We start from the raw sequence: 57,284 nt of genomic DNA, 5'->3' as shown, positions 1-57,284 counted from the left end.
GTAAGAGCGGAACCAATCTCAGCCATCACCCAAAAAACGGATATACACGCAAATCACCTTCCCCGAGAAAGCACAAAGGGGACCCGAAGGTCCCCTTTAATTTGTCGTTGCGTGCTCTTTTTTTATTATTGAGGGGCGGTCTATTGTTGTTTTTGGCAACCGTGGCCCTTTACCGCTGTTTTTGGCGACCCCCATCCGGGGTCAAGAGCAAACGTATTTTTTTGAGCGCTGATCTGCTTCTTCGCACGCGATCCAACCAGTGGGTAGCTACCTTGAGGTAGTTTTTTGTTCTTCTCTATCCGGTTGCGGGTTTCGGCAAGCCGTACCCTGCGAAGCACATCTTCTCCAAAAAAATCTGTTAGCTGCGTCTCTGCCGTGTTGTTTTTGTTATGTCAGAGTCGTTACGTCTTATTTTTATTAGGTTTGGTGCTTTTTATTCTTGTTATGCAATAGAGATAGCAGAAGCCGTGCCAACTTTATAAAGTCCTTTAAAATCAATGGCTTGATTTTTAGGCGAGAAATTTCCTTCAGGAAATGCGACAAAATATGTTCCCGTGTTACCCGATGTGTAGCCGCGAGGTAACACATCGTCACAAGCGCACTACTCAACCGGCGCTGCGAGCCTTCGCCACGCGCGAACCGGTGGGGCGGCCGAGTACCGTACAAATCTGCTGACCCGCCAGAATCAGCTTGTCCATGTCGATACCCGTCTCGATGCCCAAGCCATTGAGCAGGTACAACACATCTTCAGTGGCAACGTTACCGCTGGCCCCCTTGGCATAGGGGCACCCGCCGAGGCCCGCAATAGAGCTGTCGAACACCTGGATACCTTCCTCAAGGCTGGCGTAGATATTGGCGATGGCCTGGCCATAGGTGTCATGGAAGTGCCCGGCCAGCTTGTCCCGTGGCACCTGCGCGCCGACCACCTCGAACATCCGGCGTGTTGCGCCTGCAGTGCCGGTGCCAATCGTGTCGCCCAGGGACACCTCATAGCAGCCCATGGCGAACAGCTCGCGAGCGACTGCCGCGACCTGTTCCGGCGCGACCTGACCTTCATAAGGGCAACCCAACACACACGACACATAACCCCGCACACTCACACCATGCTGCCTGGCCGCGGCCATGATCGGCACGAAGCGTTCCAGGCTTTCGCTGACGGAGCAGTTGATATTGCGCTGGGAAAACGCCTCGGAAGCCGCCGCAAATACGGCCACTTCTTTCACGCCCGCCGCCAGTGCATCTTCAAAACCCCGCAGGTTTGGCGCCAGCGCGCCATAGGTCACGCCCGGCTTGCGCTGGATCTGCGCAAACACCTCGGCCGACCCGGCCATCTGCGGTACCCATTTGGGCGACACAAAACTGCCGACTTCGATGTAACCCAGGCCGGCGGCACTCAGGGCGTCCACCAATTGCACCTTGTCGGCGACGCTGATGGGTTGCGCTTCATTCTGCAGGCCGTCGCGGGGGCCCACTTCCACCAGGCGCACATGAGAGGGGAGGGACATGGCAGCTACCTTTTATGAATGGCCAACCTGGCCCTGAATGGTCTGTTCCAGCGCCTGGATGCAACGCTCTTCGGCGGTGTCCAGTTCGAGCTTCATCTGTTCGATGTCGAGCAACTGTTGTTCCAGCTGCTCGCGGCGCTCGGCGATTTTCGCCAGCATGCTGTGCAGCTGTTTCTGGTTGCCGCTGGTAGGGTCGTAGAGTTCGATCAGTTCCCGGCACTCGGCCAGGGAAAAACCGATGCGCTTGCCCCGCAGGATCAGCTTCAGGCTGACTTTGTCGCGGGGCGAATAAATGCGCTCCTGGCCCCGGCGTTCCGGGGACAGCAGGCCTTGTTCTTCATAGAAGCGAATGGCGCGGGTGGTGATGTCGAGCTCGCGGGCGAGGTCGGAGATGCTGTAGGTCGTGCTCATGAGGGCGCTCAAGGAGTGTCTTGAGCGTTAAGCTAATGGCTGGTTGACGTTAACGTCAAGCTCGCTCCTACAGTTTGTCCAGCTTCTTCTCATGGGCCGTCACCTGCTGGCACAACTCGATCATCTGCTCGCGCATCCAGCGGTTGGCCGGATCCTGGTCGGTGCTTTCATGCCAGTACAGATGGGTTTCCACCATCGGCACATCATTCACCGGCAGGTTGAACCAGTGCAGTTCATGGCGCCGTGCGAAGCGCTCCGGCACGGTCATTACCATGTCGGTTTGCTGCAGCACCTGCGAGGCCATCAGGTAGTGCTGGGAGCGCAGGGCGATCTTGCGTTGCAGGCCCATCTTGCCCAGCGCCAGGTCGACATGGCCCAGGCCGTTGCGCCGGCTGGAGATATGAATGTGGGTCAGCGACAGGTAGTCATCCAGCGTCAGTTTGTCCTTGCCCGCCATCGGATGGCCCTTGCGCATGGCGCACACGTAGCGGTCTTCCATGAGCTTGACGTGGCGCACTTGCGGGTCGGTGTTGAGCGGCGCATCCACGGCGAAGTCCAGGCGACCGGCCGCCAGTTCCTTGGTGGTTTCCCGGCGCTTTGACAGGAAGCTCTCGATTACCACCGTCGGTGCCAGGCGGCGCAGGCGCTGGAACAGCGGCGGCAGAATCACCGCTTCGGTGAGGTCGGTCATGCTGATGCGGTAGGTCTTGGCCGCCTGTTGCGGGTTGAAGATCCGGCTTTCCTGTACCGACACCCGCAGCAGCGACAGCGCGTTACGCACCGGGCCAATGATGTTCTGGGCCATGGGCGTGGGCACCATGCCTTGGGCTGTGCGCACGAACAGCGGATCGTTGAAGGTCTCCCGCAGGCGGGCCAGAGCGTTCGACACCGCAGGTTGAGTAATCCCGACAATCTGCCCGGCGCGGGTCAGGTTGGCTTCGGTGTAGATCGCGTCAAAGACGATGAAGAGGTTGAGGTCGACCTTGCTCAGATTCATTTCGCTGCGCTCTTATTGTTAGGTGTCCATACGCCGATCATATATCGGTGATGAATGTTAATACACGCCGAGAATAGGCTAGGTAAATTATCAACGCTGTTCTAGCATCGATTCATGACCTCAACAACCTCCATTGAGAAGGTGCTGCCCATGGATTTCGCCTATTCGCCCAAGGTTCAGGAACTGCGTGAACGCGTCACCGCGTTCATGGACGCCTACGTTTACCCGGCCGAGCCTGTATTCGAACGCCAGGTTGCCGAAGGTGACCGCTGGCAGCCCACCGCGATCATGGAAGAGTTGAAAGCCAAGGCTAAAGCCGAAGGCCTGTGGAACCTGTTCCTGCCGGAATCCGAATTGGGCGCCGGCCTCACCAACCTGGAATACGCACCCCTGGCCGAAATCATGGGCCGCTCCTTGCTGGGGCCAGAGCCGTTCAACTGCTCGGCACCGGATACCGGCAACATGGAGGTGCTGGTGCGCTACGCCAACGAAGAGCAAAAACAGCGCTGGCTCGAACCGCTGCTGCGCGGCGAAATCCGCTCGGCATTTGCCATGACCGAGCCGGACGTGGCTTCCTCCGATGCCACCAACATGGCCGCCCGTGCAGAGCGCGACGGCGACGAGTGGGTGATCAACGGTAAAAAATGGTGGACCTCCGGCGCCTGTGACCCGCGCTGCAAGATCCTGATCTTCATGGGCCTGAGCAACCCGGATGCGCCGCGTCACCAGCAGCACTCGATGATCCTGGTACCAGTGGATGCGCCCGGTGTGAAGATCGTGCGCCCGCTGCCGGTGTTCGGCTACGACGACGCACCCCATGGCCACGCCGAAGTGCTGTTTGAAAACGTCCGCGTGCCGTACGAAAACGTCCTGCTGGGCGAAGGCCGGGGCTTTGAAATTGCCCAGGGGCGCCTTGGTCCGGGCCGTATTCACCACTGCATGCGTTCCATCGGCATGGCCGAGCGCGCGCTGGAACTGATGTGCAAGCGTTCCGTCAGCCGTACCGCCTTCGGCAAGCCGCTGGCCCGCCTGGGTGGCAATATCGACAAGATCGCCGACTCGCGGATGGAAATCGACATGGCGCGCCTGCTGACCCTGAAAGCTGCCTACATGATGGACACCGTGGGCAACAAGGTCGCGAAAAGCGAAATCGCCCAGATCAAGGTGGTGGCGCCGAACGTGGCGTTGAGGGTGATCGATCGCGCCATCCAGATCCACGGTGGCGCCGGCGTATCCAATGACTTCCCGCTGGCCTACATGTACGCCATGCAGCGCACCCTGCGCCTGGCCGATGGCCCGGACGAAGTGCACCGCGCAGCAATCGGCAAGTTCGAGATCGGCAAGTATGTGCCGCGGGAAATGATGCGCAGCGGGCAGTAAAACCGAGGTGTCTTCATCGCAGGCAAGCCAGCTCCCACAGGGGAATGCAGCCAACTGTGGGAGCCGGGCTTGCCGCGATGAGGCCAGTTGATCGTTCCCACGCTCTGCGTGGGAATGCTGCCCCGGACGCTCCGCGTCCTCAATACACCCAGACCTCCACCCGCCGGTTCTTGATCCGTCCCTCATCTGCTGTATTTGCCGCCACCGGCATCTCGGCACCGAACCCCTGAATGTCCCTCAGCACCACGCCGCTTTTAACCAGTTCCCGGCGCACCGCCATCGCCCGCAACTTCGACAATAGCGCCGCCCGCTGCGCATCACTCTTGGCATCCCCAAACCCCACCAGCGTCACCTGCTTGTCCAGCTTGCCGTGGCTCTTTATATAAGCCACTACCCGCATCAGGTCCTGGCGCGCCTTGTTGTCGAGGCTGGCACTGCCTTCCTCAAACCGGAAATTCACCGTCAGGCGCTGCGCTTGTCGGGCAATCGCCTGGTAATCCCCGGGCATCGGCGCCCGTGGTTCCACCGCCATGGCCTGCACCTGCTGTGCGATAAAACCGTTGGCGGCGACGATCGCCTGGCCCTTGCTGCTTTGTGCAAAGTCCACCAGGGCCTTGGCCCAGGGGTTTTGTGCAACAGGTGGCAGGTAGAAGAACAACCGGCGTGACAGTGGGTAGTCCTCGGTGGCGATCAAACTGTTCAGCGGCAGCATCGGCTGCGAGTCGCCATCGACGATGGCCACCGCCTTGGCCTGGCGCACATAGGGCAATCCGATAAAACCGATGCCCTGGGGGTCATGGCTGACAGCATCCGACAACTGCTCGCTGGATTCGAAGCGCTTGGCGCTGCCATCCAACGACTTGCCGCGCCGGCTGAGCACCAGTTCCTTGAAGGTGTCATAGGTGCCGGATTGATCATCCCGCGCGTACAGGTGAATCTGGCCACCGATGCCGCCCAGTTGTTCCCAGGTCGAGACTTCGCCGCTGAAGATCTGCGCCAGTTGCGCGGTGTTCAGCGTCCCCAACGGGTTGCGTGGGTTGAGGATGATCGCCAGCCCGTCAATGGCGATGACCTGTTCGGCGTCGGGGCTTTTCAGGTCGCCGAGGGCTTCGAGGTCCACCAGTTCGCTGTCCTTGATCGGCCGGGAAGACGCCGCGAGGTCGGCGTTGGCGTTTTTCAGGGCTGCGAACCCGGTGCTGGAACCATGGGCCGCCACTTCCACCGTCACCTTCTGGCCCTGGCGAGTCTTGCCGACGATGTGCTGTTCGTTGGCCTGGTCAGATGGCTCGCTGTGCACCGCTTGCAACCCCTGTTGCTCCATCAGCCCCTTGACCAGCGCCGGGCCAAGTGCCGCGCCGATGGTATTGGAACCCTGGATGCGCAAGGCCGGGCCATGTTCGGGGAAGGGCAGTGGGGTGGAAAAAGCGGCGAGGGGAAATGCGCTGAGCAGGGCCAGCAGGGATAGAACGCGCAGCATCATGCCGGCACCTTCTCAAGCCAAAGGGAGTGCCGCGAGATTAAGTCAGAGAGGTTTCAGCAATATGACCGGCATCACGCCGTCAAAAAGTGTGGGAGGGGGCTTGCTCGCGAATACGGTGTGTCAGTCGACGTATCCGGTGACTGACACTCCGTATTCGCGAGCAAGCCCCCTCCCACATTTAACGGCGCTGCTGTTAAGAAATCAGCTCAATTCCAGCCATATCGGTGCATGATCGGAGGGTTTTTCCATGCCGCGCAGGTCGTAGTCCACACCGGCATCCTTCACCCGGGGCAACAAGCCTTGGGAAGCCAGGATCACGTCGATTCGCAGCCCGCGCTTTGGCTCGTCTTCAAAACCACGGCTGCGGTAATCGAACCAGCTGAAGCGGTCTGCCACATCCGGGTTGAGGTGGCGGAAGCTGTCCACCAGGCCCCAGTTCTTCAGGCGGGCCATCCACTCGCGTTCTTCCGGCAGGAAGCTGCACTTGCCGGTCTTCAGCCAGCGCTTGGCGTTGTCGGCACCGATGCCGATGTCGCAGTCTTCCGGGGAAATATTCACATCCCCCATCACCACCACGGCCTGGTCATTGCTGAACCGCGACTCCAGGAGGGTTTGCAGGTCCTCGTAGAAGCGCTGCTTGGCCGGGAACTTGGTGGGGTGGTCGCGGCTTTCGCCCTGTGGGAAATAACCGTTCATGATGGTAATCGGGTTGCCGTTGGCGTCGGCGAAGGTGCCCCAGATAAACCGGCGCTGGGCGTCTTCTTCGTCACTGGCAAAGCCTTTGTGCAGCGCCAGCGGTTCCTGGCGCGAGAGCAGGGCAACACCGTAGTGGCCTTTCTGCCCGTGGTAATACACGTGATAGCCGAGGGCCTTGATCTCATCCAGCGGGAACTGGTCGTCGTGGACCTTGGTTTCCTGCAGGCCGATCACGTCCGGCTGGTGTTTCTCGATCAGTGCCGCCAGCTGATGAGGGCGGGCGCGCAGCCCGTTGATATTGAAAGACACGATTTTCATGGTCGGCGGTCCAGTCTGGCAAAAGGGCGATGCTAGCCGACAATGTAGGACGGGAGCCAGCCTTGTAGCAGCTGCCGAGGCACAAGGCTGCGTTGGGCTACGAAGCGGCGTCCGGTGGCTACACTGAACGAAACAGTGCCGCAGACGTTCGTAATAACAAGAGCGCGACCTTTTGAGTCAGCGCCCAGGGGAGATTCACTGTTATGCCTGACACCTCGACTGCCATCGCCCAGATCCACATGCTCGACAGCGGCTATTCCCGCGAAGCCCGTTCGCTGTTGTACCAGGCCTATCGCCATGAGCCGACGTTCGCCTACATCTTCGAAGCCGAACGTCCCGGTTACGAACAGCGGGTGCGCGCCACGGTACGTGAACTGGTCAAGCAGCACTTCTTCCAGAAACTCCCGGCGATTGGCCTGTTGGTCAACGACCGGCTGATCGGCATCGCCCTGATCGCGCCACCGACCCGCCGCCTGGGCATCACCGAAAGCTGGGCCTGGCAGTTGCGCATGTGGCTGAGTACCGGTGTGCGCGGTACCCGGCGTTATCTGGAATACCATCAGGCAGTGCTGGCGTGCCTGCCCTCGGATTCGGTGCATGTGCTGCCGTTGCTGGGGATTCACCCGCAATTCCAGGGCAAGCACTACGGTGAGCAACTGCTGGAAGCGGTGCACAACTGGTGCGCCGAAGACCCGCATTCCTCGGGCGTGGTGCTGGACACGGGGAATTCTCGCTATCTGGAATTCTATAAGCGCCAGGGCTATGAAGAGATCGGCGAGGTCGCTGTAGGACCGGTACTGGAACACGTGTTCTTTCACGCAAATCCGCAGGTGTTACAGGCTGCAACGGTTTAAGACAGAATTATTCAGACAAATCCGGGTTCTAACTCGCTCCCAAGCTCGTGTAGCATCCCGGCCTATGAAGTTTCCAGGAAGATTTACCAGCGGCTTGATTCTGCTGTTCACGAGCTGCGGCGCCTTGGCGCAAAGCGAATTGGATGTGCGCATCAAGCCTTCAAACGACGCGTTGAAAGCCAACATCGAAGGCTATATCGGCGGGGTCGGCGATCGTGACGAAGAAGCCCTGCTGCGGTTCAGCCGTGGCGCCGAGGAGCAGGCCCGCAAGGCTGCCCAGGCGTTGGGCTACTATCAACCGCAGATTGCCAGCGATGTGAAGGGCGGCAAGAACCCGCGCCTGATCCTCACCATCGACCCCGGCGAACCGGTGCATTTGCGCAATGTGACGATTCGGGTCGATGGCCAGGCCGCCGACCTCAAAGCCTTTCGCGTGCCCGCCAGCGACCAACTCAAATCCGGCGCCGTGCTCAACCACGGCAACTACGAAGACGCCAAGCGCGTCATCCAGAACCAGGCGTCACGCTACGGCTTTTTCAGCGGGCGCTTTACCAGTCAGAAACTCTCGGTCGACCCCAAGGCGGGCGTGGCCGATATCGAACTCATTTATGACAGCGGCCCACGCTACGCCTTGGGCAAGGTCAGCTTTGCCGGCGACACGCCGTTTGATGAAGACTTGCTGCAACGCATGGTGCCGTTCAAGAGCGGCGCGCCTTACGACTCCGAACTGATCGCCGAACTCAACCAGAACCTGCAATCCAGCGGCTTTTTCGAGGGCGTGCGGGTGGACGCTGCCCCGGCCGCTTCGACCAATGACGTGATCCCGGTGGCCGTGCAACTTGAAACCCGCAAGCCGCGCACCATGGGTCTGGGCCTCGGTTACTCGACCGATGTCGGCCCGCGGGGCAAGGCCAACTGGACGCGCCACTGGGTCAACCCCCAGGGCCACAGTTATGGCTGGGAAGCCGAGCTTTCCGCGCCTCGGCAGAACGTCGGGTTGTGGTACGACATTCCCATGGACCCGCCACTGACCGACAAATTGCGCTTTGCCGGCGGCTACCAGAATGAAGAAATCGCCAACACCGACACCCTGAGTAAACTGCTCACCCTCGGCCCCGAGTGGCACAGCAAGTTGCCCAGCGGCTGGACGCGGGTGATCTCGCTTAAATGGCAGCGTGAAGAATATCGCCTGGGCAACGACTCGGGCCTGAGTACGCTGCTGATGCCCGGCATCAGTTATTCCTACCTGCGCAGCGACAACCGCATCGACCCGCACAACGGCTATCGCCTGCTGTTCGACGCCAAGGTCGCCAAGGAAGGCTTGGGTTCCGACACCAATCTGCTTTACGGCACGGCGACCATCAAGGGCCTGACCACCCTGTGGGATAACCATCGTTTCCTGGCCCGGGCGCAGTTTGGCGGCAGTGCCACCAACGGCTACAAATCCGTGCCACCGTCGTTACGCTTTTTTGCCGGTGGCGACCAGAGCGTGCGGGGTTACGAGTACCAGACCCTGTCCCCGGAAAATGATCGCGGCGACCGCATCGGCGGCCGCTACATGGTGGCCCTGAGCGCCGAGTATCAATATTCCATCGCCGAAAAATGGCGGATCGCGACCTTTATCGACCAAGGCAACTCGTTCAACACCCTGGAAATGCCGAACCTGAAAACCGGTGTGGGTGTTGGCGTGCGCTGGGTGTCGCCGGTCGGCCCGATCCGCCTCGACCTGGCCCATGCCCTCGAAGATCCGGGCGGCATTCGTTTGCACTTTTCCATGGGGCCTGAGCTGTGATGCGTGGTTTGAAAATAGCGGGGCTGGCCGTGCTGGCGGTCCTCGCAGCGATAGTGCTGGCACTGTGGACGGTGCTGGGTACCCAAGCCGGCAGCCGGTGGGTGCTGGGCCAGGTGCCGGGTTTGACCGTGGAGAATTTCCAGGGTCGCCTGGGCGGGCAGTGGAGTGCCGACCATCTGTTATGGCAGCAGGACAGCAGCCGCGTGGAGCTTCAGTCGCCAAAGTTCGACTGGTCGCCGGCCTGTTTGATGCGCATGACCTTGTGCATCAACCAACTGGATGTGGAGCAGGTGAGCCTGCAATTTCCACCCGGCACCGAAGAAAGCAGCGGCCCGATTACCCTGCCGGATCTGAAACTGCCGGTCGCCCTTCAGTTGGGTGACATCCGCGTTGGCAGCCTGCTGTTCAATGGCAGCGAAGAGCTCCAGGGCCTGCAGCTGGCGGCGCACTGGACTGCCGCCGGGATGCAGATCGATTCGGTGCACCTGCAACGGGACGGTTTGGTCCTTGACCTGTCCGGCCTGCTGCAACCCACCGGCAATTGGCCGCTGGCCGCCAGCGGCAACCTGAGCCTGCCTTACGCGCCGGGCGGTGCGCCCTGGACGCTGGCGCTCAAGGTCGATGGCGATTTGCTCAAGACCCTCAAGCTCGACGCCGACAGCAGCGGCTACCTGCCGGCCAAGCTCAGCGGCGAATTGCAACCGCTGGTGGAAAACCTGCCGGCGCAGTTGCACATCACCGCCGACGGCTTCAAACCCAGCGCCGATTTGCCCGATACCCTGCAACTCAATCAGCTGGACCTGACCGCCAAGGGCGACCTGAGCAACGGTTACCAGTTGCTGGGCAAAGCCGTACTGCCCGCGGAAAAAGGCCCGGTGGACCTGCTGCTGCAAGGCAAGGTCGACGCCAAGGGCGCGCAGATCGCCGGGCTGGATTTGAATGCCGGTGACAAACAAAGCCTCAAGCTCAGTGCCAATCTGGACTGGCAGCAAGGCTTCAGCGCCGACGCGAAAATCGACTGGCTGGATTTCCCGTGGCATCGCCTGTACCCCGTGATCGACGAACCCCAGGTGGCCTTGCGTACCTTCAATGGTGAAGTTTCCTACAAGGACGGCAACTATCTGGGCAACTTCAAGGCCGACCTCGACGGCCCTGCGGGCAAGTTCAGCCTGGCCAGCCCGTTCAGTGGCGACCTCAAGCAAGTGTTCCTCCCCGAGTTGAAACTCGCGGCTGGTCAGGGCAAGGCCGAAGGCCACCTGAACCTGCAATTTGCCGATGGTATCGCCTGGGACACGGCGCTGGACTTGTCGGCGATCAACCCGGCGTATTGGGTCGCGGAGTTGCCCGGCACCCTCGCGGGCCCGTTGCGCAGCAAGGGCGAAATGAAGAACGAGCAACTCAAGCTCAATGCCGACCTCGACCTCAAGGGCCGTCTGCGTGGCCAACCTGCCGTGCTCCAGGCCAAGGCCGAAGGCGCAGGCGAGCAATGGACCCTCGGCACCCTGGACATTCGCCTCGGCGACAACCGCATCTATGGCAGCGGCAGCCTGCAACAGCGCCTTGCCGGGCAGATCGACATCAAGCTGACGCGCCTCGCCCAGCTCTGGCCGCAACTGCGCGGGCAGATGAATGGTCGCCTCGACGTCGCCGGCACCCTGAAAGCGCCGCAAGGCAAGCTCAACCTGGTTGGCCAGCAACTGGCGTTTGAAGATAACCGCCTGCAAAACCTGACCCTGGACGCGAACCTGGATAATGCCCAGCGCGCCAAAGTCGACCTGAAAGGCAGTGGCATCCAGGCCGGTGAAACCCAGCTCGGCACCTTCAGTGCCAGCGCCCAGGGCGATATCAAAAGCCAGAAAGTCCAGCTCGACCTGGCCGGCCCGTTGCTCAAGCTGGCCCTGGCCCTGGACGGCAACCTCGACAAAGGCAACTGGCGCGGGCGCCTGGCCAGCGGCGATGTGCAAGCCGGTGGCCAGGACTGGAAGCTGCAAGCGCCGGCGAAGATCGAGCGCCTGGCCGATGGCAAGCTGACCTTTGCGGCGCACTGCTGGGTCTCCGGCCCGGCGAGCCTGTGCGGCGAAGACCAGCGCCTGATGCCCGAGCCGAAGCTGCGTTACCACCTCAAGCAGTTCCCGATCGATAGCCTGGCGCAGTGGTTGCCCAAGGATTTCGCCTGGCAGGGCAAGCTCAATGCCGACGTGCAGCTCGACCTGCCGGCCAGCGGCCCCAAAGGCGTGGTCTCGGTGGACGCCAGCGGCGGTACCCTGCGGGTCAAGGACAAGGACCAGTGGCTGGATTTCCCCTACGACACGCTGAAGCTGGAAACCACCCTCAACCCCACGCGCATCGACACCCAGCTCAATTTCCGTGGCGGCAAGCTCGGCGAGTTGCTGTTGCAGGCGCAGCTCAATCCGCTGGCGAAGAACAAGCCGATCACCGGCAACTTCACCCTGACCGGCCTCGACCTCGCGGTGGCCCGCCCCTTTGTACCCATGGTCGAGAAGCTCAACGGCAAGCTCAACGGTAACGGGCGAATCGGCGGCAGCCTGCTGGCGCCTCAGGTCAACGGCAGCATCAACCTGGTGGGGGGGGAAATCTCCGGCCCGGAACTGCCCACCAGCATTGAAGGCCTGAATATCCAGGCGTTGATTGCCGGCGAAAGCGTGCAGCTCAATGGCGGCTGGCGCAGCGGCAAGGCCGGGCAGGGCACTATCAAGGGGCAGATCGACTGGGGCCAGGCCCTGGCGGTGGATATCGCGCTGCAAGGCACGCAACTGCCGGTCACCGTGGAACCGTACGCGGCCCTGGAGGTGGCGCCCGACCTGAAGATCAGCATGAAGAACGACAAGCTGGCGATCTCCGGCAAGGTGCAGATTCCCAAGGGCGAGATCACCGTGCGGGAATTGCCGCCATCGACGGTCAAGGTCTCGGATGACACGGTGATCGTCGGCAGCCAGACCGAAGAGGGCAAGCCGCCGATGGCCATGGCGATGGACATCGATGTGGAGGTAGGCAAGGACAAGCTGAGCTTCGCCGGGTTTGGCCTCACCGCCAACCTGCAAGGCCATGTGCACATCGGCGACAACATGGACACCCGTGGCGAACTGTGGCTCAACGACGGCCGCTACCGGGCCTACGGCCAGCGCCTGACTGTGCGCCGCGCGCGATTGTTGTTTGCCGGGCCGATTGACCAGCCGTTCCTGGATATCGAAGCGGTGCGGATCACCACCGAGCCGTCCCGGACCGTCACCGCCGGTATTCGTCTGAGCGGCAGTGCCGAGCAGCCGACTACGCAAATTTTCTCGGAGCCGGCCATGGCCCAAGAGGATGCATTGTCGTACCTGGTGTTGGGGCGTTCGCGCACCACCAACGGTGAGGACAACAACATGCTGGCCGAAGCGGCGCTGGGTCTTGGGTTGATGGGCAGTGCCGGGGTCACGTCGGACATCGCCAAGAACCTGGGCATCCAGGACTTTGAACTGGACACCCAGGGCAGTGGCAACAACACCGCCGTGGTGGCCAGCGGCAAGATCTCCGAGAAGCTCAGCCTGCGTTATGGCGTGGGGGTGTTCGAGCCGGCCAACACCATCGCCTTGCGCTATTTGCTGAGCAAGAAGGTGTACCTGGAAGTGGCCAGCGGTGTGGCCAGCTCCCTGGATATTTTCTACAAGCGCGATTTCTGATCCGTCCACGGTAATGGTGGGAGCCTGGCTCCCACCATTTATCCGCTAATTAGCAAGCAACCTAACTATTCGTTTGACATTCGCTGCCTAGGCAGTAACATCGTGTCACACATTCACTGCTTAGGCAGTTAATAGGCTGGTCACGATGAAGCACTTCACCCCCGAAAACTTCCACAACTGCCACCTCGGCCTGCTGCTGGGCCGGGCTGCGCTGCTCAAAGACAAGATCATCGACACCCACATGGAACCCCACGGCATCACGGCCGCGCAGTTCAAGGTGTTGATCATCATGGCCCAGTACGGCGTCGACACCCCGGCCGAGCTGTGCCGCAACCTGTCGTTGGACAGCGGCTCCATGACCCGCATGCTCGACCGCCTGGAACAAAAGGACCTGCTGGCGCGCAAGCGTTCCGAGCAGGACCGGCGCCAGGTGCAGTTGGTGCTGACCGCCGAAGGCCAGCGCGTGGCCGACATGCTGCCGCACATCGGTGCCCAGGCCTTGAACCAGTTGGCGGGCGCGCTGGAGCCGGGTGAATTGCAAGCCCTGGAAAAAATCCTGAAGAAAATTCTGATAGCTGCGGGTGACCCCATCACCATCCAGCGGGTAGGTAGTGCATGAACAATCGCTCCTTGCGTGCCGGCCTCAGCCTTGTGCTGGTGGCCATGACTATGGCCGGTTGTGCCAATTTCAGCGGCTTGGACACAGAAGGCAAACGCCTCGAAGCCAATAACCTGCAAACCGGCAAATCCCTCAGCGGCGTGACCCTGTCCACCGCTGCCTGGCCCACCGCCGACTGGTGGAAAGGCCTTGGCGATCCACAGCTCGACGGCCTGATCCAGGAAGCCCTGCAGAACAGCCCCGACATGCAAGTGGCCAGCGCCCGCGCTCACCAGGCCGAAGCCGCTGCCTATGCCGCCGACGCCGAGCGCATGCCGACCCTGGATGCCAGCGCCGGTGTCAGCCGTTCGCGCCTGGCCAAGGACCAGGACCCGTTGGGCCAGGGCGATGCCTACGCCACCGTGCGCAACATCGGTGCCAGTTTCAATTACAACTTCGACCTGTGGGGCGGCCAGCGCGCCGCCTGGGAAGCCGCGCTGGGCCAGGCCCGCGCCGCCGAAGTCGACCAACAGGCCGCGCGCCTGACCCTGGCGGCCAACGTCGCCAAGGCCTACAGCGACCTGGGCCAGGCCCATATCGTACGTGACCTGGCCAATGATGACCTCAAGCGCACCCGGCAGATGCTCGACCTGGGCCAGCGTCGCCTGAACTCCGGGATCGACAGCCAGTACCAGTACCAGCAAACCGAAAGCCTGGAAGCCAGCTCCCAGTCGCAACTGATCGATGCGGAAAAACAACTGCAGAGCGCGAAGATCGCCCTCGCGGTGTTGCTCGGCAAAGGCCCGGACCGTGGCAGCGAACTGGTACGCCCCAACGTGCTCAAGCCGAGCGCGGTTGCGGTGCCTTCGGTGTTGCCTGCCGAGCTGGTGGGCCGTCGCCCGGACCTGATCGCCGCACGCTGGCGGGTGGAGGCGGCGAGCAAGAACATCGCGGCCAGCAAGACCCGTTTCTACCCCAACCTCAACCTGAGCGCGAGCGCCGGGGCAGAGTCGTTGCTGGGGGATGCGATGTTTGGTTCGGCCAGCCGCTTCTTCAGCATAGCGCCGACCATCTCGCTGCCGATCTTCGACGGCGGCCGCCTGCGCGCCGACCTCGACGCTCGCGACGCCGACTACGACCTGGCCGTGGCCCAGTACAACAAAACCCTGGTGCAAGCCTTGGGCGATATCGGCAACACACTCTCGCAATTGCGCGAGACCGGCCGCCAGATCCAGGCCCAGCAACACGCCGCTGACATTGCCCAGCAGTCCTACGACACCGGCGTCCAGCGTTACAGCTCAGGTATCGGCAATTACCTGGACGTGCTCAGCATCGAACAGCAACTGCTCCAGGCCCAGCGTCAGTTGGCCACCCTGAATGCCGAGCAAATCGATCTTTCGATTCAACTGATGCAGGCCCTGGGCGGCGGTTTCCACGCCGATAACGTGGCCTCGACCACCCCAGCCACGCGCACTGAATAATTCAAGGTACTTGTCATGGCCACTGCCGAAACCAGCAACAACGCTCCTGAAACAAACAAGGCTGAACAACCCAACACCAGCAATCCGCGCAAACGCAAAGTCATGCTGTTTGTGCTGGCGCTGATCGTCATCCTCGGCGCCTTGGGCGTGTGGGGTTGGTACGAATTGTATGGCCGCTTCAGCGAAAGCACCGACGACGCCTACGTCAATGGCAACGTGGTGGAAATTACCCCGCTGGTGACCGGCACCGTGGTGAGCATCGGCGCCGACGACGGCGACCTGGTGCATGAAGGCCAGGTGCTGATCAACTTCGACCCCAACGACGCGGCCGTCGGCCTGCAAAGTGCCCAGGCCAACCTGGCCCGCACCGTGCGCCAGGTGCGTGGCTTGTACAGCAACGTCGATGGCATGAAAGCCCAGGTGCTGGCGCAACAAGCCAACGTGCAAAAGGCCCAGGACAACTACAACCGACGCAAGAACCTCGCTGCCGGCGGGGCGATTTCCCAGGAAGAACTGTCCCACGCCCGTGACGACCTGACCTCGGCGCAAAACGCCTTGGCCAACGTGCAGCAACAGTTCAAGACCAGCAGCGCCCTGGTGGATGACACGGTGATTTCGTCCCACCCGGACGTGCAGGCTGCCGCCGCACAGTTGCGCCAGGCTTACCTGACCAACGCCCGCAGCACCCTGATCGCACCGGTGACCGGCTATGTGGCCAAGCGTACCGTGCAACTGGGCCAGCGGGTCCAGCCGGGTACTGCACTGATGGCCGTGATCCCGCTGGATCAACTGTGGATCGACGCCAACTTCAAGGAAACCCAGCTGCGCAATATGCGTATCGGCCAGCCGGTGGATATCGAATCCGATATCTACGGCAGCGACGTGAAATTCAGTGGCACCGTCGACAGCCTCGGCGCGGGCACGGGCAGCGCGTTTGCCTTGCTGCCGGCGCAGAACGCCACCGGTAACTGGATCAAGATCGTGCAACGGGTGCCAGTGCGTATCCATGTGAACGCCGATGAGTTGGCCAAGCACCCGCTGCGCGTGGGCCTGTCTACCGTGGTCGACGTCGACCTGCACGACCAGAGCGGCCCGGTACTGGCCCAGCAGGCGCCGCAGAAGGCGTCGTTCACCACCAACGTTTACGACCGCCAGTTGGCCGAAGCCGACGCGATGATCACCCAATTGATCCATGACAACAGCGTCGCCGCTCCCAAGGCTGCCCAGCGCTGATTCGCCAATCCATCAGCTGCGGCCCCGGCGGCCGTAGCGCCAATCATGTTGCACAGGATTCGCGATGAGTAACGCTAACGCCTCCTTCACGCCGCCCAGCTTGCTGATGGCCACCATCGGCCTGTCCCTGGCGACCTTCATGCAGGTGCTCGACACCACCATCGCCAACGTGGCGCTGCCGACGATTTCCGGCAACCTCGGCGTGAGTTCGGAGCAGGGCACCTGGGTCATCACCTCGTTTGCCGTGAGCAACGCCATCGCGCTACCGCTCACCGGTTGGCTGAGCCGTCGCTTCGGCGAGGTGAAGCTGTTTCTGTGGGCCACCATCCTGTTTGTGCTGGCCTCGTTTCTCTGCGGTATTTCCACCTCGATGCCCGAGCTGATCGGCTTTCGGGTATTGCAAGGCCTGGTTGCCGGCCCGTTGTACCCGATGACCCAGACGCTGCTGATCGCGGTCTATCCCCCCGCCAGGCGTGGCATGGCCCTGGCGTTGCTGGCGATGGTCACGGTGGTGGCGCCGATTGCCGGGCCGATCCTCGGCGGCTGGATTACCGACAGCTACAGCTGGCCGTGGATCTTCTTTATCAACGTACCCATCGGCATCTTTGCCGTGATGGTGGTGCGCTCGCAACTGAAGAAACGCCCGGTGGTCACCAGCTACCAGCCGATGGACTACGTCGGCTTGCTCAGCCTGATCGTCGGCGTCGGCGCCTTGCAGATCATCCTCGACAAGGGCAACGACCTGGACTGGTTCGAGTCGAATTTCATCATCATCGGCGCGGTGATCTCGGCTGTCGCCCTGGCGGTGTTCGTGATCTGGGAAATGACCGACGAGCACCCGGTGGTCAACCTGCGGCTGTTCGCCTATCGCAACTTTCGCATCGGCACGATTGTGTTGGTACTCGGGTACGCGGGTTTCTTCGGGATCAACCTGATCCTGCCGCAATGGCTGCAAACCCAGATGGGCTACACCGCCACCTGGGCGGGCCTGGCGGTGGCGCCGATCGGGATTCTGCCGGTGTTGATGTCGCCGTTCGTGGGCAAATATGCGCACAAGTTCGACCTGCGCCTGCTGGCCGGGCTGGCGTTCCTGGCGATTGGCTTGAGTTGCTTCATGCGCGCCGGGTTTACCAATGAAGTGGACTTCACGCACATCGCCCTGGTGCAGTTGTTCATGGGGATCGGCGTAGCGCTGTTCTTCATGCCGACCTTGAGCATCCTGATGTCCGACCTGCCGCCGGCGCAAATCGCCGACGGCGCTGGCCTGGCGACCTTCCTGCGGACCCTGGGCGGCAGCTTTGCGGCCTCGTTGACCACCTGGATCTGGATTCGCCGGGCGGACCAGCACCATGCCTACATGAGCGAAAACATGACCACCTACGACTCGGCCACCCGGGACGCCTTGCAGGCGCTCGGCGGGGCAGGGCACAAGGCGTATGCGCAGTTGGACCAGATACTGACGAGCCAGGCGTACATGATGTCCACCGTGGATTACTTCACGTTGCTGGGGTGGATGTTCATGGCGTTGATCGTGATTGTATGGCTGGCGAAACCGCCGTTTGCAGCGAAGGCGGGGCCGGAGGCTTCTGGCCACTAAGCCTCAATCCATGATCATTCCCACGCTCCGCGTGGGAATGCCGCTTTGATGATCGTTCCCACGCTCTGCGTGGGAACGCCGCTTTGGACGCTCTGCGTCCGCTTTTGAAGGTCGTGACGCAGAGCGTCACAGGATGCATTCCCGCGCAGAGCGTGGGAACGATCTGGGTCAAGCGCCGGGCAGTGCCAACTGCGGGTTGACGAAGTCAAACGCCGCCAGTTGAAACCCTTGCTCATCCACCTGCAATGCCCACCCTTGCTTGTCCCAATCCCCCAGCACAATGCGCTTGGCCGCTTGCTCGCCAATCTGCAACTTGTGAATCGCCGGGCGGTGGGTGTGGCCATGCACCAACGTACGCACGCCGAACTGCTGCATCACCCTCGGCACTTCCTCAGGCGTTACATCGACAATGTCGTTGGTCTTCATCCGCGTCTGCGCGCGGCTTTCACTGCGCAGCTTGCGCGCCAGCTTGTGCCGCGTGCCCAAGGGCAGGTGGCGCAGGATGAACAGCGTGATGGGGTTACGCAGGATGCGCCGCAGCTTCATATAGCCAAGGTCGCGGGTACACAGGCTGTCGCCGTGCATCAACAGCACGGGCTCGCCTGCGAGTTGCACCACACTCGGGTCCTTGAGCAAGGTTGCGCCTGCGGCTTTGCAGAACGCCTTGCCGATCAGGAAATCCCGGTTGCCATGCATGATGAAAATCTGGGTGCCGCTGTCGCTCAGCTCGCGCAGGGCCAGGCAAATCGAACGCTGGAAGGGCGTCATCCCATCGTCGCCAATCCAGGCTTCAAAGAAGTCCCCCAGAATGTACAACGCCTGGGCGGAACGGGCGCGGCCGTTCAGTAAATCCAGAAACGCCCGGGTTATGTCCGGGCGCTCCTCTTCCAGATGCAAATCTGAAATCAGCAATATCACTCAACGATCTCGGCTTTCTCGACGATAACGTCTTCTACCGGTACGTCCTGGTGACCTGCCTTGCCGGTGGTTTGCACACCCTTGATCTTGTCGACAACGTCCTGGCCTTCGGTGACTTTACCGAATACCGCGTAGCCCCAGCCCTGCACGTTCTTGCCGCTGTGGTTCAGGAAGGTGTTGTCGGCGACGTTGATGAAGAACTGCGCGGAGGCCGAATGCGGCTCCATGGTACGGGCCATGGCGACGGTGTACTTGTCGTTGGAAAGGCCGTTGTCCGCTTCGTTCTGGATGCTTGGACGCTTGTCTTTCTTTTCTTTCATGCCAGGCTCGAAACCGCCGCCCTGGACCATGAAGTTGCCGATGACACGGTGGAAAACAGTGTTTTCGTAGTGGCCGGCTTTAACGTACTCGATGAAGTTGGCGACGGTGATCGGCGCTTTCTCGGCGTTCAGCTCGATGACGATGTCACCGTGGTTGGTGGTCAGTTTGACTTGAGTCATGTTCACTACTCTTTCAAGGAATTCGTGGGTTTGGGCGTTTTGCGCCTTACCTGCTTGGCAAAAACGGCAGCCAAGGCGCGCAGTTTAGCGTGACCTGCGGGAATTTCGAGGTGGTTTTTTACCGCCCGTGCAATAAATGCAGCAGTTTTTGGCCACGCTCTGTCAGGGCCTTGACAGCATCGGCTATGATAAGCCCTTTGTTTGTCGGCCTCACCCGGCCAAGTACTTCGTCTGTTCAAGGATCCTATGAGCAAGCCCACTGTCGACCCTACCTCGAATTCCAAGGCCGGACCTGCCGTCCCGGTCAATTTCCTGCGCCCGATCATCCAGGCGGACCTGGATTCGGGCAAGCACACGCAGATCGTCACCCGCTTCCCGCCTGAGCCCAACGGTTACCTGCACATCGGCCACGCCAAGTCGATCTGTGTGAACTTCGGCCTGGCCCAGGAGTTCGGTGGCGTCACGCACCTGCGTTTCGACGACACCAACCCGGCCAAGGAAGACCAGGAATACATCGACGCCATCGAGAGCGACATCAAGTGGCTGGGCTTCGAATGGTCCGGTGAAGTGCGCTATGCCTCCAAGTATTTCGACCAGTTGTTCGACTGGGCCGTCGAGTTGATCAAGGCCGGCAAGGCCTACGTAGACGACCTGACCCCGGAGCAAGCCAAGGAATACCGTGGCACCCTGACCGAGCCGGGCAAGAACAGCCCGTTCCGCGACCGTTCGGTGGAAGAGAACCTGGACTGGTTCAACCGCATGCGCGCCGGCGAGTTCCCGGACGGCGCCCGCGTACTGCGTGCCAAGATCGACATGGCCTCGCCGAACATGAACCTGCGCGACCCGATCATGTACCGCATCCGCCACGCCCATCACCACCAGACCGGTGACAAGTGGTGCATCTACCCGAACTACGACTTCACCCACGGTCAGTCGGACGCCATCGAAGGCATCACCCACTCCATCTGCACCCTGGAGTTCGAAAGCCACCGTCCTCTGTACGAATGGTTCCTCGACAGCCTGCCGGTACCGGCGCACCCGCGTCAGTACGAGTTCAGCCGCCTGAACCTGAACTACACCATCACCAGCAAGCGCAAGCTCAAGCAACTGGTCGATGAAAAGCACGTGTTTGGCTGGGACGACCCGCGCATGTCGACGCTGTCGGGCTTCCGCCGCCGTGGCTACACCCCGGCATCGATCCGCAATTTCTGCGAGATGGTCGGCACCAACCGCTCCGACGGCGTGGTCGACTACGGCATGCTCGAATTCAGCATCCGTCAGGACCTCGACGCGAACGCCCCGCGCGCCATGTGCGTGCTGCGTCCGTTGAAGGTGGTGATCACCAACTACCCGGAAGGCCAGGTCGAAAACCTCGAACTGCCGCGTCATCCGCAGAAAGAAGAACTCGGCGTGCGCAAGCTGCCGTTCGCCCGTGAAATCTACATCGACCGCGATGACTTCATGGAAGAGCCGCCAAAAGGCTACAAGCGCCTGGAGCCGAACGGCGAAGTGCGCCTGCGCGGCAGCTACGTGATCCGTGCCGACGAAGCGATCAAGGACGCCGATGGCAACATCGTCGAACTGCGTTGCTCCTACGACCCGGACACCCTGGGCAAGAACCCGGAAGGCCGCAAGGTCAAAGGTGTGGTGCACTGGGTGCCGGCGGCGGCCAGCGTCGAGTGCGAAGTGCGCCTGTACGATCGCCTGTTCCGCTCGCCGAATCCCGAGAAGGCCGAAGACAGTGCCAGTTTCCTGGACAACATCAACCCTGACTCGCTGCAAGTTCTCACGGGTTGTCGTGCCGAGCCATCGCTTGGCGACGCACAGCCGGAAGACCGTTTCCAGTTCGAGCGCGAAGGTTACTTCTGCGCGGATATCAAGGACTCGAAACCCGGTGCTCCGGTATTCAACCGTACCGTGACCTTGCGTGATTCGTGGGGCCAGTGATTCTGTTTTAAGGAACTGTCGTGCTAACGATCTACAACACACTCAGCAAGACCAAAGAAGTCTTCAAGCCGCTGGATGGCAACAAGGTGCGCATGTACGTGTGCGGCATGACCGTGTACGACTACTGCCACATCGGCCACGGCCGCAGCATGGTTGCCTTCGACCTGGTGACCCGCTGGTTGCGTTTCAGCGGTTATGACCTGACGTATGTGCGCAACATCACCGACATCGACGACAAGATCATCAATCGCGCCAACGAAAACGGCGAGTCGTTCGACGCGCTGACCGAGCGCATGATTGCTGCGATGCACGAGGACGAGGCACGCCTAAACATCCTCAAGCCGGACATGGAACCGCGCGCCACGGACCATATCCCGGGCATGCACGCGATGATCCAGACCCTCATCGACAAGGGTTACGCCTACGCCCCGGGCAATGGCGACGTGTACTACCGCGTCGCCAAGTTCATGGGCTACGGCAAGCTGTCGCGCAAGAAAATCGAAGACCTGCGCATCGGTGCGCGGATCGAAGTCGACGAAGCCAAGCAAGACCCGCTGGACTTCGTGCTGTGGAAAGGCACCAAGCCCGGCGAGCCGAGCTGGGAGTCGCCATGGGGCGCCGGGCGCCCGGGCTGGCACATCGAATGCTCGGTGATGTCCACCTGCTGCCTGGGCGAGACCTTCGACATTCATGGCGGCGGCAGCGACCTTGAGTTCCCGCACCACGAAAACGAAATCGCCCAGAGCGAAGCGGCCACCGGCAAGACCTACGCCAACGCGTGGATGCACTGCGGCATGATTCGCATCAATGGCGAGAAGATGTCCAAGTCCTTGAACAACTTCTTCACCATTCGCGACGTGCTGGAAAAGTACCACCCGGAAGTGGTGCGCTACCTGTTGGTGTCGAGCCATTACCGCAGCGCGATCAACTACTCGGAAGACAACCTCAAGGACGCCAAGGGCGCCCTGGAGCGCTTCTACCACGCGTTGAAAGGCCTGCCCTCCGTGGCGCCTGCGGGCGGCGAAGCGTTTGTTGCGCGGTTCACCGAAGTGATGAACGACGACTTCGGTACGCCTGAAGCCTGCGCGGTGCTGTTTGAAATGGTGCGCGAGATCAACCGCCTGCGCGAGAGCGATCTCGACGCAGCGGCGGGGCTTGCCGCACGTTTGAAAGAGCTGGCGAGCGTGCTGGGGGTATTGCAGATGGAAGCCGATGACTTCCTGCAGGCGGGCGCTGAAGGGCGTGTGGATGCCGCTGAAGTTGATGCGCTGATCCAGGCACGTTTGACTGCCCGGGCCAACAAGGACTGGGCGGAGTCTGACCGTATCCGTGACCAACTGACCGCGATGGGTGTGGTGTTGGAAGACGGGAAGGGCGGTACGACGTGGCGGTTGGCTGATCAGGCTTGATGAGTGAATGCTGAATAAAAAACGCCCCGACTGGTTCGGGGCGTTTTTTTTGGCCTGTCTATCCGTTATTCAGGGGGCGGTTCTTACAGCGTGTCTTGGACGGGACACCTGTGCGGGGACATGGTTGACGCATCGAGGGGCGAGCAAGCCATCTCAAGATCAAACGCAGAGCTGCTTAATGTGGGAGCGGGCTTGCTCGCGAAGAACATGAGGGCGCCGCGTTGAATCAGGACGCCCACATCTTCGTTAACGACCTTCGCGAGCAAGCCCGCTCCCACATTTAAACCGTGCCCGCTTCTGATTTTGCTGTTGCTTCACCACACTCAAGCCGGCCGGTAGGCCGCTGTGCTCTTGATCTGCTTTTGATCTTGATCTTAGGCGCTAGCCTAAGCGAGGTGCCGAGTGGTGGGGCAAGAGCGTTATCGATTGTTCCCATGCTCCGCGTGGGAATGCCGCCCCGGACGCTCTGCGTCCCGCCGCCAATGTGAGGTTGAGTTCTGCATGAGTTGATGCGGGGCGTCACGGTATGCATTCCTACGCAGAGCATGGGAACAATCAAACGTCCAGGTGATCATCTTTGGGACTTTCCGGGTAAGCGCTGCCACCACCAATTCAAGTCGCGTTTGACAGGAAGTGCTAACGCATGCAGGAAAAGACAGATAAATGCGAGCCAACCAACCGACTCGTAGTTATTAATGATTTCCGGGTGATGCCCGAAGTACAAGAAATTATCAAATTTAACGATGTCCATGTGTACGCTCATAAAAAGCATGTTTACCCCCAGGCCTAGCAGGAGCTTGGTGTAACCAATATTTTTGCTGGAAAGGATCACTTTGAGGCTGTACGCAAATAGAATGCCGAATACCGAAAAAATCAAGAAAGCTAAAATAATCAATTTTTTGTCTCTTGATATAAATTCTTTAGCGTTAAGACGTCTGCGCCTGCTTCAAATGCCAATGAAGTTGGCCCCATGGTCTTGTATGCTCGTATTTTGTCCGTATTGAGATACCTAAATAAACGCCAGGCATCTGGTTTTAACACGTGCCTTGTAACGCTGTAGGCAGAAAGCCCAATATCAACAGAGCCATATGCCATATTTGCTTCACGCTCGCCATATCCCATCGCAGATGATGCCGAGTGATACCCCTTGCGCAGTGGACCCGTCGTATCGGATTGCCCTGTCACAAGGTTGCGTCCATTTTCATATAGGTTGTTTGCCCCATGTGCCATCAGTGGCATCCCTGCGATAAGGCAAAGTGTCCCAACTGAGGCGTAGCAAATACCTGCACCTGTTGCGACTTGCATAGCGCCAGCAACGACTCCCAGTCCCCTTAACGCTATTTCTCTAGACTGATGAGACAAACTGCGCTGCTCTGTCTTTATCTTCATCAACCCTTGCGCAATACTCTTCTTGCCTTGTTCAACATCCCTGACAATACTGCGCGCGTAATAAGCAACCTCCCGGTTGAATATGGACCGTGTTATCCCATCCTTGAGATGCCGCGCACTGATCGCACAGGCGTGATTCGTCAGCTTTGCTGCGGCTTGACTAACTTCCCACAGTTCATGAAACGTTGGCGTCGATGGTTCTTGATTTAGTTTCATAGATCGGTCTCGGGCCATGAACTGTAGCCACTGGTACCGGCCAGATGGTGAGTCCAGATGATTTCCCGATACCGGATGGAGAGATGCTCTTGTGCATCTATATCGTGCATTAGTACTGCGTGGGGCACGTCAAGGGAAAGGTCCGCGATGATGCAACCCCGTAGGTCGACGGTGTAGTACTTCTGGTGTTGGCCAAACTGAGAAATACGGTAGAAATGGATGATGCAGTTAAGCTCTTCTCTTTTGGAAAGTGCCATCGCCAACAGAGGTGAAGCTTTATCGACGTTTTTTGTAATGACCACTGGCCCATGAGTCGCAGCTCTGACATTCCCTTCATTGAGCATGTTGTGGTTATAGGACATCACCATTATTTCGTCGCGATGCCCTTCCTGGCATTTGTTACCGATAGAGTCTTGTGTAGAGCAGCCTGCGGAAATAAGACCCTGGGTTTTTCCGTTGATAGTCATGTAACCGTGGTTAGCCATAAAGAAGCATCCTGATCTATTGGTTTTCAGAATACAAAAAATGGCAAATAGGAAATATCGGAAGATTCTCTTTGAAGTGTGTGAGCAATATGTAGGATTTTTCTCTAATGGAGGGGCGGGTCTAGTTGAAATCGAATAGATCCACCCCGTTGTGTTTTTTTCTCTTTAACGTAGTTGGTTGTGTGTTGCGCCGCATTGATCAAGGGTGCTATCGACCAATAACTGAATCCCCTCCAACATCCGGCAAATCCCCAACGCCACACTCCGGGACGGCCCATCGATTTCAAATGCCAGATTCGTACCTAACACCTGCACCGACGCCAAGTCCTCCGATGCATTGACCAACAACGTCTCCGCGTCCAACCCTTCACGCACGACAAAAAGCCTGGAGCTCTCGTCAGGCGAATCAGGTTCAGAAGAGGGATTCAGATAATGATTAATCGCCCGATGAGCAGCCGCGTGAAGCGAGGGTGAATCGAGTGGCGGGTTTGGACTGTCTTTGATCATGACGACGCTCCTAGAGTAATGGAGCCGCCACCCATCGCTGCGAAACGACAATCGGGTGGCAGCTGTACGCAGGTTCGCAGACCGGGACTCTAGGCACCCGGCATACCCGAAGGTATCCCGCGCACAGCCGCCATAACATCAGGCATAAAAAAGCGCCCGCTATCTTGTGGTGGACGCTGTGCGTCTAGAGTTTACCCGGGCTGCGAAACACGGTCGCTGAATTTGCAGCGACCACCGAAGAGTAGGGAGCCATCTTCTGAGCGACAACCCTAAAAAGCTGTCGGAAATTTCCGGGTGTTAACCCGCGACCATCAGCGCTTGCCACTCACCTCATACCGGCTTTGAACAAACCCGTTATCCGACGCATACGTGCCGATATGCCGAAGCTCATGCTCGCCACCCAACTGGCTGAACAAGGGGATCCCCTGGCCCAGCACAACCGGAATACGCGTGATGATCATCTCGTCGATCAACCCTGCCTCAAGAAACGCCTGAATCGTCTGGCCGCCGTCGATATACAGGTGTTTCATCCCGCGCTCGGCTAACTCGGCCACGAGGGCGTTCACATCCTGGCTCACGACCTCAACCTTGCCCTTCAAATGCTCAGGTAGCTCAAGCGACTGATGAGAGAGCGCAAACACCGGAAAATCCTCATAGGGCCACTCCGGAAAGGACAACACTTTTTCCAGGGTCTTGCGGCCCATCACCAGCGCATCCACGGTGGCGATGAAGTGTTCATAGGTCACGCCGTTCAATTCGGCGCCTTCGTACTCAGGGCGATGAAGCCACTCGATATCACCGTCTGGCCTGGCAATAAAGCCGTCGACGCTGGCTGCGATAAAGACCGAACATTTGCTATCCATGGGGCGTGAAACTCCTTTTCTGTGTGCTTGAAAATATCGACTGTCATGGGTCGGCAACGCTAATGTTAATTTAATCTTGCGATGCAATAAGCGAGCATTGCCAAAAATCACCGTGGGTACCCGGCGCAGGCCGGTGTGCCTTTTCGTATTGCGAGGATCTATGCGCCGTTGGTTAATCCGCTACCGTTACGCGATCATTTTCTGGCTGTGCTTCGGGGTTTTCCGCACCTCCCTGGCTGACTGGAATCCCATCCCGTCCGGTTCCATGCGCCCGACGTTGCTTGAGGGCGATGTGGTGCTGGTCAATCGCGTCGCGTACGACCTCAAATTGCCCCTCACCGATATTTCCCTGGCGAGACTGGATAACCCCCAGCGCGGAGATGTCGTCACGTTCTCTTCGCCCAAGGATGGCACGCGCTTGATCAAACGCATTGTCGGTATCCCCGGCGATACCCTGGAAATGCGCGACGAGGTGTTGTGGGTCAACGGTACGCCGGCCACCTACAGTAATGGGCGGGACATCAGCGAGCCTATTGCGCCTGGCCAAACAGTTCCGGGGATCAAGGTGACGGAGCGTGCGAACAGCAGCCAGCGCACGGTGCAGTTCATGCCGACAGTACGGGCGCTGCGCGATTTCGGCCCGGTGGTGGTGCCTGCCGACAGTTACTTCATGCTGGGCGACAATCGCGATAACAGCGATGACTCCCGCTATATCGGGTTTGTGCCGCGTCGGCTGTTGATCGGGCACGCCCACCATATCCTGGCGTCAGCGCAGATCCTGGACCATTGGATGCCACGATTGGGTCGATTTGGCGCGCCGATACTCTAGTGGGCTGATCACGCTTTTGCGCTCAGCGCCCGCAGTGCAAACCCCGCAATGCGCTCCAGTTGCTCAGTGGTGGCGCCGCCCTTGCTGGCGACTTTCATGCCGCTGAGGGTGGCCATCAGAAAATCACACGCGCCCGAGAGATCGGTGCCGACGGTCAATTCGCCTTGTTCCTGCGCACGCTCCAGCGTCTGTTCGAATGCATTGCGCAAGCGTTCGGCGCTGTGGGCGGTGAGTTGATTGATCTCATCATCTTCCAGGCCGAACTCGCAGATGGCATTGACGCCCATGCAACCCGCCGTCCCTTCCCGCAGGGCGCGGGTGGCGAAGGATTGCAGGGTGTCGTGCAGTGCCTGCAGCGGGGTCGGGCCCTGGTTCAGGCGCTCGATCAAGTCGTCGACGCCGGTGCGCTGATACTCGGCCATCGCCAACAGGTACAACTGGCGTTTGTCGCCAAAGGTGTTGTACATGCTCTGGCGGCTCAGTCCCATGGCCTGCATCAGTTCTTCAGTCGAGGCCGCGGCAAAACCCTTGTCGCAGAAAACCCGGATGGCCTCGCGCAGCACCTGGTCGCGGTCGAATGCTCTGGGTCTTGCCATGGTTACCTCGGGGGAAATTGCAGGTGAAGGCTCAGGCCAGGTAGCCGCCATCGATGGTCATGCTTGTGCCGGTGACAAATGCCGCTTCTTCGGACGCGAGATAAGCAACCATGCCGGCAACATCGTCGGCGGTACCTACGCGGCCCAAGGGGATCAGGCTTTTGATCATGTCCGCATGGGGCCCGTCTGCCGGGTTCATGTCGGTGCTGGTCGGGCCCGGCTGCACGTTGTTGACGGTGATGCCGCGCGGCGCGAAATCAATCGCCAGGCCGCGGATCATACCGGCGATCGCCGACTTCGTCATGCTATAGACGCTGGAGCCCGGGAAGCCCGAACGTTGGGCGACCACGCTGCCGACGGTGATTATTCGGTCACCCGTATGCATCACCGCCGAGCTGGCCTTGGCCGCCGCAAACGTGGCCCGCACATTGACCGCAAACATTCGGTCGAAGTCTTCCAGGCTGAAGGTGTCGACGGTGCCCATCAGCAGGATCCCGGCGTTGTTGACCAGGATATTCAAGGCGCCGAAATGCTCGACAGTGGCCGCGACCGCCCGTTCTATTGCCGCCACATCGGCGCTGTCGGCCTGAATCGCCAAGGCTTTTCCGCCCTTGCTTTCGATCAGGCCAACCAGCGCTTGCGCCTTGTCGGCAGAGGAGGAATAGGTAAACGCGACCGCTGCACCTTCAGCTGCAAGCCGGCGGACAATCGCTTCGCCGATACCGCGGGAACCGCCGGTGACCAGGGCGACTTTGTGGTTGAAGCGAGGGGTGTGAGCTGTCATGGGGGAGGCCTGAGGTTTAGTGGATTAAATAATCCACTAAACCGTACCAGCCTGGAAATACTTAGCCAAGCTGTTTTTGGATTAATTAATCCTTAACTGCCGGATGTGCTCTCGAATCCTTCATCAGACGCCGGTCATTTCAGGTCGCTGTAGGTCAACCTGAACTCCGACAGCGCCGGGTGCTCGGTTTTCCACTGGCGGCCATACGCCTTGGCTGTTTCCATTTCTTCGGCAGTCAGCGCGCTGGCCAGTTGTTGCAGGTAGCCTGCGGCATCGGCGTGCCGTGGGTTTTGCCGGGTACTGTCCATGACCAGCCAGTAGAGCCCATAGGCGTGGATTTTGTTCTCGGGGTAGTGATAGCGGTTGGTGCCACTTTCATCGATATCGAACCCGCCGAGCGCACCGGCATAGGTCATGACGCCATCAAGGTCATTCAGCGCCAGCCGTTTTTCCAGGTGTATGCGCTGGTAGGAGAGGTTGCGGTAGTAGGTCTGCATGTTGGCCAGCCACTTCATCGCTGGCGGGAAGCCCTTGAAGGCCGCATACCTGAGCATGGAGTCGCGGTTGTCACTGGCCTCCGGGTTTTTGTCGTACAACAGCGCCGCAATGTAATAGGCCTCGGCGCAGCCGGCATCACCTGCCTTTCTCAGCCACGAGCGATCTTTGGTCAGTTCATACAGCTGCAGCATCGCTGCGCCGTCGCCAGCATCGGCACCTGCCTGGGCGAGGGCCTTGGCCTTGGCCAGGTTGGTTTCGCCACCCAGGCGCATCAGGGCGTACACATGATCCTGGGCAGCGGCCAGGCGGTACCACGCCTGGGCCTCGGGGTCGACACTGCCGACCCGGCGCCGGATGGCTTCGCCCAGGGCGTATTGTGACGGCGCATCGCCGGCCGAGGCGGAGATGGTCAGGTGGATTTCGCACTCTTCGAATTCACCGAGTTGATACAACTCGAGACCCCGCTGCTTGGCTGCCTGTTGCTGGCTCGTCAAATGTGAAATCAGCGCATTCAGCGAGTTGAGCAAATCAAACAGCGTGGTCAGTGCATCGGAATGGGTATACATGATCATTACCTGTATCGGGATACGTTGTCCGATAAAGGTAGGTGGGGCGGTGGGGCCCCAGGTGACAGATAGTTATCGGCAGGAGCGCTGCCTTTCCCGCGCTCTGGGCAACCCCTCAAACGCTACGGCTGCCACGTATTGCCTGGTCCAGAAACAACGCCGCATTCGCCACGGCCTGCATGCCTTCGGGCAAGATTGCCGCAAACAAATGCCAGACATGAAACATCCCGGGCCAAACCTCCAGCGATACGCGTACCCGGTTTTCCCCCAGGTGGGTGGCCAAGCGCATGGCGTCGCTGAGCATGACTTCGTTTTCGCCGATCTGCACCAGAATGGGCGGCAATCCCCGGACGTCCGCGAACACCGGCGATGCATCGGGATCATTCGGCAGCGCGCCATTGAGAAACGCTTTTGCAAGCAGCGTCAGCCCCAGGCGGGAGGCTTGCGGGTCGAGGCCGTCACGGTTGTCGATGGAGGCGCCGGTGTGTTCCAGGTTGGCCCACGGCGACAAGGCGGCGCCCCCGGCGGGCAGTGGCAGGCCTGCGTTGCGGGCCTTGACCATCACCGACACCACCATTGCGCCGCCGGCCGAATCGCCCGAGAACACGATGGACCTGGGGTCATTGCCCTGGTCGAGCAGCCAGCGATAAGCCTGCAACGTGTCATCAACAGGTACGGGGAACGGATGCTCGGGCGCCAGGCGGTAGTCGGGCAGGTAGACTTTGGCACCCAGCAGTTTTGCGAAGTGGCCGGCAAGGCCCAGGTAGCCCCGCGGGCTGCCGCCGACATAACCACCGCCGTGGATGTAAAGCAGCACCTGGTCACCCTCAAACCCATCAGGCACGACCATCATGCCCGGTACGCCACCCATATCGACGTCACAAAAGCTGACACCGGCGGGAATCGGATGGGAACAAAGCACCTGCTCATAAGCCTTGCGCTGCTCATTGAGGGTGAGGGTGGTTTCCTGGCCCGTGAGAAATGGGCCGAAGTCAGCGGCGCAGGCAACCCACGCGTCGAGATGGGCCTGGACAAGGGGAGTGAATGCCATGGGGGAGAACCTCATAAAGTGATCCCGATACCGGGATTAGCGATTGAGGTTCTATTTTATGGATTCTATTGGAGAACGAATTTCACCACTGCGGCGCCTGTGGGGATCAGCTGCCGCTGTCAGTGCGACGGCTGCTGACTTCAGCCGGCACATCATCCCCGGCCATGCGCTTGCGGAACAACGCGGTGCGTGCCAGCAGCAATGTGGTCACCGGCACTGTGATCGACAGCAGGATCGGGATCAACCAACCGTGCAACACCGGCCCGGACTTGAGCACCGAAAAGTAGATGATCGAGGCCAGCGCCACACACCAGGCGCCCAAGGTCGAGGCCAACGCCGGCGGGTGCATGCGCTGGAAGAAGTCTTTCATCCGCAACAACCCAATCGCCCCAATCAGCGCAAACAGGCTGCTAAGCACCAACAATACCGCGACGATCACTTCAACCCACAGCGGCAACACATCGACATTGATCATTCGATCACCTCCCCACGCAGCAGGAATTTCGCCAGGGCAAACGACCCCACAAAGCCAAACAGCGCAATCAACAACGCCGCTTCAAAATACGTGTCACTGGCATACCGAATACCCAGCACCAGCATCATCAGCATGGCCAGGATGTACAGGTAATCCAGCGCCAGCACCCGGTCTTGGGCCGACGGGCCTTTGAACAGGCGCACCAGGGTCAGCACCATGGCCAGGGAGAACAGGAACAGGCTGAACAGGATCGCATTGGAGAGCAGGGCGCTCATTCGAAGATCTCCATCAGGGGCCGTTCGTAGGCGTGTTTGAAGTGCTCGATAAACTGCGCTTCGTCATCCAGGTCGAACACGTGGATCAGCAGGACGCTGCGGTCCAGGGCCAGTTCCGACCATACGGTGCCCGGCGTCACGCTGGTGATCATCGCCAGCACGGCCAGGCCGTTGGCATCCCGCAGGTCCAGGGGGATCTTGATAAAGCGCGAACGCGGGGGGCGCGAGCCGCAGGTCAGGATGCCCCAGGCCACGGCGAGGTTGGAGATGATCACGTCACGTCCCACCAGGAAGAACAAACGGATGATCACCCCCGGGCGGCGGATGCGGATCGGCAGCGGGCGCAACGGCGCCATCATCAGCGGTGCCGCAAAGCCGAGGATCGCCCCCAGCAGCAGGTTGCCGGGGCTGACGGACAGGTTCAGCACCAGCCACAACAACCACAATGCCAATGACAGCCACGGGGCAGGGAACAGGCGCTTCATGGCTGCACCTCCAGGGCGGCGGCCTTGGCTTCAGGGCTCGGCACCGGACGCGTCGCCATGACCGCCATCACATAGTGTTCCGGGTTGTTCAGGCTCTCGGCGGCCGCCTGGGTATAGCGCATCAGCGGCTCGGCCTTGAACGTCAGGGCGATGCTCAGGCCCAGCAGGAAGAAAATCGGCACGCATTCGAAGCGGCGCAGCAGCGGCGATGGACGTTCTTCCGGGGTCCAGAAACGCTGGATGCCGAGGCGGGCGAAGGCGATCAGCGAAGCCAGGCCGGAGAAGATCAGCAGTGCCACCAGGCCCCAGGCGGCCGGACGCACCGGTTCGTCGATGGCATTGCCCAGGCCCATCGGGTTGATCAAGGCGCTGAGCAGGCTGAGCTTGCCGATAAACCCGGACAGCGGCGGCATGCCGATGATCAGCAGGGCGCAGGCGATAAAACTCAGGCCGAGGAACGCCACCGTCCAGGGAATCACCTGGCCGACCACGGCTTTCTGTTCGTCGTCGAGGTTGGTGCCGGGCGGCGGATGCAGGGATTCCATGGCCTTGGGCAGGGCTTCGATTTCATCGTCCAGGGGCATGTCGTTGGCCGAGCGCGAACGTTCGATCAATTCGGCCAGCAGGAACAGCGCGCTCAGCGCCAGGGTGGAACTGACCAGATAAAACAGCGCCCCGGCGGTCAGGCTTGGCTGGGCAAACCCCACCGCCGACAGCAGGATCCCGGCGGACACCAGAATGCTCAGGCTGGCCATGCGTTCCAGGCGTTGCGCGGCGATCATCGCCAGCGCCGCGCAGACGATGGTCGCCATGCCGCCGTAGATCAGCCAGTCGCCGCCAAACAGTGCCGAGGCACCCGCCTGGCCGGAGAACAGCAGGTTCCACAGACGCAGCACGGTGTACACGCCAACCTTGGTCATGATCGCAAACATCGCCGCCACTGGCGCACTGGCCGAGGAGTAGGCAGGCGCCAGCCAGAAGTTCAGCGGCCACATCCCGGCCTTGGCCAGGAAGGCGACGGCGAGGATGCCCGCACCGGCATGCAGCAGGCCGCGATCGGCTTCCGGCACCAGGGGGATTTTCAGTGCCAGGTCGGCAAAGTTCAGGGTACCGGTGACGCCATAGATCAGCGCCGCGCCAATCAGAAACAAGGTCGAGGCCAGCAGGTTGATCGAGATGTAATGCAGCCCCGCCGACACCCGCGCCCGGCCGGAACCGTGGAGCATCAGGCCGTAGGACGCCGCCAGCAGCACTTCGAAAAACACGAACAGGTTGAACAGGTCGGCGGTCAGAAAGGCGCCATACAGGCCCATCAGCTGAATCTGGAACAGCGCATGGAAACTGGTGCCGGCCCGATCCCAACGGGCCATGGCGAACAGCAGGGCGCTGACGCCAATGATCCCGGTGAGCACCAGCATCATCGCCGAGAGTTGGTCCACCACCAGCACGATGCCGAACGGCACCTGCCAGTTGCCCGGCAGGTACACACCGATGGAGCCGGGGCCGCCTTTCTGGGTCCAGTACAGCAACAGCACGGCGATGCCCAGGCCCACCACGCTGGAGAACAGGTTGATCCGCGCCTTGAGCGGGCGGTGCTTCTCGCCGAGCATCAGCATCAGCGCGGCGGTCAGCAACGGCAGCAGGATCGGCGCGATGATCAGTTGATTCATCCAGGTCATTCCTTGGGCTCCCGGCCGTCCACATGGTCAGTGCCGGTCAGGCCCCGGGATGCCAGCAGCACCACCAGGAACAGTGCGGTCATGGCGAAGCTGATCACGATTGCCGTCAGCACCAGGGCCTGGGGCAGCGGATCGGTGTAGTTGAGCAAGTCTTGCGGCACGCCATCCTTGATGATCGGCTCCTTGCCGATGAACAGGCTGCCCATGCTGAAGATGAACAGGTTGACCCCGTAGGAGAGCAGGCACAGGCCCATCACCACCTGGAACGTCCGTGGCCGCAGGATCAGCCAGACGCCGGAGGCCGCCAGGACCCCAATGGCAATTGCGATGACTTCTTCCATCAGGCGGCTCCTCCTGGGCTGGCAACGGCTTTCGCCTGGTTACTGGGTTTATGGGCGCGCACCGATTGGTGGCCGAGGGCGGTGAGCATCAGCAAGGTCGAGCCGACCACCATGGCGTACACACCGACGTCGAAGAACAGCGCGCTGGCGACGTGGATGTCCCCCAGCACCGGCAGGCTGAAGTGCCAGGTGTGCGTGGTGAGGAACGGGTAGCCGGCGAGCAGTGCGCCCAGCCCGGTCAGGGTTGCCGACAACAAGCCAAAGCCCATCCAGCGCATCGGCCGCAGGCTCATCTGCGCCTCGACCCACTGGGTACCGGCGACCATGTATTGCAGGATGAACGCGACGGACATCACCAGGCCGGCGACAAACCCGCCGCCCGGTTGGTTGTGCCCCCGCATGAACAGGTAGAACGAGACAACCAGCGCAATCGGCAGCAGCAGGCGCACCAGCACCGCCGGCACCATCATGAAGCCCAGGGCGGTGTCGCTGGCCTGGCGCGGGTTGATCAGGTCGGTGGCCACGTCGGGTGCCAGTTGGCGCTGTTGCGCGGGCAGTTCCATGCTTTCCTTCGACGGGCGGAAGCGGCGCAGCAGGGCGTAGACGGTCAGCGCCACGGCGCCGAGCACGGTGATTTCTCCCAGGGTGTCGAAGCCCCGGAAGTCCACCAGCATCACGTTCACCACATTGCTGCCACCGCCTTCTGGCAGGGCACGGCTGAGGTAGAAGGAGGAGATGTCGTTGGGCGTCTGGCGGGTCAGCATCGCGTAGGAGAGCAGCGCCATGCCGCCACCGACCACGGTGGACAGGAGGAAGTCCCGCAGGCGGCGGATGCGTGCCTTGCGCAGCGAGCTGGGCAGTGGGGAAACTTCTTCGATCCGCCGTGGCAGCCAGCGCAGGCCCAGCAGGATCAGCACGGTGGTGACCACTTCCACCACCAGTTGCGTCAGCGCCAGGTCTGGCGCCGAGAACCAGACGAAGGTCACGCAGGTCACCATCCCGCACACGCTGACCATGGTCAGGGCTGCCAGCCGGTGGTACTTGGCTTGCCAGGCGGCGCCCAGGGCGCAGGCGATTGCCAGCAGCCACAGGGTGACGAACACGATGGAGCCCGGGATCTTCGGCCGGTCGCCCCAACTGATGCCGCTGTAGAGCATCGGGATCAACCCGGCGATCACCGCCGCCAGCACCAGCAGGAACAGCTGGGTTTGCAGGCGTTTGGTGCTGATGCGTTTTTCGATCTTGCGCACCCCGCGCATCATCACCACCAGGCAGCGCTCGAAGCCGCGCTTGCCATTGAAGTAGCTGATGATCGGCGGGTATTTGAAGCGGCCCAACTTGAGTTGCTTGCGCAGCAGCAGATAGAGCACCACGCCGCCGGACATGGCCACCAGGCTCATGATCATCGGCGCGTTCCAGCCGTGCCAGATGGCGAGGCTGTATTCCGGCAGTTCGCCGCCGACCACCGGCAGGGCCGCTGCGGCGAGGATCGAACCGACCACCTGGGCCGGGAAAATCCCCACCAGCAGGCAGGTAAACACCAGCAACTCCACCGGCGCACGCATCCAGCGTGGCGGCTCGTGCGGGGTGTGGGGCAGGTTGGTGGCCTTGGGGCCGAAGAACACATCCACGGTAAAGCGCAGGGCATAGGCCACGCTGAAGGTACCGGCGATGGTGGCGATGACCGGCAGGGCGATTTCCACCCAGGCGGTGGCGGAGATGAACACGGTCTCGGCGAAGAACATTTCCTTGGACAGGAAACCGTTGAGCAGCGGCACGCCGGCCATGGACGCACTGGCGACCATCGCCAGGGTGGCGGTAAACGGAATCAGCTTGAACAGGCCGCTGAGCTTGCGGATGTCACGGGTGCCGCTTTCGTGGTCGATGATCCCCGCCGCCATGAACAGCGACGCCTTGAAAGTGGCGTGGTTAAGGATATGGAATACGGCGGCGACAGCGGCCAGCGGGCTGTTGAGGCCCAGCAGCAAGGTGATCAGCCCGAGGTGGCTGATGGTGGAGTAGGCCAGCAGGCCCTTGAGATCGTTCTGGAACATGGCGCAATAAGCGCCGAGCAGCAGGGTAATGGCGCCGGCACCGCCGACAATCCAGAACCACTCTTCGCTGCCGGACAGCGACGGCCACAGGCGTGCCAGCAGGAACACGCCGGCCTTCACCATCGTTGCCGAGTGCAGGTAGGCCGACACCGGCGTCGGTGCAGCCATGGCGTGGGGCAGCCAGAAGTGGAAGGGGAATTGCGCGCTTTTGCTCAGGGCGCCGATCAGCACCAGGGCAAGCATGATCGGGTACAACGAATGGGCACGGATCTGATCACCGGCAGCCAGGACCTGGTCCAGGTCGTAGCTGCCGACGATATGCCCGAGCAGCATCACCCCCGCCAGCAGGCACAAGCCGCCCGCGCCGGTGACCATCAGCGCCATATAGGCGCCACGCCGGGCATCGGCGCGGTGGTGCCAGTAGCCGATCAGCAGGAACGAGAACAGGCTGGTGAGCTCCCAGAAAAACACGATCTGGATCAGGTTGCCGGAGATCACCAGGCCGAGCATCGCACCCATGAAGGCCAGGAAAAACGCGAAGAAGCGCGGCACCGGGTCTTCCGGCGACATGTAATACCGGGCGTACAGCGACACCAGGGTCCCGATGCCCAGCACCAGCATCGAGAACAACCAGGCAAAACCGTCCATGCGCAATACGAAGTTCAGCCCGAGGCTGGGCAACCACATGAATTCTTCACGTATCACGCCACCATGGGCGATCTGGGGGTAGAGCAGGGCGACTTGAACCGTCCCGACCAGGGCCACAAGGCCGGCCAGCATGGACTCTGTGTTGCGTGCGTTGTGCGGCAGCAAGGCCGCCAGACAGCTGCCGATAAAAGGCAGAAGCAGTAGAACTATCAGGGACATAGGCTTCTAATCTGCGGGAGTTTGGGATGCATCATACGTGCCGGAATCTTGATCACCAAACGGCAAGATGTGGCAGGATCCTACAAGGTAGGCTGAAAAAGGCTGTTTGGCATTGTTTCAATGCCCGTATCCAGGGCAGGTATGCTGTTCAAAGGTTTTTTTCAGCCTGTTGCATAAGGACGTGTGATGACCCAGCGATTGCTCCACCTTGACCATGTCGCCTGCAGCCTGCCGGATGGACGCAGCCTGTTCGACAACCTGAACCATGCCTTCAGCGCCCGGGCGACCGGCCTCGTGGGGGCCAACGGGACTGGCAAGTCCTTGTTGGGCGCAATGCTCGCAGGCACCCTGCAGCCCACCCGCGGGCATGTGCGCCGCGAGGGTAGTGTGTACGCGGTGACGCAACTGTTGGAGCCCGAACGCTATCCCAGCGTGGCGGCGCTGGCAGGTGTCGACCAAGTGCTGGCGGCGTTGGCGCGCATCGCCGAGGGCAGCGTGGACGAACACGACCATGCACTGGCCGTTGATCAATGGGATTGCGCGCCTCGACTGGCGGCGGCCCTGGAACAAATCGGCCTGGGGCACTTGACTGCCGACTCGCCAACCGCGGCCCTCAGTGGCGGCGAACGCCAGCGCGTCGCTTTGCTGGGCGCCTGGTTGTCGAGGGCAGACTGGTTGATCCTCGATGAGCCCAGCAACCACCTGGACATTGATCAGCAGCACAAGCTTGCCCAGCAGATTGATCGGTGGCCCGGCGGCCTGGTGCTGATCAGCCATGATCGCGGGCTGCTGGAGCACATGGACGAGATTGTCGAACTGTCGCCCAAGGGCTTGGCGGTGTACGGCGGTAACTACAGCCACTACGCGGCGACACGGGAGCAAGAGCAGCAGGCGTTCCAGTCGGCGTTGCAGGGGGAGCGCGCGCACGCCAAACGTGAGCAGCGTGAAGCGGTTATCCAGATGGAGCGTCAGCAGCGCCGCAATGCCCGGGGCGACCGCCAGGCCCGGGATGGCAACCAGACCAAACTGATCACCAACGCCCAGAAAGAGCGCAGTGAAAACAGCCAGGGCAAGTTGCGCCTCAATCAGCAGCTGGTGCGTGAGCAGCAACAGCAGCGGATCGCCGAGGCGCGTGCGCGGTGTGCGCCCGAGATCCAGCGCATGATGCTGTCGCCGGAAAGCGTGGTGCCCCAGGGCAAGCTGGTGTTGCAGTTGAACGACGTGGTGTTGCCGTTTGGCAGCCCGGCGCCGATCAATCTCACCCTGACCGGCCCGATGCGCATGGCGATCCTGGGAGCCAATGGCAGTGGCAAGTCGACCCTGCTGCGGGTGATTGCCGGCCAGTTGCCGGTGGCTGCCGGTGAGTTGGCGCGCAGTTGCCATATCGGCTGGCTGGACCAACACGCCGGGCTGGAGCACCCCGAGCGCACGGCGGTGCAATGGCTTTACGAAAGTAATCCGCTACTGGCGCAAAGCGAAGCGCGTACCCGGCTGGCGCAAATGGGCATCGATGCCGACCGGGCGGTCCTCGATACGCGCCAACTGAGCGGCGGCGAGCGTCTGAAAATTGCCCTGGCCGCACAGCTCTACGCCCAGCATCCGCCGCAATTGTTGTTGCTGGACGAACCCGACAACCATCTGGACTTGCCCAGCCGGATTGCCCTGGAGCAAATGCTCAATCAGTACCAGGGCGCGCTGATTGTGGTGTCCCATGACGAGGCGTTCCTGCAGGCCATTAACCTGGACGGTGAGTTGCGCCTCTGAGGCCGCTTAACCCTGGTTTTCATGTTCCAGTTCGGCCTGGGGCTCGGCGAGCCGCTGACGGCGGGTTTTCATCTCACTGACAATCACCGCCGCCACGATCAACGCCGCGCCCACCATGGCAATCGGCGGGAAGCGCTCCCCGGCAATCCGCCCGACTACGCCGGCCCACACCGGCTCCCCGGCATAAATCAGCGTGGCGCGAGTCGGCGAGACGCTTTTCTGCGCCCAGTTCATCGCCACCTGAATCACCGCGCTGGTCAGCCCCAGGCCCACCGCGCTGAACAGCAGCAACCAGGAAAACCCCGGCAGCGCCTCGCCCATCGGCACCACCATCAGGAACGACAGCACCGACGCCGTGGCCAGTTGCACCACCGTTACCCGGCGTACATCCACCTGCCCGGCAAAGGCGCTGATCAGGATGATCTCGGCGGCAATTGCTACCGCACCGATCAACGTGGCGATTTCACCGGGGCTGAAATTCAATGATGCCCCGGCCGGGCCGGTCAGCAGCATCAGCCCGGTAAACGCGAGCATGATGCCGATGCTCGGCATCAACCCCGGCCGCCGTCCCAGTACCAGCCATTGCAGCAGCGGCACGAATGGCACATACAGCGCAGTAATAAATGCCGACTGGCTGCTCAGGATCGTCTGCAAGCCAATGGTCTGCAAACCGTAGCCGAACATGATCGCCACACCGATAAAGCAGCCAGCCTTCAATTCAAACAGCGTCAGGTTCCGCAGGCTGCGGAATGAGAACGCCCCGACGATGAGCGCCGCTGCAGCAAAACGCAGGCCGACGAAAAACATCGGGCCGCTGACCGCCATGGCGTGCTGCACCAGCAAAAAGGTGCCGCCCCAAAACATGGTGATCACCACCAATACACATTCGGCTTTGCTGAAACGGGAAAACAATGGGGAGGTGGTCATGGCGGCTCGGTCTTGCACAGGAAGGGCGCGGACCGCACAATGCGCCGCAAGCTGGGCAGTATACTGCGCAACCCCACCCTGTGAGCAATATAGTGCACAAAGAAAATCCGCAACGGGCCTCGGTCCTGCAACACGTCAGCCAGAACGTTCGGCGCCTGCGCCATGCGGCTGAGTTGAGCCAGACGGCGCTGTCCGAAAAATCCGGCGTCAGCCGGCGCATGCTGGTGGCAATCGAGGCGGGGGAGAAAAACGTCAGCCTGTCGACCCTCGACCGGGTGGCCGAAGCCCTGGACGTGGCCTTCAGCGACTTGATCCAGGCCCCGGATGCCGCTGATCACAGCCGTATCAACGAACTGGCCTGGGCCGGTGACATCCCCGGCAGCAAAGCCGTGCTGCTGGCCAAGGCCACCGCGCGTCGCGAGGTGGAACTATGGGAGATGCGCCTGGAGCCCGGCGATCGCTACATGCCTGAACCGGACCCCGAGGGTTGGAGCGTGCAGTTGTTTGTGTTCGAAGGCACCCTGACGCTGGTGCTGGGGGATGAGGAAAAAAACGTCGCCACCGGTGAGTTCCTGATGTTCGCCAGCCGCTACCTTCACGCCTATCGCAATGACGGCGACGTGGCGGTGCGGTTTGTGCGCAACGTGGTGATTTAAGACTCTTGGCTTTGAGTGTTGTCAACTGTCAGATTTCACAGCTTACATCAGCGTTGGATTGAATCTAGTGTGGGAGTTACTGCTCAGAGAACTGGCTCAATCGGAGCGCGGGCGGAAGGGGCAGTTGGCTTCACTAAATGGAGAGCACACTGATGACAGCGCAAGACTCAAAGCACATCAAGAGTAGTGACTTGCTTCCCCGTCCACGCATTAATCCCTCTCACGGGAACCATGTGAATTATCCCGAGATGCAGGGTGGGCAAGCCTCGATCATTATTCCCGCGTATCCGGGACTGGCTATCGGGCAAACAATCAGGTGGACGGTCAGGGGGAACGGCTTGCTGTTTGGTCACATCGAGGTAAAGTCGCTGGAGCACCAATACAAAGATGTTGTGAACGGTATTGTCTTCCGCCGTGAGGTGGTGGAGGCAAAATATGGCGTGCGTCAAGATGGACATGACGAGCGCCTTTCTGACCATAGTTTTTATATCGTGGACGACCGTCCTGCCGATGCCTGAGTGGTAGCGAGTTGGCTTTCAATACCGAAGTCAGTGTCGCCGGTATTGAAAGCCACCACGGGGCCTTGCTCCCGGATGATCAACTGTTGGCAGCGCAACAGTGGTTGGACACTTTGCTGTTTTGAACCGCCAACGACTTCCCTGATATACCGGCAACCCGTTGATTTCATTGCACATTGCATTCGGGCACGACTCCTGCAATCACTCCAGTATCTCTCTGGAGCCTGGAGTCGGCCCATGTCAGCCCAACCCCTACAACCTGCCCACATCATCCGTTCGGACGCCGAGGCCATTGCGGTTGCCACCGAGTTGGCCAAGCGTTTTGCCGTGGACGCCGGCGTGCGCGACCGCGAGCGACGCCTGCCGGTGGCCGAGCTGGACGAATTCTCTGCCAGTGGCCTGTGGGGCATCACCATTCCCAAGGCCTACGGCGGCGCGGGAGTGTCCTATGTGACGGTGGCCGAGGTGATCAAGCTGATCTCCGCCGCCGACCCGTCCCTGGGGCAGATTCCGCAGAACCACCTGGGCGTCGTCGACATCCTCCTGCAAACCGCCAGCGAGGAGCAAAAGCAGCACTACTTCGCCAAGGTCCTGCTGGGCTATCGGTTCGGCAATGCCTTCTCCGAAGCCAAGAGCAAGAACGCCGGCACGTTTGACACACAAGTGCGCTTTGACGGCGACAGTGCGTACATCAACGGCGAGAAGTTCTACTGCACCGGCGCACTGTTCGCCCATATCGTGCCGACGGTGGGCGTCAACGAAAAGGACCAGGCGTTCATCGCATTTGTCGAACGGGACGCGCCGGGCCTGCAAGTGATCGACAGCTGGGACGGCTTCGGCCAGCGCACCACCGCCAGCGGCGGCGTGACCCTCGACGGTGTGAAGGTGCCGCTGAGTGCGGTGATCCCCGCGCACCAGGCCTTCGACCAACCCACCGCCAACGGCCCGATTTCGCAGATCATCCAGGCGGCCGTCGACACCGGCATCGCCCTCGGGGCCCTGGAACAAGCCAAGATTCATGCACGCCAGGCCCGGCCCTGGATCGACAGCCAGCAGGATCACGGCTGGCAAGACCCGTTCACCATCGCCGCCATCGGCGACCTGGAATGGCGGGTCCACGGCACCGAAGCGATCCTCGCCAAGGCCGGCATTGCCGTCGACCAGGCCCTGGCCAACCCCAACGAAGACACCGTGGCCAATGCCTCGTTGGTCGTCGCCCAGGCCAAAGTGCTGTCGGCGGAAACCGCCTTGCTCGCCAGCAGCAAACTCTTCGAACTGGCCGGCACCCGCTCGGTGTCCGGCAAGCACAACCTCGACCGCTTCTGGCGCAACGCGCGTACCCACACCCTGCACGACCCGGCCCGCTGGAAATACCACCTGATCGGCAACTTCGTGCTCAACGGCGTCAAGCCCGCACGCCATGCCTGGAACTGAGGAGCTGCATCCATGACCGCACTGAATCAGGCGCGCCAACTGCTGGAAAGCACCCGGCGCTTTGTCGAGAAAAGTGATGACCCCTACGTGATCAGCCGCTTTGGCGATTTGCAGATTCGCGTGGAGGTAGCGGCTGCTTTGTTTGAGCGTGCCGAAACCCACCCAGGCCCGGTGGCCCTCACAGAAGCCCAGATAGCGGCTGCCGAGGCCCTCATCGCTGTCAGCAACGCCGAATTCGAACTCACCGGCCAGCGTACTGCGCTGCCGCCGACCCTTGATGATCCCCTGCGCTGGAAATACCAGATTGTCGGCAACTACCACCTCAACGGTGTCGCCCCCCGGAGTAACGTTTAATGCCTCGTGAAATCCGTTTGAATGCCTTCGACATGAACTGTGTCGGCCACCAGTCGCCGGGCCTGTGGGCCCACCCGCGTGACCGCTCATGGCAGTACAAGGACCTGGAATACTGGACCGACCTGGCAAAAATTCTCGAGCGCGGCAAGTTCGACGGCCTGTTCATCGCCGACGTGCTGGGCATCTACGACGTCTATAACGGCAACGGTGACGCAGCGATTCGCCAGGCGACCCAGGTGCCGGTCAACGACCCGCTGTCGCTGATCGCACCCATGGCGCTGGTCACCGAACACCTGGGTTTTGGCCTCACCGCTTCACTGTCCTTCGAACACCCGTACCCGTTCGCCCGGCGCCTTTCCACCCTCGACCACCTGACCAAGGGCCGGGTCGGCTGGAACATCGTCACCTCGTACCTGGAAAGCGGCGCGAAGAACCTCGGCCAGAAAGCCCAGACCGAACACGATGCGCGCTACGACTACGCCGAGGAATACCTGGAGGTTTGCTACAAGCTCTGGGAAGGCAGCTGGGAAGAGGGCGCGGTGTTACGCGACCGCGAACGGCGGATCTTCAGCGACCCGAGCAAGATCCACGAGATCCGCCACGTCGGCAAACACTTCCAGGTGCCCGGCATTCACCTGTGCGAACCGTCGCCACAACGCACGCCGGTGCTGTACCAGGCCGGGGCGTCGAGCCGTGGCAAACAGTTCGCCGCCGAACAGGCCGAATGCGTGTTCGTTGCCGCACCGTCGAAGGTGCTGCTGAAGAAAACCGTTGCCGATATCCGCCGCCGTGCGGCCGAGGCGGGGCGTGACCCGAAGAAAATCCTGATCTTCAACTTGCAGACGGTGATCGTTGGCGAGACCGATGCCAAGGCCAAGGCCAAATTCGACGAATACAAATCCTACGTCAGCTACGAAGGCGCGATGGCCCTGATCTCCGGCTGGACCGGCATCGACTTCAGCCAGTTCAAGCCCGATGAACCCCTCAAGCATGTGCATACCAACGCCATTCAATCGGCGGTGGAAGCCTTCTCCACTGCCGACCCGAACAAGGTCTGGACCCCGAATGAACTGGCAGACTGGGTCGGCATCGGCGGCTTCGGCCCGTTGTTCGTCGGCGGCCCGGAAACCGTGGCCGATCTGTTGCAGGAATGGGTTGAAGAGACCGATGTGGACGGCTTCAACCTGGCCTATGCACTGACCCACGAGACCTTTATCGACGCGGTCGAGTTGCTGGTGCCCGAGTTGCAGAAGCGCGGCGTGTACAAGACCGAATATGCCCAGGGCACCCTGCGGGAGAAATTGTTTGGGGACGGCGCGCGGTTGGCGGACAACCACCCGGGGGCCAGCTATCGTGATTTGTCGGGTGTACATAAAACAAATGTGGGAGCGGGCTTGCTCGCGAATGCGGACTGACATTCAGCATTGATGTTGCCTGAAGCACCGTTTTCGCGAGCGAGTCGAGCCGTCCCACCGCCGCCCACATAAATCCGGCCAGCGGACCACCGCATGCTTGTTTCACCAATAGGAGCATCACCCTATGAGCGTGCATGAACTTGAACTTGCGCTGGATGTGGAATGGCCCGCCGAACGGGTTACGGTGTTGCCCGAGGCGTTGGCGCAGTTGCGCCATTGGGCACAGGTGACCCCGTTGCACAGCGCCCTGCGCCACAAGCGTGACGGCCAGTGGTATGCCTGGCGCTGGATCGATGCGTTGCGGGATGTCGAGCGCCTGGCTGATGGCTTGCGTCAGCAGGGCTTTACCGAGCAGTCGCGGCTGGCCCTCAGCGGTGCCTTCGAACCCGGCCTATTGCTGCTGGCCCTGGCCGCCCAGGTGATCGGTGGCCAGATCCTGACCCTGGCGGATGACCTCGAGCCCGCTGCCCTGCAGCAACAAGTGTGGCGCATCCGGCCTACCCACGCGTATGCCCCTGGGTTCCAGCCGTTGGCGATGGTGCGACGGATCGACCCTGTGGACACCTCACAACGGCTCTGTCGCTGGTGGCAGCCTTCGGGCAAGACCGAATTGTGGAGCGGGGAAAGCACCCATTGGCAAGGCGGCCTGGCGACGGTGCTGGAGCAATGGCTGATTAGCGGCCAGAGCCTGGGCTTCCCGCAGTCGGGCTGAACTAGGCGTCCCGGGTCGATGTGCTGGATACTGCACGGGGCGATTTTTACCACAACCATTCAGGCAGACAGTAAGGGCGCAATTTCATGAGTGAAACCGAACGCGGACAGGCGACGAGCGCCATTCGCAACGCCGATGTGCTGATTGTCGGCGGCGGCCTGAGCGGGACGATGCTGGCGGTGCAGTTGCTGCGCCTGCCGGGCACGCGGCAGATCCTGGTGATCGAGCCGCGCCAGGAACTGGGGCGCGGCGAGGCCTACAGTGCGGTAGAGCTTGGGCACACCTTGAACGGCAACGCCGCGCGCATGAGCGTCGACCCGGACAACGCCGATGACCTGACCCAGTGGCTGACCGCCTACATCGCCGGCGGCGGCTGGCCCGAGTCGGACCAGCAGCACGTGCCCATCAGCGAACTGTTTCCGCCCCGCGGGATTTTTGGCCTGTACGCGCAGCAGCGGCTGGCCGAGGCCAAGGCGATTTCCGCGTCGACCGTCGAGCACATTCGCGCCGAGGTGACAGACCTTGAGGTGGATGAACACGCCACACGGCTGACCTTGAGCGACGGCCAGCAACTGCGCGGTGCCTGTGCGGTATTGGCCACCGGCATGTTCCCGGCGGCACGCACGCCACAGACCGAATCCAGCGGCTTGAATGCCGCTGCCGTCGACCCGTGGGATGTACCGGCCATGACCCAACTGGACCCGCAATCCACCGTGCTGATCATCGGTTCCGGGCTGACCATGGTGGACGCCGTGGTGTCCCTGGAACAGGCGGGCCATCGCGGGCCCATCGAGATTTTTTCGCGCCACGGCCTGTTGCCCCATGTCCGTCGGCAGCCGCCGGCCTGGGTCGACTTCCTGGGAGAAGACCACAGCCTGCGCAGCCCCCGGCAATTGCTGCGGGAGGTGCGGCGCCAATGCCGGCTCGCGCTGGAGCAGGGGATTGACTGGCAAGCGCCGCTGGACACCGTGCGTGCCAACATCGGGCGGTTGTGGAGCCAGGCCAGCGAGGGCGAGAAACGTCAGTTCGTGCGGCATGTGCGGCCCTGGTGGGAAAGCCACCACCACCGTTCGCCGCCGTTGAGTGCCGAGTTGGTGGCGCGGTTGCATGGGGAAGGGCGGCTGCGGATCCGGGCGGCTTCGTACAAGGGGCTGGTACCTTCGCAAGGTGAGGTGACGATCCGCCTGCGTCATCGTGGAGAGCAGGATGTGGTGCAGGTGTCGGGGGCAGCGCTGATCAACTCCAGCGGGATTGAATATGACTGGCGGCGCGTGGCTCGGCCGTTGCCCAGGCAGTTGCTCAAGCGCGGGCTGATTCAGCCCGGGCCGTTGGCGTTGGGGATTGCGGCGGATGTGTCGGGGGCGGTGCTGGATGCCTACGGGAATGTCAGCCGGCGGCTGTTTGCCATGGGGCCGCCGTTGCGCGGGATGTGGTGGGAAAGTACCGCAGTGACGGATGTCGCGATTCAGGCCAAGGCGCTGGCCGCGAGGTTGGCACACCTCTGAATCTAATGTGGGAGCTGGCTTGCCTGTGATAGCGGTGGGTCAGCTGCATCTTTATCAACTGAGAGATTGCTATCGCAGGCAAGCCAGCTCCTACAGGTCGGGTTCATGGACCGACCTTCACAAACCCAGGCTTCAACCCAAACACTTCAACCCCCTGGGCCGTCGACTGCCCGGTGGTCACCGTCACCCGCTCCACCGGTTTATCCATCGCTGCCCGATATTCCACCGTCATCACCCCATCCCCGCGACTGATCGCCTGGGCCGGTACGACAATCGCCTGGTCATTGTTGTAGGTCACAATGGTCAACCGCGCACTCATCCCCAACCTTACCCGTTGCAACTGTTGCGGGGTCAGCTTCGGAATCGACAGGGTCACCGGAAACTGCGCGCTGCCCTGGCTGTCGCTGGCAATTGCCAGGCCACTGACCACGCTGACCGACCCCGTCAGCCGTTCCCCATCAAACCCGTCGCCCATCACCTCCACCGCCTGCCCCTGGTGCAACTGGTTGATGTCCAGCTCCGACACCTTGGCGACGATTTTCAGCTTCTCGATATTCGCCAGTCCAAACAGCACCTGGCCCTGGCTGACCTTGCTCCCGGCCTGCACCGGCGCGTTATTGTTCCCGCTGCCCTGGGTCGATGAGTTACTGCCCGGCGCCGGCACTACGATGCCGGAGAACGGTGCCTTGACCTCCTTGCCATCGAGCAGGGTGCGCAGGGCTTCATATTTCACCGTGGCGTTGGTCAGCTCCATATCGGCGATCTGCCGGTATTCGCCCTTGCCTTGTTCAACGGTCTGTTGCAGCTCAGCGCGAGCGGCCGTCAGGTCGAGTTGTTGCTGGGTGGCCTGCTGTTTCAGGTCGTCGAGTTCGTTGCGCGGGATGATGCCGCGCTTGAACAGGTTTTCGCTTTCGGTGAGTTTGCGCTGGGTGTTGCTGGCGGTCATTTCGGCAGTGCGCAGGGTGCGGCGGGCGCGCCCGACTTGCTGGCCGCTGTCCCAGTCCTGCATTTCCTGCACCGTGCGCCGGGCCTTGAGCTGGGCGGAGAGGGCGTCGCGCAGTTGCACTTCGAGGGTGGCCGGGTCCATGCGCAGCAGCACCTGCCCGGCCTCGACCCGCTGGCCCTGTTCCACCAGGTTGGCCTGCACATTACCGTCGAACGGCGCGGTGAGGGTGATGGTGGTGTCAGGCTCGATCTTGCCCACCAGGCCGATCTGATGCACCAGCGGGTCGACCTTCACCGCCAGCCACTGCTCGGCGTTGCCGGGCTGGTTGGCGGCCGGGCTTTGACGGCTGAGCAGCGAGATGCCGACGCCGGCCACCAGCACAATCAACACGGCGCCCAACAGGCGCTTCTTATTAGTAGTCATTGAGGGCGATTTCCCAACTTTCCAGCGTCATGCCCAAGGTCAAGTCGAGCTGAGTCTGGGCGTTCAAATAGGCAATCAGCGCATTGAGCCGCGAGTTCTCGGCGTTGCGCAAGTCGGTTTCGAAACTCAATACCTGGAAGTTCGTGGAGCGCCCGGCGCTGAGTTTTTCCCGTTCGATTTCGATCTTGCGCTTGGACAACTCTACCGCCCGCTGGGAAATTTCATACTGGCGCCAGCGAGTGCCCAGGTCGCGCACCACATCGTTGACGTCGCGCTCCAGTTGCTGGCGGGCGTCGGCGATGATGATCTCCTGGTTTTCCACATCGACCCGCGCGTGCACCTCGGCCTGGCGAGTGCTGATGTCGCCGATGGGAATCTGCACCTGCACGCCCGCGTAGCTGTCCCAGCGCCGGTTGCTGTTGTAGCCGTTATCGTCATTGGTGGCGGCCCGAATCTGGTTGGCACCGGCCACCAGGTCCACTTGCCAGCGGCCGGAGTCCTTGGCGATCACCAGGTTGAGGTCGGCCTGCTGGCTGCCGAGCAGGGTGGCGAGGTATTCCGGCTGCTGGTTCTGCGCCAGCACGAAAGCCTGGCGTTTATCGATGTCCATGGGCCTGGCTTCAAGGGCCTCGGTGGCGCGGATCGGTGTCGACAGGTCGAGGGCCAGCAGGCGCAGCAGGGCCAGGCGGCTGGTGTCCAGTTGGTTCTGGGCTTCTTCCACCCCCAGTTGCTGGGTGGCGATATCGGCTTCGGTCTGCACAATCTCGAACTCGGCCATACGCCCGGCGCTGATCAGCGCCTTGTTCACTTCAAGCAAGGTGCCGGAGCGCTTGAGGGCGTCCTGCACGATGCTCAGTTGTTCCTGGGCCCGCAGCAACTCGCGGTAGGTGGCGATGATGTTGCTGATGGTTTGCGCCACGTTGGCCTTGAGGTTCAGGCGGTTGGCCTGTTCCGACAAGCGTGACAGGCGCAGCGGGGCGGTGGTGGCGTCCCAGCCGGCACCGCGCATCAGCGGTTGGATCAGCGACAGGTCGAGGCCGTCGCTGCGGTAGCGTCCGGCGCGATCGGCGTTGTTCAGTTGTTGGGTCCAGTTCATGCTCAGGCGCGTGCCGTACTCACCGAGCAAGGTGGCATTAGGCGCGAGGTTAGCGTTGCGGGAGCTGTCTTCAGTGCCTTTAGTCGTGCGGTAGTAGCTGTTCAGGGTCAGCTTGGGGTTGAACGTGTCTTCAGCTACCCGCAGGTCGAATTTCTGCGCCACCCGTTGCAGGTACGCGCTGCGAATCGCCGGGTTGTTGCGCAGGCCCAGGTACACCGCATCCCCCAGGGTCAGGGTGGTGGACTGGGCATTCAGCGACACGCTGTGTTCATAGCCACTGCGGGTGGTACTGGGCGCGGAGGGGCGAATCACCACGTCGGCGGCCACGCTGTGCAGGCTTACCAAGGCGGTCAACAACAGCAGCCGTTTATTCATCGCGCAGGGCCTCCACCGGCTGCAGCCGCGAGGCCGACACCGCCGGATAGATCCCGAAAAACAGCCCCACCAGCAACGTGCTGCCGACCCCGAGCGGCAGCGCGGCCACCGCCAGGGAAAACTGCCAGCCGGACAGCCTGGCATACAGGTACGCGGCGGTCATGCCCAGTACCGCGCCGCATACCGCACCCACGGCGGTCAGGGTCACGGCTTCCAGCAGGAACAGGTTGCGAATGTCGCGCTGGCGCGCCCCGAGGGCCATGCGAATCCCGATTTCCCGGCGCCGCTCCGAGACGTTCATCAGCATCACGTTCATCACGCCGACGCCGCCGCCCACCAGGGAGATCGCGCCCAGGGCCAGCAGCAGGTAGGCGAAGGTCCGGCTTTGGCGGGTCATGCCATCGATCATTTGCTGGGGTACCTGAATGTCGACATCGTGGTCGGTGAGCTGGGCTCGCAGTGCCACGGCTGAGTCCTGGGCGAGGCGTTCCATATCCTGGCCGGGGGTGGCACGGATGATCACGTTGCCGATTTGCGGGCTGGCGTAGATCCGGCGCATGCCCGGGGCGGGGACGAACAGCGATTCGTTGGCCTGTACGGGAATCAGCATTGCCCGGGGCTGGCTGTGCAGAATGCCCACGATCAGGAACAGGTAATCGTTGATACGTACCCGGTCGCCCAGTTGCAGCGGGTCGCCGGGCACGCTCAAGGCCTGGACGACCTGGTCACCGACGACCGCATAGGTTTCCCCAGCATCGAAACTCGACAGGAAGCGCCCGTCGCGCACCGACAGGCGCATGGCATCCTTGAGGTCTGGCGTACTGCCGACGAGGCTTGCGTTCCAGGTACGGCCATGGAACACCACTGGCCCGCTGAACAGCGAGACCGCACCGATATGGGCAATGCCTGGAACGCTGCGGCGCACGGCTTCCAGGTCCAGGCTGGCGGGCATTTGCGCAGTGCTGGCACCCCTGGGCGGGAATTGCGCCACCAGGGTGTCGGTGCCCATGTCCTTGAAAATCATCGCCGCGTCTTCGGCGGCGTTGTGCCCGATATTGATCAGCGCCACCACCGAGGAACTGCCGATGACGATGCCCAGCAAGGCCAGGATCGAGCGCTTGCCCAATGTGCGCAGGCTGACAAACGCCTCGTGCAGCAATTGGCTCAGGCTTTGTTCGACCCGCAGGCTCATAGGCGCCCGGCCTCTTGCACCACACCATTGCGCACCAGGATCTTGCGATTCAGGCGTTCGGCAATGTGCGGGTCGTGGGTGACGATGATCAGCGTCACCTGCTGCTCGCGATTGAGCGCCAGCAACAGGTCCATGATCTCCTGGGCGGTGGTGCTGTCGAGGTTGCCGGTGGGCTCGTCGGCGAGGATCACCGACGGGTTGCCGACCAATGCCCGGGCGATGGCGACCCGTTGGCGCTGGCCGCCGGAAAGGTCGGCCGGGCGATGGTGGGCGCGCTCGGCCAGGCCCACCTGGTCGAGCATGCGCAGGGCCTGTTCCACCGAGTCGTGGCGTGACACGCCGCGGTAGCTCAGGGGCAGGGCGACGTTGTCCAGGGCACTGAGGCGTGGCAGCAGGTTGAAACTCTGGAAGACGAAACCGATCTGCTGATTGCGGATCGCGGCCAGTTGATCGGGGCTGGCGCTGAAGATGTCATGGCCGGCAAAGCGGTACTGGCCGCAGTCGGGCAAATCCAGCAGGCCGAGAATATTGAGCAGGGTACTTTTGCCGGAGCCGGAGGCGCCGAGGATGCCGCAGCTGTCACCGGTTTCGATGGCCAGGCATACATCATTGAGAATCGACAGGTGTTGACCGGCCAGCTGATAGCTTTTGCCGATGCCTTGCAAGGAGATAAAGCCTGGGTGCGCGGGGGTATCTGTCATCATGACTACGCCTGCAGCCTCGACAGCGCCGTGCTTCCCCCGAAAATCCTTGTAACAAGTTCAGGAGCTGCCTGGTACACGTCACGGACTGGTTTTATTTCTTGTTTTTAAAATATTGTTTGAATACTAACCGCGATCCAGCCGTTCCGCCAGCCATGGATATAGAGCGGTTTTACCCTTTGAAACGATTCTTCAAAGGAACGTTTCCGGCGCTGAAAAAATCCATCAGCTACCCTCAATGAGCCCGTTGCTGTTGGCTTTGAATAGTATGGCGCTGTGTCACTACTTGCTTTCAGGCAGCGGCCCCGGTATAAAAAATCAAATTAATTTTTAAAACAATATTTCCGCAGTGGAACCCCAATCCCTATGGTCGCGAAGAAACTCAGCGCTCCAAACGTTACCAAGACCCGATTGCTGGATGCGACAGAGGCTCTTTTCATCAAATACGGCTATGACGCTGTTTTGTTGCGGCAGATAACCGAGAGGGCCCAGGTCAATCTCGCTGCGGTGAATTACCACTTCGGGGACAAGGACTCCCTGATGAAAACCCTGCTGATGCAGCGCCTGGAGCCGCTCAACGAGCAGCGCCTGGAGTTGCTCGCCCGGTGCGAAGCCGAATCCGACGGCCCGCTGGATTGCGACACCTTGCTCGGGGTGCTGTTCGCCCCGGCCATGGGCCTGGAACGCAGCGACCCGGCCAGCGGGGAAGGGCGTTCATTCATCCGGTTCCTGGGGCGGGTGTACAGCGACACGTCGCCGTTTATCCAGGAATACCTCAAGGTGCATTACCAGCCGGTGTTCCAGCGCTTCTTCGAAGCCTTCGCCCTGGCGCTTCCGGACTTGCCGCGCAACGAGCTGGGGGTGCGCCTGCAATTTGCCCTCAAGGCGATCTCCGGGGTGATGGCCGGTACCGAGCTGCGTTTGCTGATGAACTCCATGAGCCTGGGACGCCCGGCCACGGATGCCGAGGTCATGGCCAAGCTGATTACCCTGGTGTCGGCGGCGATTCGTGTGCCGCAGCAAAGTCCTGAAGCCGAAACGGCCCTGGCGCGGGTGCTCGATACCCAGCGCGCGATACGTGAGCAAGCGGCGTCGCCTGTCAACAAGGTGGCTCGTTGACCCATCAAGACCGGCTCGCAATGAGCCGGTTTGCTTCGACTCCTCTCTCCAGAAACCGTGTGGCCACTCAAATCCCGGGCAAAAAAAACCCGCTGGGGCGGCGGGTTTTTAACTACAACGTTTGTAACGGATGAGGCTTTACCCTACGTCTCTGGATGTGAATAAAACGTGAAAAATATGTAAGAGAAAGTGTGAAATCTATTGGCTTGTGTAATCCCGACAAATGGCAGTCAGCGTTTACTGTGAACCTGGCCGATAAAGTCTACAAGGTACTCACTCACCCGTTCCGGCGCATCCTCCATCAGAAAGTGCCCGGCGTTTTCCACCACCTGCAGCACGGCCCCACGGATGTCGTTGCGCAGGCGCCCACGACGCGGCGCTGACGCATTTCAATCCGGTGCAGTTACAAGGTTCCATCCGCCTGGGCGCCACCGAACAGGTGCCGATGGCCGAGTTGTCGAACTTGCTCGGCCAGTTTTCCCGGCAACACCGCCAACTGGATGTGCGAATTGTGGTGGAGCAGAGCCACGTGCTTCGCCAGGCCCTGGTGGACCGTGAGCTGGACCTGGCGCTGCACCAGGATTTCATCCCGCGTATCGAAGCGCGGGACCAATTGCTGTGGACCGAACAGGTGCACTGGTGCGCCCGGCCAGGCTGGCAGCCTGCGCCTGACGAATGCGTGCGGCTGATCACCTTCGGCCCCGGCTGTTTTTACCGGCAACTGGCCCAGGAACGCCTGAGCGCCTTGGGCATTCGCTGGCAGGTGGTGGTGGAATGTGGGTCGGTGGGGGGTGTGGTATCGGCCATCGCCGCCGGGTTGGGCATCGGCCTGCTCAGCAGTGACCATCTCGACAAGCGCGTGGAAGTGTATCGCCCCTTCGACCAGCGGATGCCGCTGCCCGAAGTGGCGAACGTGTTGCGCTTTGCCGAGGACAGCCCCGAGCCCCGGTTACAGGCGTTGCAGCAGCTGTTGATACAGGCGCTGCACCGGGGCTGATCAGATTTTCCAGTGGCTGGCGCTCTTGGCCAGGCGCTGGCGCATGGCGTCAATATTGGCTGCCAGTTGCAGGGTCAATAACCGGTAACCGTCCAACGCGTTGACCACCGGCACTTCAAAGGTCTGTTCGTGGGTCGGCGTGGTGCTCGGACGTTCCAGCCGGTCGGTGGCCCCGGATTGCAACGCCCGCGCCATCCCGATCAACTGCACCCGAATCTGCCGGTGCTCGGCTTTCAACGCCACCTGCATGCGCGCCAGGGCTTCCTTGTCCCGTGGGTCGGGGCGGGTGTTGCCGAGGATCTCCAGGGTGCTGATGCACATCCGCAAATGCCGCTGCAGGGTGTCCAGCTCGGTCATGGAAATCCGCACTTCCTTGGACACCGATGGCATCAGCGAGCGTAGTTGCAGCATCGCGGCGTTCAGGCGATTCAGCAGCTTGAGGTGTTCATCATCGGTGACCGATTGGCCGCTGATGATCCGGCTATAAATCGCCGCGCAATCGCGCAAGGCACTGGCCAGGTTGTAGCGCCAGGAATACACCGCATACAGCGGCAGGGCGAAGGAAAACGCCAGGGCCAGGACGATGCCGATCAGGATGTCGACCGTGCGCCACAACCCGTCCGATATCGGATTATCGCCATGGCCCGCAACGATAAATACGGTGATGGCCGACAGCAACGCGATGTATCCGCCCTTGCCGATGGCGTGATAGGAAAAGAACCCACACACCACCGACATCAGCAAATAGGTCAAAAGTGGCTGCCCCAGATACGCCTGTTGCAGCACCAGCAGCAAACCGACGCTGGCGCCGATCAACGTGCCGTAGGCGCGCTCGACGGCTTTCTTGCCGATATTGCCGTGGTGCTGCAAACCGCCGATCACGATCAGCATCGTCACCGAGGCCCACTCACCATGGGGCAGGTTGATGCCGGTGGTGAGCAGGATCGTTGCGAGCAACCCAATGGAAACCCGCACCGCGTGGATCAACTTGGCGTGACGGTAGCGCCGGTACGGGTCCAGCAACGGACGCAGCAAGCGGCGGGCGAAGAGAGGGAGATTCATTGGTATCAGGGTAACCTCGTTGTTCAGGCTTCACTCAGTTCCAATGTGGGAGCGGGCTTGCTCGCGAAGGCGGCGTGTCAGTCAATACATCCGGTGACTGAACCACCGCTTTCGCGAGCAAGCCCGCTCCCACATTTTTAGATCGGTGTCGGGCTCAGAAAATATAGTCAGTGGTCAGAAAGCTCGACGTGCGTTCCTGCAGGATGTCACTGACCAGTTCCTTGTTGCTCGCCTGGAACTTGGTCGCCACCAGGGTACGGATCGAAAACACCCGCAACGCATCATGTACCGACAGCGTGCCCTCGGCCGAGTTCTTGCGCCCGTTGAACGGGAAACTGTCCGGCCCGCGCTGGCACTGGGCATTGATGTTGATCCGGCCCACCTGGTTGGCGAACGCGTCCACCAGGCGCCCGACTTCCCTCGGGCTGGTGCCGAAGATACTCAGTTGCTGGCCGAAGTCCGACTCCAGCACGTAGTCGATCACCGTCTCCAGGTCGCGGTAAGGCACGATCGGCACCACCGGGCCGAACTGCTCCTCGTGGTACACGCGCATCTGCGGGTTCACCGGGTACAGCACCGCCGGGTAGAAAAACGAGCCACGGCTGGCGCCGCCATTCTCGTTCACCACCTTGGCGCCATGGGCCAGTGCGTCGGTCACCAGGCCGCCGAGGTAATCCACCTTGCCCTGCTCGGGCAGTGGCGTCAGCGACACACCGTCTTCCCACGGCATGCCAGGCTTGAGGGTCGCCAGCTTGCGGTTGAATTTCTCGATAAAGCTGTCGACCACGTCCTCATGCACAAACAGGATCTTCAACGCGGTGCAACGCTGGCCGTTGAACGAGAGCGAACCGGTGACAGCTTCGTTGACCGCATTGTCCAGGTCGACCTGCGGCAGCACGATCCCGGGATTCTTTGCATCCAGGCCCAACGCCGCGCGTAGCCGGTGCGGTTTCGGGTGCAGTTTCTTCAAATCGCTGGCGGCCTTGTTGGTGCCGATAAACGCAAAGATATCGATCTTGCCGCTGGCCATCAGCGCGCTGACGGTTTCGCGGCCGCTGCCGTAGATCACGTTGATCACGCCGGCAGGGAAGCTGTCGCGGAACGCCTCCAGCAACGGGCGAATCAGCAGTACACCGAGCTTGGCCGGCTTGAACACCACGGTGTTGCCCATGATCAGCGCCGGGATCAGCGTGGTGAAGGTCTCGTTCAGCGGGTAGTTGTAGGGGCCCATGCACAGTGCCACGCCCAGCGGCACCCGGCGGATCTGCCCCAGGGTGTCCTGTTCCAGCTCGAAGCGGCTGGAGCGGCGGTCGAGTTCCTTGAGGGCGTTGATGGTGTCGGTGATGTAGTCGCAAGTGCGGTCGAACTCTTTCTGCGAGTCCTTGAGGTTCTTGCCAATCTCCCACATCAGCAGCTTGACCACTGCGTCACGCTGTTCGCGCATACGCCGCAAAAACGCTTCGACATGCTGGATGCGATCCACCACGCGCATGGTCGGCCACGCGCCCTGGCCACGGTCGTAGGCGGCCACGGCAGCGTCGAGGGCGGTCAAGGCGGTGTCGGCGTCCAGCAGCGGGGTGCTGCCGATGATCACCGGCGTGTCACCGTCGGTGCCGCGCAACTGCACCGGGCTGCGCACTTCGGCCAAAGGGCCGTTCCACACATGCAACTGGCCGCCGACCAGGTAATCACGTTGTTCGATGGGCGCCGCGAGCCGGAATTGCTCGGGAATCTCGGCGGCAGTGGGAAACAGCTGGGCGAGCAGGTTGTCGGTGGTCATGTCGCTACCCCTGGAATGGTTGCAAAACGTGACTAGAGATTCACCCATCAACGGCCCGTGTGGCAAGGGCTAGACGCATTAACCCGCGAACCTTGGAAAACCTTGAGCACAACCGTGAGCTCGCCGGGTAAACTGCGCGGCTTTCTTGAAGGAGTTCACATGAGTCAGTACCAGCCGGGCATTCTTGCCGCACCGGTGCCGTTGCAGGCACGCCATCTGTTTTTTGCCATTGAGTCGCTGGATGCCGTGCCTGCCGCACTGGATGCGCTGGTGCAGTTGGTGGACGCCAGTGCGGTGGTCGGTTTTGGTGAGCCGCTGGTCAATGCCCTTGGCGCCCGGATTGACGGGTTGCGGGCGTTCCCTCATGTGAGCGGGCCGGGGGCGGAGAATCCGTCGACCCAGCAGGCGCTGTGGGTCTGGTTGCACGGTGTGGATCGCGGTGAGTTGCTGTTGCGCAGCCGGGCGTTCGAGAAGGCCCTGGCGCCGGGGTTTGGTCTGGTGCAGATGACCGAGGGGTTTCGCTACAAGACCGGGTTTGATCTGACCGACTATGAGGATGGCACTGAGAATCCGCATGATGATGCGGCGGTGGAGGCTGCGGTGGCGCAGGGTGGTGCGAGTTTTGCGGCGATCCAGCAGTGGCAGCATGATCTGGATGGGTTTGCGGCGTTGCCGGCTCTGGAGCGGGACCACATTATTGGTCGGCGCCATGGTGATAACGAGGAGCTGGAGGACGCGCCGGAGTCGGCGCACACCAAGCGTACGGCTCAGGAGAGTTTTACCCCGGAGGCGTTTGTGGTGCGGCGGTCGATGCCATGGGCCGAGAATGGTCAGGCGGGGTTGATGTTCCTGGCGTTTGGGCATTCGTTTGATGCGTTTGAAGCCCAACTGCGGCGGATGAGTGGGCTTGAGGATGGGATTGTTGATGGGTTGTATCGCATTAGCAAGCCGTTGACTGGGGGGTATTACTGGTGTCCGCCGGTGCGTGATGGGCGGGTGGATTTGAGCTTGGTGCGCTGAGGTTTTTGTTCGGGGTACATATCCATTATTTAGGTAACGGCCGCCTATGGTTCCGCTCTTACAGCGGGTCACTTTTGGCAAACGCCCGGAATGCCGGCCCAGCCAAAAGTAACCAAAAGGTCTCTGCCCCACCACTCGGTGCCTCGCTTAGGCTCGGCATGCCCACACTCCGGCCCGGTTCCGCGGGCCGCCGCGACGGTCCATCCATGGCCCGGCGCGGCTAAACCGGCATCCTTGCCGGTTTACCCGCTCCACCGTGCCTACTTGCGGCCATCGTGGTTGACGGGGCCCGCAGATCAAAATCAAAAGCAAAAGCACGGCGGCCTGAAAGCCGACCTGAGTGTTAAAAGCAAAGGCAAAAGCCAGAGCGAAAGCAGAGCTGCTTTTCTGTAGGAGCTGGCTTGCCGGCGATGCAGGCAACTCGGTGCATCAGACACACCGAGGTGATGCCATCGCCGGCAAGCCAGCTCCTACAGTGGACCGTGCCCGCTTTAGCTTTTGATTTGGCTTCTAAACACTCAAGCCGGCC

Annotated in this window: 51 protein-coding genes and 1 pseudogene; 22 read left to right on the top strand and 30 right to left on the bottom strand. The window is 61.3% G+C overall.

The annotated features are described in order from the left end of the window. Positions 1-605 precede the first annotated feature (605 nt). The 3 genes from HX814_RS22840 to HX814_RS22830 all read right to left on the bottom strand — a co-directional run bounded on the left by HX814_RS22840 (position 606) and on the right by HX814_RS22830 (position 2,913). Positions 606-1,505 carry a hydroxymethylglutaryl-CoA lyase gene (locus HX814_RS22840; protein WP_177009129.1) on the bottom strand — a complete coding sequence of 300 codons (900 nt, stop codon included), beginning with the start codon at positions 1,503-1,505 and terminating at the stop codon, positions 606-608. A gap of 12 nt (positions 1,506-1,517) precedes the next feature. Beyond that, on the bottom strand, positions 1,518-1,916 hold the full coding sequence (locus HX814_RS22835) for a MerR family DNA-binding transcriptional regulator (RefSeq protein WP_102369517.1): 399 nt from the start codon (positions 1,914-1,916) through the stop codon (positions 1,518-1,520). A gap of 67 nt (positions 1,917-1,983) precedes the next feature. Then, positions 1,984-2,913, bottom strand: coding sequence for a LysR family transcriptional regulator (locus HX814_RS22830; RefSeq protein ID WP_003211805.1), 930 nt, complete (start codon positions 2,911-2,913; stop codon positions 1,984-1,986). 150 nt (positions 2,914-3,063) lie between these two features. On the opposite strand from HX814_RS22830, the gene HX814_RS22825 reads away from it, so the two are divergent. Continuing rightward, positions 3,064-4,293: an acyl-CoA dehydrogenase gene (locus HX814_RS22825; protein WP_177009130.1), complete on the top strand. Its 1,230-nt coding sequence runs from the start codon at positions 3,064-3,066 to the stop codon at positions 4,291-4,293. 139 nt (positions 4,294-4,432) lie between these two features. On the opposite strand, the gene HX814_RS22820 is transcribed toward HX814_RS22825, so the two are convergent. Both HX814_RS22820 and xthA read right to left on the bottom strand, forming a co-directional pair. Beyond that, on the bottom strand, positions 4,433-5,773 hold the full coding sequence (locus HX814_RS22820) for a substrate-binding domain-containing protein (protein WP_102605508.1): 1,341 nt from the start codon (positions 5,771-5,773) through the stop codon (positions 4,433-4,435). A gap of 201 nt (positions 5,774-5,974) precedes the next feature. Continuing rightward, a complete protein-coding gene (gene xthA, locus HX814_RS22815; RefSeq protein WP_177009131.1) occupies positions 5,975-6,787 on the bottom strand; it encodes an exodeoxyribonuclease III in 813 nt (270 codons plus the stop codon). Between the two features lie 203 nt (positions 6,788-6,990). Between xthA and HX814_RS22810 the strand changes: the two genes are divergently transcribed. The 7 genes from HX814_RS22810 to HX814_RS22780 all read left to right on the top strand — a co-directional run bounded on the left by HX814_RS22810 (position 6,991) and on the right by HX814_RS22780 (position 18,025). After that, positions 6,991-7,641: an N-acetyltransferase gene (locus tag HX814_RS22810; RefSeq protein ID WP_003211798.1), complete on the top strand. Its 651-nt coding sequence runs from the start codon at positions 6,991-6,993 to the stop codon at positions 7,639-7,641. 64 nt (positions 7,642-7,705) lie between these two features. Further along, on the top strand, positions 7,706-9,433 hold the full coding sequence (locus HX814_RS22805; protein WP_177009132.1) for an autotransporter assembly complex family protein: 1,728 nt from the start codon (positions 7,706-7,708) through the stop codon (positions 9,431-9,433). After that, complete coding sequence (locus tag HX814_RS22800; RefSeq protein ID WP_177009133.1) at positions 9,433-13,116, top strand: translocation/assembly module TamB domain-containing protein; 3,684 nt, start codon at positions 9,433-9,435, stop codon at positions 13,114-13,116. Before HX814_RS22805 ends, HX814_RS22800 begins: the two co-directional genes overlap by 1 nt. A 145-nt stretch (positions 13,117-13,261) precedes the next feature. After that, on the top strand, positions 13,262-13,735 hold the full coding sequence (locus HX814_RS22795; protein WP_177009134.1) for a MarR family winged helix-turn-helix transcriptional regulator: 474 nt from the start codon (positions 13,262-13,264) through the stop codon (positions 13,733-13,735). Further along, positions 13,732-15,195, top strand: coding sequence for an efflux transporter outer membrane subunit (locus tag HX814_RS22790; protein WP_177009135.1), 1,464 nt, complete (start codon positions 13,732-13,734; stop codon positions 15,193-15,195). The genes HX814_RS22795 and HX814_RS22790 overlap by 4 nt, the downstream gene beginning before the upstream one ends. Positions 15,196-15,210: 15 nt before the next feature. After that, positions 15,211-16,428, top strand: a complete 1,218-nt coding sequence (locus HX814_RS22785; RefSeq protein ID WP_003211788.1) for an efflux RND transporter periplasmic adaptor subunit — start codon at positions 15,211-15,213, stop codon at positions 16,426-16,428. Positions 16,429-16,492: 64 nt separating this feature from the next. Further along, positions 16,493-18,025 (top strand): DHA2 family efflux MFS transporter permease subunit, encoded by a 1,533-nt coding sequence (locus HX814_RS22780; protein ID WP_003211786.1) that lies wholly within the window; start codon positions 16,493-16,495, stop codon positions 18,023-18,025. Between the two features lie 168 nt (positions 18,026-18,193). Here the strand turns inward: HX814_RS22780 and lpxH are convergent, their stop codons facing one another. Then, positions 18,194-18,943: a UDP-2,3-diacylglucosamine diphosphatase gene (gene lpxH / locus HX814_RS22775; protein ID WP_177009136.1), complete on the bottom strand. Its 750-nt coding sequence runs from the start codon at positions 18,941-18,943 to the stop codon at positions 18,194-18,196. Continuing rightward, on the bottom strand, positions 18,940-19,443 hold the full coding sequence (locus HX814_RS22770; RefSeq protein ID WP_003211783.1) for a peptidylprolyl isomerase: 504 nt from the start codon (positions 19,441-19,443) through the stop codon (positions 18,940-18,942). Before HX814_RS22770 ends, lpxH begins: the two co-directional genes overlap by 4 nt. Before the next feature lie 246 nt (positions 19,444-19,689). On the opposite strand from HX814_RS22770, the gene HX814_RS22765 reads away from it, so the two are divergent. After that, positions 19,690-21,390 (top strand): glutamine--tRNA ligase/YqeY domain fusion protein, encoded by a 1,701-nt coding sequence (locus HX814_RS22765; RefSeq protein WP_008432425.1) that lies wholly within the window; start codon positions 19,690-19,692, stop codon positions 21,388-21,390. 20 nt (positions 21,391-21,410) lie between these two features. Further along, on the top strand, positions 21,411-22,799 hold the full coding sequence (cysS, locus tag HX814_RS22760) for a cysteine--tRNA ligase (RefSeq protein WP_008432427.1): 1,389 nt from the start codon (positions 21,411-21,413) through the stop codon (positions 22,797-22,799). Positions 22,800-23,370: 571 nt separating this feature from the next. Here cysS and HX814_RS22755 read toward each other — a convergent pair. The 5 genes from HX814_RS22755 to HX814_RS22735 form a co-directional block, all read right to left on the bottom strand. After that, entirely contained in the window at positions 23,371-23,694 is a 324-nt protein-coding gene (locus tag HX814_RS22755) for a hypothetical protein (protein ID WP_177009137.1), read from the bottom strand. Then, on the bottom strand, positions 23,691-24,404 hold the full coding sequence (locus HX814_RS22750; protein WP_177009138.1) for a DUF4225 domain-containing protein: 714 nt from the start codon (positions 24,402-24,404) through the stop codon (positions 23,691-23,693). The genes HX814_RS22755 and HX814_RS22750 overlap by 4 nt, the downstream gene beginning before the upstream one ends. After that, the gene (locus HX814_RS22745; RefSeq protein ID WP_003211770.1) at positions 24,401-24,889 is read right to left on the bottom strand and encodes an Hcp family type VI secretion system effector; all 489 of its coding nucleotides are present in this window, start codon (positions 24,887-24,889) and stop codon (positions 24,401-24,403) included. The genes HX814_RS22750 and HX814_RS22745 overlap by 4 nt, the downstream gene beginning before the upstream one ends. Positions 24,890-25,054: 165 nt before the next feature. Then, positions 25,055-25,396 carry a DUF6124 family protein gene (locus HX814_RS22740; RefSeq protein ID WP_177009139.1) on the bottom strand — a complete coding sequence of 114 codons (342 nt, stop codon included), beginning with the start codon at positions 25,394-25,396 and terminating at the stop codon, positions 25,055-25,057. 311 nt (positions 25,397-25,707) lie between these two features. Beyond that, positions 25,708-26,259 carry a dihydrofolate reductase family protein gene (locus tag HX814_RS22735; protein ID WP_177009140.1) on the bottom strand — a complete coding sequence of 184 codons (552 nt, stop codon included), beginning with the start codon at positions 26,257-26,259 and terminating at the stop codon, positions 25,708-25,710. A gap of 160 nt (positions 26,260-26,419) precedes the next feature. Between HX814_RS22735 and lepB the strand changes: the two genes are divergently transcribed. Further along, a complete protein-coding gene (gene lepB, locus HX814_RS22730) occupies positions 26,420-27,088 on the top strand; it encodes a signal peptidase I (protein ID WP_177009141.1) in 669 nt (222 codons plus the stop codon). Between the two features lie 8 nt (positions 27,089-27,096). Here the strand turns inward: lepB and HX814_RS22725 are convergent, their stop codons facing one another. The 10 genes from HX814_RS22725 to HX814_RS22680 all read right to left on the bottom strand — a co-directional run bounded on the left by HX814_RS22725 (position 27,097) and on the right by HX814_RS22680 (position 36,759). Beyond that, entirely contained in the window at positions 27,097-27,684 is a 588-nt protein-coding gene (locus tag HX814_RS22725; RefSeq protein ID WP_177009142.1) for a TetR/AcrR family transcriptional regulator, read from the bottom strand. A 31-nt stretch (positions 27,685-27,715) separates the two neighbouring features. Further along, the gene (locus HX814_RS22720) at positions 27,716-28,468 is read right to left on the bottom strand and encodes a 3-oxoacyl-ACP reductase family protein (RefSeq protein ID WP_008432437.1); all 753 of its coding nucleotides are present in this window, start codon (positions 28,466-28,468) and stop codon (positions 27,716-27,718) included. Positions 28,469-28,602: 134 nt separating this feature from the next. Beyond that, positions 28,603-29,532, bottom strand: coding sequence for a hypothetical protein (locus HX814_RS22715; RefSeq protein ID WP_008432438.1), 930 nt, complete (start codon positions 29,530-29,532; stop codon positions 28,603-28,605). Between the two features lie 115 nt (positions 29,533-29,647). Beyond that, positions 29,648-30,583 carry an alpha/beta hydrolase gene (locus tag HX814_RS22710; protein ID WP_177009143.1) on the bottom strand — a complete coding sequence of 312 codons (936 nt, stop codon included), beginning with the start codon at positions 30,581-30,583 and terminating at the stop codon, positions 29,648-29,650. A 106-nt stretch (positions 30,584-30,689) separates the two neighbouring features. Beyond that, on the bottom strand, positions 30,690-31,058 hold the full coding sequence (locus tag HX814_RS22705) for a Na+/H+ antiporter subunit G (protein WP_003211753.1): 369 nt from the start codon (positions 31,056-31,058) through the stop codon (positions 30,690-30,692). Continuing rightward, on the bottom strand, positions 31,055-31,333 hold the full coding sequence (locus tag HX814_RS22700) for a K+/H+ antiporter subunit F (protein WP_003211751.1): 279 nt from the start codon (positions 31,331-31,333) through the stop codon (positions 31,055-31,057). Before HX814_RS22700 ends, HX814_RS22705 begins: the two co-directional genes overlap by 4 nt. Further along, positions 31,330-31,818, bottom strand: coding sequence for a Na+/H+ antiporter subunit E (locus HX814_RS22695; RefSeq protein ID WP_003211750.1), 489 nt, complete (start codon positions 31,816-31,818; stop codon positions 31,330-31,332). Before HX814_RS22695 ends, HX814_RS22700 begins: the two co-directional genes overlap by 4 nt. After that, positions 31,815-33,497, bottom strand: coding sequence for a monovalent cation/H+ antiporter subunit D (locus HX814_RS22690; protein WP_177009144.1), 1,683 nt, complete (start codon positions 33,495-33,497; stop codon positions 31,815-31,817). Before HX814_RS22690 ends, HX814_RS22695 begins: the two co-directional genes overlap by 4 nt. Continuing rightward, the gene (locus tag HX814_RS22685; protein WP_003192163.1) at positions 33,494-33,838 is read right to left on the bottom strand and encodes a Na+/H+ antiporter subunit C; all 345 of its coding nucleotides are present in this window, start codon (positions 33,836-33,838) and stop codon (positions 33,494-33,496) included. The genes HX814_RS22690 and HX814_RS22685 overlap by 4 nt, the downstream gene beginning before the upstream one ends. Continuing rightward, complete coding sequence (locus HX814_RS22680) at positions 33,838-36,759, bottom strand: monovalent cation/H+ antiporter subunit A (RefSeq protein ID WP_177009145.1); 2,922 nt, start codon at positions 36,757-36,759, stop codon at positions 33,838-33,840. Before HX814_RS22680 ends, HX814_RS22685 begins: the two co-directional genes overlap by 1 nt. 186 nt (positions 36,760-36,945) lie before the next feature. Between HX814_RS22680 and HX814_RS22675 the strand changes: the two genes are divergently transcribed. Further along, entirely contained in the window at positions 36,946-38,523 is a 1,578-nt protein-coding gene (locus tag HX814_RS22675; RefSeq protein WP_177009146.1) for an ABC-F family ATP-binding cassette domain-containing protein, read from the top strand. 6 nt (positions 38,524-38,529) lie between these two features. Here HX814_RS22675 and HX814_RS22670 read toward each other — a convergent pair whose 3' ends face one another. Beyond that, positions 38,530-39,450, bottom strand: coding sequence for a DMT family transporter (locus tag HX814_RS22670; RefSeq protein WP_008432448.1), 921 nt, complete (start codon positions 39,448-39,450; stop codon positions 38,530-38,532). Positions 39,451-39,542: 92 nt separating this feature from the next. On the opposite strand from HX814_RS22670, the gene HX814_RS22665 reads away from it, so the two are divergent. The 7 genes from HX814_RS22665 (at position 39,543) to HX814_RS22635 (ending at position 46,044) form a co-directional block, all read left to right on the top strand. Then, positions 39,543-40,106, top strand: coding sequence for a helix-turn-helix domain-containing protein (locus HX814_RS22665; RefSeq protein WP_003211741.1), 564 nt, complete (start codon positions 39,543-39,545; stop codon positions 40,104-40,106). Between the two features lie 152 nt (positions 40,107-40,258). After that, entirely contained in the window at positions 40,259-40,624 is a 366-nt protein-coding gene (locus tag HX814_RS22660) for a hypothetical protein (RefSeq protein ID WP_134326982.1), read from the top strand. Between the two features lie 237 nt (positions 40,625-40,861). After that, the gene (locus tag HX814_RS22655) at positions 40,862-42,058 is read left to right on the top strand and encodes an SfnB family sulfur acquisition oxidoreductase (RefSeq protein WP_003211739.1); all 1,197 of its coding nucleotides are present in this window, start codon (positions 40,862-40,864) and stop codon (positions 42,056-42,058) included. Positions 42,059-42,070: 12 nt separating this feature from the next. Beyond that, positions 42,071-42,412: a hypothetical protein gene (locus tag HX814_RS22650; RefSeq protein ID WP_003211737.1), complete on the top strand. Its 342-nt coding sequence runs from the start codon at positions 42,071-42,073 to the stop codon at positions 42,410-42,412. After that, positions 42,412-43,827, top strand: a complete 1,416-nt coding sequence (locus HX814_RS22645) for an LLM class flavin-dependent oxidoreductase (protein WP_003211735.1) — start codon at positions 42,412-42,414, stop codon at positions 43,825-43,827. Before HX814_RS22650 ends, HX814_RS22645 begins: the two co-directional genes overlap by 1 nt. Before the next feature lie 124 nt (positions 43,828-43,951). Then, a complete protein-coding gene (locus tag HX814_RS22640) occupies positions 43,952-44,539 on the top strand; it encodes a hypothetical protein (RefSeq protein ID WP_177009147.1) in 588 nt (195 codons plus the stop codon). An 86-nt stretch (positions 44,540-44,625) separates the two neighbouring features. Continuing rightward, positions 44,626-46,044 carry an FAD/NAD(P)-binding protein gene (locus HX814_RS22635; protein ID WP_177009148.1) on the top strand — a complete coding sequence of 473 codons (1,419 nt, stop codon included), beginning with the start codon at positions 44,626-44,628 and terminating at the stop codon, positions 46,042-46,044. Between the two features lie 103 nt (positions 46,045-46,147). Here HX814_RS22635 and HX814_RS22630 read toward each other — a convergent pair whose 3' ends face one another. From HX814_RS22630 to HX814_RS22615, 4 genes are read right to left on the bottom strand one after another with little or no spacing between them, the layout of a single operon-like run. After that, entirely contained in the window at positions 46,148-47,413 is a 1,266-nt protein-coding gene (locus HX814_RS22630) for an efflux RND transporter periplasmic adaptor subunit (protein ID WP_177009149.1), read from the bottom strand. Further along, positions 47,403-48,884, bottom strand: a complete 1,482-nt coding sequence (locus HX814_RS22625; protein WP_177009150.1) for a TolC family protein — start codon at positions 48,882-48,884, stop codon at positions 47,403-47,405. Before HX814_RS22625 ends, HX814_RS22630 begins: the two co-directional genes overlap by 11 nt. Next, complete coding sequence (locus tag HX814_RS22620; RefSeq protein ID WP_003211725.1) at positions 48,877-50,076, bottom strand: ABC transporter permease; 1,200 nt, start codon at positions 50,074-50,076, stop codon at positions 48,877-48,879. The genes HX814_RS22625 and HX814_RS22620 overlap by 8 nt, the downstream gene beginning before the upstream one ends. Further along, positions 50,073-50,780, bottom strand: coding sequence for an ABC transporter ATP-binding protein (locus HX814_RS22615; RefSeq protein WP_023658970.1), 708 nt, complete (start codon positions 50,778-50,780; stop codon positions 50,073-50,075). Before HX814_RS22615 ends, HX814_RS22620 begins: the two co-directional genes overlap by 4 nt. 363 nt (positions 50,781-51,143) lie before the next feature. On the opposite strand from HX814_RS22615, the gene HX814_RS22610 reads away from it, so the two are divergent. Both HX814_RS22610 and HX814_RS22605 read left to right on the top strand, forming a co-directional pair. Further along, on the top strand, positions 51,144-51,896 hold the full coding sequence (locus HX814_RS22610) for a TetR/AcrR family transcriptional regulator (protein ID WP_003211721.1): 753 nt from the start codon (positions 51,144-51,146) through the stop codon (positions 51,894-51,896). A gap of 397 nt (positions 51,897-52,293) precedes the next feature. Beyond that, on the top strand, positions 52,294-52,893 hold the full coding sequence (locus HX814_RS22605; protein WP_371318533.1) for a LysR substrate-binding domain-containing protein: 600 nt from the start codon (positions 52,294-52,296) through the stop codon (positions 52,891-52,893). Here HX814_RS22605 and HX814_RS22600 read toward each other — a convergent pair whose 3' ends face one another. After that, positions 52,894-53,955 carry an FUSC family protein gene (locus HX814_RS22600; protein WP_003211716.1) on the bottom strand — a complete coding sequence of 354 codons (1,062 nt, stop codon included), beginning with the start codon at positions 53,953-53,955 and terminating at the stop codon, positions 52,894-52,896. It lies immediately after the preceding gene. A 154-nt stretch (positions 53,956-54,109) separates the two neighbouring features. Beyond that, entirely contained in the window at positions 54,110-55,735 is a 1,626-nt protein-coding gene (locus HX814_RS22595; RefSeq protein WP_102369501.1) for an NADP-dependent glyceraldehyde-3-phosphate dehydrogenase, read from the bottom strand. A 159-nt stretch (positions 55,736-55,894) separates the two neighbouring features. On the opposite strand from HX814_RS22595, the gene HX814_RS22590 reads away from it, so the two are divergent. After that, positions 55,895-56,755 (top strand): Dyp-type peroxidase, encoded by an 861-nt coding sequence (locus HX814_RS22590; protein ID WP_102369500.1) that lies wholly within the window; start codon positions 55,895-55,897, stop codon positions 56,753-56,755. Positions 56,756-57,098: 343 nt separating this feature from the next. Here HX814_RS22590 and HX814_RS31340 read toward each other — a convergent pair. Beyond that, positions 57,099-57,284: pseudogene (locus HX814_RS31340) on the bottom strand (hypothetical protein); the annotation flags it as partial.

Origin of the sequence: Pseudomonas sp. C8002 (assembly GCF_013385765.1) — a bacterium.
Taxonomy (GTDB): Bacteria; Pseudomonadota; Gammaproteobacteria; order Pseudomonadales; family Pseudomonadaceae; genus Aquipseudomonas.
This window is presented reverse-complemented; position numbering and strand designations above follow the sequence as displayed.

What these genes read in the sequence shown, in the direction of transcription:
- HX814_RS22620 (WP_003211725.1), bottom strand. Translation starts at nt 50,076, where the DNA reads ATGAGCCTGCGGGTCGAACAAAGCCTGAGCCAATTGCTGCACGAGGCG.
- HX814_RS22725 (WP_177009142.1), bottom strand. Translation starts at nt 27,684, where the DNA reads ATGGCAAGACCCAGAGCATTCGACCGCGACCAGGTGCTGCGCGAGGCC.
- HX814_RS22830 (WP_003211805.1), bottom strand. Translation starts at nt 2,913, where the DNA reads ATGAATCTGAGCAAGGTCGACCTCAACCTCTTCATCGTCTTTGACGCG.
- HX814_RS22750 (WP_177009138.1), bottom strand. Translation starts at nt 24,404, where the DNA reads ATGAAACTAAATCAAGAACCATCGACGCCAACGTTTCATGAACTGTGG.
- HX814_RS22785 (WP_003211788.1), top strand. Translation starts at nt 15,211, where the DNA reads ATGGCCACTGCCGAAACCAGCAACAACGCTCCTGAAACAAACAAGGCT.
- HX814_RS22610 (WP_003211721.1), top strand. Translation starts at nt 51,144, where the DNA reads ATGGTCGCGAAGAAACTCAGCGCTCCAAACGTTACCAAGACCCGATTG.
- HX814_RS22680 (WP_177009145.1), bottom strand. Translation starts at nt 36,759, where the DNA reads ATGTCCCTGATAGTTCTACTGCTTCTGCCTTTTATCGGCAGCTGTCTG.
- HX814_RS22640 (WP_177009147.1), top strand. Translation starts at nt 43,952, where the DNA reads ATGAGCGTGCATGAACTTGAACTTGCGCTGGATGTGGAATGGCCCGCC.
- HX814_RS22600 (WP_003211716.1), bottom strand. Translation starts at nt 53,955, where the DNA reads ATGAATCTCCCTCTCTTCGCCCGCCGCTTGCTGCGTCCGTTGCTGGAC.
- HX814_RS22780 (WP_003211786.1), top strand. Translation starts at nt 16,493, where the DNA reads ATGAGTAACGCTAACGCCTCCTTCACGCCGCCCAGCTTGCTGATGGCC.
- HX814_RS22825 (WP_177009130.1), top strand. Translation starts at nt 3,064, where the DNA reads ATGGATTTCGCCTATTCGCCCAAGGTTCAGGAACTGCGTGAACGCGTC.
- HX814_RS22735 (WP_177009140.1), bottom strand. Translation starts at nt 26,259, where the DNA reads ATGGATAGCAAATGTTCGGTCTTTATCGCAGCCAGCGTCGACGGCTTT.
- HX814_RS22625 (WP_177009150.1), bottom strand. Translation starts at nt 48,884, where the DNA reads ATGAATAAACGGCTGCTGTTGTTGACCGCCTTGGTAAGCCTGCACAGC.
- HX814_RS22670 (WP_008432448.1), bottom strand. Translation starts at nt 39,450, where the DNA reads ATGACCACCTCCCCATTGTTTTCCCGTTTCAGCAAAGCCGAATGTGTA.
- HX814_RS22615 (WP_023658970.1), bottom strand. Translation starts at nt 50,780, where the DNA reads ATGATGACAGATACCCCCGCGCACCCAGGCTTTATCTCCTTGCAAGGC.
- HX814_RS22695 (WP_003211750.1), bottom strand. Translation starts at nt 31,818, where the DNA reads ATGAAGCGCCTGTTCCCTGCCCCGTGGCTGTCATTGGCATTGTGGTTG.
- HX814_RS22840 (WP_177009129.1), bottom strand. Translation starts at nt 1,505, where the DNA reads ATGTCCCTCCCCTCTCATGTGCGCCTGGTGGAAGTGGGCCCCCGCGAC.
- HX814_RS22660 (WP_134326982.1), top strand. Translation starts at nt 40,259, where the DNA reads ATGACAGCGCAAGACTCAAAGCACATCAAGAGTAGTGACTTGCTTCCC.
- HX814_RS22645 (WP_003211735.1), top strand. Translation starts at nt 42,412, where the DNA reads ATGCCTCGTGAAATCCGTTTGAATGCCTTCGACATGAACTGTGTCGGC.
- HX814_RS22675 (WP_177009146.1), top strand. Translation starts at nt 36,946, where the DNA reads ATGACCCAGCGATTGCTCCACCTTGACCATGTCGCCTGCAGCCTGCCG.
- HX814_RS22685 (WP_003192163.1), bottom strand. Translation starts at nt 33,838, where the DNA reads ATGGAAGAAGTCATCGCAATTGCCATTGGGGTCCTGGCGGCCTCCGGC.
- HX814_RS22595 (WP_102369501.1), bottom strand. Translation starts at nt 55,735, where the DNA reads ATGACCACCGACAACCTGCTCGCCCAGCTGTTTCCCACTGCCGCCGAG.
- HX814_RS22590 (WP_102369500.1), top strand. Translation starts at nt 55,895, where the DNA reads ATGAGTCAGTACCAGCCGGGCATTCTTGCCGCACCGGTGCCGTTGCAG.
- HX814_RS22770 (WP_003211783.1), bottom strand. Translation starts at nt 19,443, where the DNA reads ATGACTCAAGTCAAACTGACCACCAACCACGGTGACATCGTCATCGAG.
- HX814_RS22655 (WP_003211739.1), top strand. Translation starts at nt 40,862, where the DNA reads ATGTCAGCCCAACCCCTACAACCTGCCCACATCATCCGTTCGGACGCC.
- HX814_RS22710 (WP_177009143.1), bottom strand. Translation starts at nt 30,583, where the DNA reads ATGGCATTCACTCCCCTTGTCCAGGCCCATCTCGACGCGTGGGTTGCC.
- HX814_RS22650 (WP_003211737.1), top strand. Translation starts at nt 42,071, where the DNA reads ATGACCGCACTGAATCAGGCGCGCCAACTGCTGGAAAGCACCCGGCGC.
- HX814_RS22635 (WP_177009148.1), top strand. Translation starts at nt 44,626, where the DNA reads ATGAGTGAAACCGAACGCGGACAGGCGACGAGCGCCATTCGCAACGCC.
- HX814_RS22740 (WP_177009139.1), bottom strand. Translation starts at nt 25,396, where the DNA reads ATGATCAAAGACAGTCCAAACCCGCCACTCGATTCACCCTCGCTTCAC.
- HX814_RS22720 (WP_008432437.1), bottom strand. Translation starts at nt 28,468, where the DNA reads ATGACAGCTCACACCCCTCGCTTCAACCACAAAGTCGCCCTGGTCACC.
- HX814_RS22715 (WP_008432438.1), bottom strand. Translation starts at nt 29,532, where the DNA reads ATGTATACCCATTCCGATGCACTGACCACGCTGTTTGATTTGCTCAAC.
- lepB (WP_177009141.1), top strand. Translation starts at nt 26,420, where the DNA reads ATGCGCCGTTGGTTAATCCGCTACCGTTACGCGATCATTTTCTGGCTG.
- HX814_RS22805 (WP_177009132.1), top strand. Translation starts at nt 7,706, where the DNA reads ATGAAGTTTCCAGGAAGATTTACCAGCGGCTTGATTCTGCTGTTCACG.
- HX814_RS22835 (WP_102369517.1), bottom strand. Translation starts at nt 1,916, where the DNA reads ATGAGCACGACCTACAGCATCTCCGACCTCGCCCGCGAGCTCGACATC.
- HX814_RS22800 (WP_177009133.1), top strand. Translation starts at nt 9,433, where the DNA reads ATGCGTGGTTTGAAAATAGCGGGGCTGGCCGTGCTGGCGGTCCTCGCA.
- HX814_RS22820 (WP_102605508.1), bottom strand. Translation starts at nt 5,773, where the DNA reads ATGATGCTGCGCGTTCTATCCCTGCTGGCCCTGCTCAGCGCATTTCCC.
- HX814_RS22795 (WP_177009134.1), top strand. Translation starts at nt 13,262, where the DNA reads ATGAAGCACTTCACCCCCGAAAACTTCCACAACTGCCACCTCGGCCTG.
- HX814_RS22745 (WP_003211770.1), bottom strand. Translation starts at nt 24,889, where the DNA reads ATGGCTAACCACGGTTACATGACTATCAACGGAAAAACCCAGGGTCTT.
- HX814_RS22705 (WP_003211753.1), bottom strand. Translation starts at nt 31,058, where the DNA reads ATGATCAATGTCGATGTGTTGCCGCTGTGGGTTGAAGTGATCGTCGCG.
- HX814_RS22690 (WP_177009144.1), bottom strand. Translation starts at nt 33,497, where the DNA reads ATGACCTGGATGAATCAACTGATCATCGCGCCGATCCTGCTGCCGTTG.
- xthA (WP_177009131.1), bottom strand. Translation starts at nt 6,787, where the DNA reads ATGAAAATCGTGTCTTTCAATATCAACGGGCTGCGCGCCCGCCCTCAT.
- HX814_RS22765 (WP_008432425.1), top strand. Translation starts at nt 19,690, where the DNA reads ATGAGCAAGCCCACTGTCGACCCTACCTCGAATTCCAAGGCCGGACCT.
- HX814_RS22630 (WP_177009149.1), bottom strand. Translation starts at nt 47,413, where the DNA reads ATGACTACTAATAAGAAGCGCCTGTTGGGCGCCGTGTTGATTGTGCTG.
- HX814_RS22790 (WP_177009135.1), top strand. Translation starts at nt 13,732, where the DNA reads ATGAACAATCGCTCCTTGCGTGCCGGCCTCAGCCTTGTGCTGGTGGCC.
- HX814_RS22810 (WP_003211798.1), top strand. Translation starts at nt 6,991, where the DNA reads ATGCCTGACACCTCGACTGCCATCGCCCAGATCCACATGCTCGACAGC.
- HX814_RS22700 (WP_003211751.1), bottom strand. Translation starts at nt 31,333, where the DNA reads ATGAGCGCCCTGCTCTCCAATGCGATCCTGTTCAGCCTGTTCCTGTTC.